Source organism: Pacificibacter marinus (genome assembly GCF_900109555.1).
Taxonomy (GTDB): domain Bacteria; phylum Pseudomonadota; class Alphaproteobacteria; order Rhodobacterales; family Rhodobacteraceae; genus Celeribacter; species Celeribacter marinus_C.
Map to the genome: position 1 here is coordinate 1 of NZ_FNZV01000008.1, position 56,271 is coordinate 56,271.

A 56,271-nucleotide genomic window follows, 5' to 3' on the forward strand; every position below is an offset into this window, starting at 1 on the left:
TGCAAAAAGGGCGCCACTTTAGTGACGCCCTTTCCGTAGCTTCATAAGCTGTTAAGCTTACTCTACGATTTTAGATACAACACCGGAACCAACTGTACGGCCACCTTCGCGGATCGCGAAGCGCAGGCTTTCTTCCATCGCGATTGGCGCGATGAGTTCGACGTTGAATTTCAAGTTGTCGCCTGGCATGACCATTTCTGTGCCCTCAGGAAGAACAACAGTGCCTGTCACGTCAGTTGTACGGAAGTAGAACTGTGGACGGTAGTTCGCGAAGAATGGTGTGTGACGACCACCCTCTTCTTTGGTCAAGATGTAGACCTCAGCTTCGAACTTAGTGTGTGGTTTAACTGAACCTGGTTTACACAGGATCTGGCCACGCTCAACACCTTCACGGTCAACACCGCGAAGCAATGCGCCAATGTTGTCGCCAGCTTCACCGCGATCAAGCAGTTTGCGGAACATTTCAACACCAGTACAAGTGGTTGTTGTTGTGTCTTTAAGACCAACGATTTCGATGCTGTCACCAACATTGATCACGCCACGCTCAACACGACCCGTTACAACAGTACCGCGACCGGAGATTGAGAAAACGTCCTCGATTGGCATCAAGAAAGGCTCATCAACAGCGCGTGGTGGCTGTGGGATGTACGCGTCAACTGCCGCCATCAATTCAGCAATTTTGTCTTTGCCGATTGCATCGTCACGGTCTTCCAAAGCTGCCAAAGCAGAACCCGCGATGATTGGGATATCGTCGCCTGGGTAGTCGTACATGGACAACAATTCACGGATTTCCATTTCAACGAGCTCAAGCAACTCTTCGTCGTCTACTTGGTCAACTTTGTTCATGAAAACAACCATGGCTGGGATACCAACCTGGCGGCCGAGCAAGATGTGCTCACGCGTCTGTGGCATAGGGCCATCAGCAGCGTTCACAACCAAGATCGCGCCGTCCATTTGGGCAGCACCAGTGATCATGTTTTTCACGTAGTCAGCGTGACCTGGGCAGTCAACGTGAGCGTAGTGACGGTTTTCTGTCTCGTACTCAACGTGCGCTGTAGAAATGGTGATACCACGCGCTTTTTCTTCGGGCGCGCCGTCAATTTCGTCGTACGCTTTGAAGTTGTCTGAAAACTGTTTCGTAATCGCAGCTGTCAGCGTCGTTTTACCGTGGTCAACGTGGCCGATTGTACCAATGTTACAATGCGGTTTATTACGCTCGAACTTTTCCTTAGCCATATCCTAGGCGCCTTTATGTCTAGAGGGGGCCAGCAGGCCCGTATTATCATCGCGGGCTAAGTATTGTTTTCGAGACATAAAATCAAGAGTCAGTTGACATTTGCCGCAGGTTCAGCGGCGAGTGGCGCAAATACTGTGACCATAGGCTCAATGATTGGGTTAAGACCACCATAAGTGCGGCCTTTATTAACAAATGTTCTTCAATATCAAAGACTACACAGGCACGCCCCACCACGGCCTCGCAGCCTTAGTTTGAAACGGTTTTGTAACATAAATCGAACCATCATCCTACACCCTTGGCATTCAAAAGACGCGCGCAGTTGATCACCCTGTTTGCTTGGGCGAATCATCTCGCAATTTTTCAGCACAAAGGGCGCAACAGATGTGCGCCCTTTGTGTTCACTAGATGAAAGGCCAGATGATTAGCCAAACTTATTGTCGCGCGGGAAACCATGTGGCGGCTGCTTACCAACCCCTGCCCGTTTGCCAATCCATTGGCTGAGATCTTTTTCAGTGCGGGTGTTGCCCCCGCCCATTGTCCAACTCAAGCCTTCTTCAAGATTAAAGGTAACGATATCGCTCAGGCCGCCATCCAACTCAAGCGTGCCTTGTGCGCCGCGCGCTTGGCTGTACTTTTGTAGACGCACACCTTTACCGCGGCCCAACTCAGGGACTTCGGAAATTGGGAAAACAAGGAACCGACGGTTTTTTGAAATCACCGCAACATGATCCCCCGCAACGCGGCGCACACATTCCGCCACAGCGCCATCTTTGACGTTCAGCACCTGTTTGCCCGTGCGCGTTTGCGCGATGATGTCGTTTTCAGGCACAATAAAGCCATCGCCAGCACTGGATGCGAGCAAAAGTTTTGCGCCCGGTTTGTGGACAATCAGATCAACGATTTCGGCCTCATTGGGCAGATCAACAATCAACCGCACAGGTTCTCCCATGCCCCGACCCCCGGGTAGATTGGCCGCAGACAGCGTAAAGACACGACCGTTTGAGCCAATCAGCAACAATCGATCCGTGGTTTCGGCATGGAAGGTAAAGCGTGGTGCATCGCCATCTTTGAATTTCAATTCACGACTTAGATCAATGTGACCTGACATGGCGCGAATCCAGCCCATTTGCGAACAGACGACTGTGATCGGCTCACGTTCAATCATGGCCTCTAGCGGAACATCTTCGACCTCTTTGGCCTCTGCAAACTGCGTCAAACGCTGCCCGCGCCAATAGTCTTTACCAAAGCGTTTTTTGATGTCTTTCAGTTCTTCAATGATGCGCGCCCATTGCACTTCAACATTACCCAAAAGTTCAATTAACCCTGCGCGCTCGTCCAGCAAAGCATCCTGTTCGCGAATGAGTTCCATTTCCTCAAGGCGACGCAAACTGCGCAGACGCATATTAAGAATGGCTTCGGCTTGCACTTCGGACAACTCGCCCGCGCCATCGGCAGCAGGCAAAGGCGACACATAGTCTTTTTCCGTCATCGCCCGCGCGATATCACGGTTCCAATCTTCGGCCATCAGTGCCGCTTTGGGATCGTTATCGTAACGGATGATGTCGATGACGCGATCCAAATTCAGAAACGCGATAATGAATCCACGCAGCACTTCAAGGCGGTGGTCTATTTTTTCCAAACGGTACTGAGAGCGCCGCAACAGCACCCCTTGGCGATGGTCCAAAAAGGCACGCAGCACTTCTTTAAGCGAGCACACCTTGGGGGTGCGCCCATCGATCAGCACATTCATGTTCATTGAAAACCGTGTTTCCAAATCGGAATTACGGAACATCGTGTTCATCAACACATCTGGATCGACGTTTTTGGATTTCGGCTCAAGAATCAGTCGCACATCTTCTGTGCTTTCATCGCGCACATCACCCAAAATTGGCACTTTTTTGGTCTGGATCAGTTCAGCAATTTTTTCGATCAGTTTCGATTTTGCCACCTGATATGGGATTTCCGTGACAACGATTTGCCACACACCGCGCCCTAAATCTTCGACTTCCCATTTAGCACGCAACCGGAATGACCCGCGCCCTGTGGCATAGCTTTTGGTCATGCTTTCTTTGGATTCGACAATCACGCCACCGGTGGGGAAATCAGGCCCTTGGACGTAATTCAACAAAGTTTCATCGCGCACATCTGGCGTTTTGATCATGTGCAAACTGGCGTCAATCAGCTCTACCACATTGTGCGGCGGGATATTGGTCGCCATGCCAACGGCAATCCCCGTTGATCCATTCGCCAGCAAGTTTGGAAATGCAGCAGGCAGAACTTCGGGTTCTGTCAGTGTACCATCATAGTTGGGTCGAAAATTAACGGCATCCTCATTGAGACCCTCAAGCAAAGCCTCGGCGGCAACTGTCATGCGCGCTTCGGTATAGCGCGACGCCGCGGGGTTATCACCATCGATATTGCCAAAATTTCCCTGCCCATGCACAAGTGGATAGCGCACGTTAAAATCTTGAGCCAAACGCGCCATCGCATCGTAAATCGCCACATCACCATGCGGGTGATAATTGCCCATAACGTCGCCAGAAATCTTGGCCGATTTGCGAAACCCACCATTCGATGACAGACGTAACTCACGCATCGCGTATAAAATACGCCGATGCACAGGTTTCAATCCATCACGCGCATCCGGCAGCGCACGGTGCATAATGGTCGACAAGGCATAGGTCAGGTAACGGTCGCCGATGGCGGTCCGCAAACTTTCTTTGGTCACGCCAGATCCGTTGGTCGGGGTGCCATCATTATCTATCAAATCACTGCTCATGAGTCTTTGATACAAGCGCCGTGCGCGACGAGCAAGCGGTCCTCGCTATGGAATTGTAGCAAGAATACTGCATCACCTGAAAACGCGGGAATAATCGCCGCCTTTTCCCCGCAACTTCGGAACCAAACACCTATAGGTGGAGTTGTTAATGAGTATGTATGGGGAAATTAGTATGCTGCGCCTTTCTGCGTTGACCTTAGCGGGTCTTATCATTGCGTTTTTAATATACGGGGGCGAACTGTCCCCCGCCGAAAAGGCAGAGCTAGATGCACTGCGCGCACAACGCACTTCTATTGTCGCTATGGTATCTGACTCGTTTTCAGACACATCAAAACGCCCAAGCACTTATGTCCCGACGTTAGCACACCTTGATTTGAAACCTGTACAAGCGCCAAAAACTGGCCTTGTGCAACTGGCCAGTTACACCCCAGCGCAAGCCACCCCACAGCTTGTTGCCACGACCACCGTCGCGAATCCTGCCAAGCTTGCGGCCCTCGTGGACACACAAGAAAAAGCAAGAAAAAGCAAAAATATGGTGCTACGTTCGGTGACAGCCACTCGCGTGAATGTGCGTTCAGGCCCCTCAACATCCAACTCAGTGCTGGGCCAAGTCATACGCGCAGACATTGTACGCGTGGTCTCAGACCCAAGTGATGCGTGGGTCAAAATTGTGGTCGAAGGCGATGGCATCGAAGGCTATATGTCTTCTCGTTTCTTGACACGCGTTCCCGAATAGTCACCTTGCCACTTTAGCGCTGGCTTACTTTTAGCCTGAGCGCGCAAACATATTTGCAGAAAGTGGTCTCATGCGCTCAATCCTTATCACAGGCTGTTCCACTGGAATTGGCTACCATGCCGCGCAGGTTCTTAAAGCAAAAGGTTGGCGCGTGATGGCGACCTGCCGCAACGAAGACGATTGCGCGCGCCTGCGTACCCAAGGGTTTGACAGCTTTCGCCTAGATTACGAAGATCCTGCATCTATCGAAACCGCCTTTGAACACGCCATGACTTTGACGGGTGGCACGCTAGACGCGCTTTACAACAACGGGGCCTACGCCATTCCCGCCGCCGTCGAAGACCTACCAGTCGCAGCTTTGCGTCAAAATTTCGAAGCTAATTTCTTTGGGTGGCACGATCTCACGCGTCGTGTGATTCCGGTTATGCGTGCTCAAGGGCATGGGCACATCGTGCAGTGTTCGTCAGTTTTAGGTCTCGTGGCAATGCCGTGGCGCGGGTCATATAATGCAACCAAATTCGCCCTTGAAGGGCTCACTGATACATTGCGGCGTGAAATGCGTGGCACTGGGATCAAGATTATCTCAATTGAACCTGGCCCCATCACAAGTGACTTTCGCCTGAACGCACGCAAGGCATTTGACAGGTGGATTGACTGGGAAAATTCCCCCCGCGCCGAACAATATCGCACCAAGCTTGTGCCGCGCCTCTACGATGCCAACAAAACTCCTGATCGGTTTGAGCTAGACGCTGGCGCCGTCACCGACAAGCTGATCAAGGCACTCGACTCACACCGCCCTCGCGCGCATTATTATGTGACAACTCCGACATGGATCGCCGCAATCGCACGCAGACTGCTACCAACGTCGTGGATTGATGCCATCTTCGCGAAAGTCTGAACAAAACAACACGATATCAGGGCGCGGCACTTCGCGTGTTTGGTTTTGCTTCAAGACGCGCTATGTCGTTGGAAACAGATTTAGTCAAAGGACAGCCTCATGCTGAATGATCCTCTTTTCGTCGTCGTGATTGTCGGCTGTGTCATCGTTGCTCTCATCCTCGCACGAGGCATCAGCCTTATGGGGCGCGGCGGGCTAGAAGGCGCTAAAAAATCCAATAAAATGATGCAATACCGCATTCTCGCGCAAATAATTGTCGTGGCCCTCGTGGTGATCTTCGTCGCGTTACGCAATTCAGGGGGCTGACCATGGTTGTTCTTAACAAAATTTACACACGTACAGGCGACGCAGGCGAAACAGCACTCGGCGATGGAGCGCGCGTTGCAAAATATGCCTCTCGGGTTGAAGCTTACGGCACCGTCGATGAACTGAATTCCACAGTCGGATTAGCGCGTTTGTCATCCGAAGACGACATGGACAGCGCACTGGCGCGCATCCAAAATGACCTGTTCGATTTAGGCGCGGATCTGTGCCGACCGCATATGGAAAAAGACGCCGAATCCGAATACGCACCGTTGCGCATGATCGCCTCGCAGATGGATCGCCTTGAGGTCGAAATCGACGTGATGAACACCGATTTATCACCGTTACGCTCATTCATTTTGCCAGGCGGCACGCCATTGGCAGCGCATCTGCACTTGTGCCGCACAGTTGCACGCCGCGCAGAACGCCTCACTGTCGGCCTAAGCTCGACCGAAGACGTTAATCCTGCCGCAATCAAATACCTCAATCGCTTGTCAGATTGGTTTTTCGTTGCCGCGCGCGTCGCAAACAATGGCGGCCAAGACGATGTTCTTTGGGTGCCAGGGGCCAATCGTTAGCACAGTTTTTCGCAGGCTTGCGCAATCAACGTAACGTTTCAGCCAAACACGCGACGTTTTGGGGTGTTTCTGCCCTGCCGAAAAAGTAATAAATGTGCCGAGAGAGTTTTTAACACTGTGTTTTGGGATTTTAACAGTGCCCGCGCAGTTTAATGCATACGAATTTTTGGGAGTATCCGCATGAAGGTTTTGGTGCCAGTCAAGCGCGTGATTGACTATAATGTTAAGGTCAAAGTGAAAGCCGATGGCAGCGGCGTTGATCTTGCGAATGTTAAAATGTCGATGAACCCGTTCGATGAGATCGCAGTCGAAGAAGCGATCCGTCTTAAGGAATCTGGTGTGGCCACCGAAGTTGTGGTTGTCTCCATCGGCGAAAAAAAATCCACTGACACGCTGCGCTCGGCAATGGCGATGGGTGCGGACCGCGCTATTTTGATCACGACGGATCAAGGCGTTGATATCGAACCTTTGGCTGTGGCCAAACTGCTCAAAGCCGTGATCGACGAAGAAGCGCCAGAGCTGGTCATCGCCGGAAAACAGGCGATCGACAACGACATGAATGCGACCGGCCAGATGTTGGCTGCGCTGCTGGGTTGGGGTCAGGCTACATTTGCATCTGAGCTAAAAGTTGAAGACGGCGCAGCTGTTGTGACGCGCGAAGTAGACGGCGGCTTGCAAACGATTTCGGTAAAACTGCCCGCAATTGTCACCGCCGATTTGCGTTTGAATGAGCCGCGCTACGCCTCTTTGCCTAACATCATGAAGGCCAAGAAAAAGCCGCTCGAAGAAAAATCAGCCGATGACTTTGGCGTTGATATCACGGCGCGTCATACCATTGTCACCACCGAAGAACCTGGCACACGTCAAGCTGGTATCATGGTTGGATCGGTGGACGAGCTGATCGCGAAACTCAAAGAAGGGGGTCTTGTCTAATGGCTGTACTTTGTCTTGCAGACGTCTCTGATGGCGCTTTGGCGCTGGATGCAACATCAAAAGCTATCACGGCATCGACCAAACTTGGCGATGTCACAGTGCTCGTATGTGGTCCGCAGGCTGCGGCCGATGCAGCTGCTAAAATCGCAGGCGTCAACAAAGTTCTATGCGCCGATGATGCGGCCTATGCCCATGGACTAGCAGAAAACATCGCGGCACTGATCGTCGGGTTGGCCGATGATTTTACCCACATCACAGCCCCATCCACCACCACGGCGAAAAACGTTTTGCCACGTGTTGCTGCTTTGTTAGATGTAATGGTCTTGCCCGATGTGATCGAGGTTATCGATGCAGATACATTTAAGCGACCGATTTACGCCGGCAATGCGGTTCAGACGGTGAAAACCACTGACGCGGTGAAAGTGATCACCTTCCGCACCTCGACATTTGATCTGGCCGCAGATGGTGGTTCCGCCGCAGTGGAAGCCACATCAGGCGCAGGTGATGCCGGCCTATCCAGCTATGTCAGCGATGAGGTTGCCACAAGTGACCGCCCTGAACTGACATCCGCAGGTGTGGTTGTGTCTGGCGGGCGTGGCGTCGGGTCTGAGGAAGATTTCGCGCTGATCGAAAAGCTCGCAGACAAGCTCGGGGGTGCCGTTGGCGCATCACGTGCGGCTGTGGACAGCGGCTATGCAGCGAACGACATGCAAGTGGGTCAAACCGGTAAAGTCGTAGCCCCTGATCTATATGTAGCAATCGGTATTTCTGGTGCTATCCAACACCTTGCAGGCATGAAAGACTCTAAAGTCATTGTTGCAATCAACAAAGATGAAGAAGCGCCAATCTTTCAAGTTGCTGACTTTGGCTTGAAGGCTGACCTGTTTCAAGCGGTGCCAGAGTTGATTGAGAAACTCTAACGTAGATATCACTCAAACGGCAAAGGCCCGCCACATTGGTGGGCCTTTTATGTGCTGGACGTCTTAAGTAATTTTTTCTAAAGCAGCTTGCAGCGCGTTAGCCACCTTTACCTGCACCACAGGGCCAAGCATTTCTTTGGCTGACATTGCATCAAGATCAGAAAACGACATCAGGTCATAGCCCTGCTCGATTTCCTCTGGCGTACCAACAACTTCCACAACAGCTTTCACCAATGGGCGGATTTGCTCGATCATATATCGATCCACAAACAACGGATCACTGCCAATGGTGTTGCAGGCTTGTATATCGTCGGGGGAATGATCGGACACCCAGAGCAAAACCAAATCATTTGGCATTTTTTGGATCATCGTTTTCATACGTGCGACCCATGCGTCTTTTAATTCCTGACGCACCATAGCGAACTTTTCTTCGGACACAGTTTCCAGCGTCGTGACAAGATGCCGCGTAAAGTTGAAATCTGTAAAATCAATTTCACGATAGATTGTCTTAAGCAGCGTTGAGGCGCGTAAAAACCGGTCATTGCGACGCGGATGTACAACGTAAAACCTATTGGACATATTTTGTGCACCAGAGATTTGAAGCACAGTCACTTTGGCCTCTGCACAAATTTCCATTACGGCTTCATCTGTCAAAAAAACATCAGTCCCAGCATTCACACAGCCAAGATTCACTGGCGTGATGTTCATCGCCGCACCAACAGCTTCAGAAAACGGGGCCTCTACAAACTTTCCATAGGTTTCCGTACCGCCTACAAATGCAATATAGTCTTGGTCGAGTTGTTTCTTTGGTCCGCGGAATAAAAGTTTCGAATGCCGATATCGACACGGCAAATAGTTTAGAGCGCCATCGCCCGGATTTTGATAAGCCATAATATCCACCCATTGGTTCGTTAAATTACCCAAGATCTAGATTCGCAGATACAGGTTTCAAAATCGCTAAACTTGCAATTTGGGCCAAATTTTAAAGATCTCCAAAGAGTTTCCCGCCTTGAAGCGCACAGCATGCTGTCTATGGTCAACCTCAGCACAAGGAGCGTTATAATATGAAGATTTCAACAGTCGGCATCGTTGGAGCGGGGCAAATGGGCAACGGCATTGCTCATGTTTTCGCGCTCTCAGGATATCAAGTTCTACTAAACGACATCGCGCAAGAAGGCCTCGACAAGGCCATGGCAACCATTCGTAAAAATTTAGATCGCCAAGTCAGCAAAAAGACAATTTCTCAAGGCGATATGGATGCCACTTTAGCGCGGATCACAACAACGCTTGCGCTTGAAGATTTGGGGCAATGCGACCTTGTCATTGAGGCCGCAACAGAGCGTGAAGAAATCAAAAATGCAATTTTTGAAAAACTGCAACCGCACCTCAAACCTACCACGATTTTGACCTCAAATACATCGTCGATTTCAATCACACGCTTGGCTTCACGCACAGATCGACCTGAAAAATTCATGGGATTCCATTTCATGAATCCCGTACCTGTGATGCAGCTTGTTGAGTTGATCCGCGGCATTGCGACAGATGAAGCGACATATCAAACACTGCTTAGTGTCGTTGAAAGTTTGGGGAAAATTTCAGCCAGCGCTGAAGATTTTCCGGGTTTCATCGTCAATCGTATCTTGGTGCCAATGATCAATGAGGCCGTTTACACCCTGTACGAAGGCGTCGGGTCGGTCACATCAATCGACCAGTCATTGAAACTTGGCGCGAACCAACCCATGGGGCCGCTTGAGCTTGCTGACTTTATCGGACTCGACACGTGTTTAGCCATCATGAATGTTCTGTATGACGGGCTTGCCGACACCAAATATCGGCCTTGCCCCCTGTTGACCAAATATGTCGAAGCAGGCTGGCTTGGGCGCAAAACCAAACGCGGATTTTACGACTATCGCGGAGAGACACCAGTTCCGACTCGTTAGAACGATATCAGTCTGTGCGGCCACCCAAAGCAAGCGTGTGGCTGCGCAGCCATTCCATGAAACGGCCAGGCTTTGACGTCCATTCGCCAAAGTCCTCCGGCGTGAGTGGATCGCCAATCACGGGAGATTGGGATTTATTGAGCGCGTGAACAATCTCGTGCAGCAAAAGTCCCTGCCGCACAGTCGCAGAGATTTTATCTGCAATTTGATACAACCGTGTATTGCGCCCGGGAAAGTAGATCGGAACCACTTTCGCACCAGATTTCAGCACCATTTTGGCTGTAAACGGATTCCACGGTTTTTCTTTGACAGGGCCAAACCATGTATCGGATGTCGCAACAGCGCCTGCAGGGAATAGGATAATCACACCGCCAGCTTTGAGCTGATCCATCGCTTCATTACGCATGCGAATGGATTTACGGTGGCTGTCTTCTTCATGCGGAAATGGAACCGGCAACATGAACGGGTCGATTTCTTGAATGCCAGTCAAAAGGGAACGGGTCAGAATTTTATAATCTGTGCGCACTTTCCCGATCAATTCGGCCATCACCAGACCATCGACCAAACCATGGGGATGGTTTGCAACCACAACTACGGGACCTGTTGGGGGAATCTTCGCAATCTGCTCTGCAGGTGTTGTCACCTTGATGCCCATCACGTCTAGCGCTTGCGTAAAAAACGGCTGACCAGACGGCGCACCCATTTTTTCAAACCTGCGGATGTGCCGCAAAAGAGGGAGTTTTCCCGTAATCCACTCAATAGATCGAATGATAAAAACTTTAGAAGGATCCGAAAACGTACCCGCATAAGACAGACGGCGTGCATCGTAGCGCTCGAAATCAGGGTCTCCAGCTGTCGATGTTGCGGTCGCCTGATTGTCCTGTTCCATATTGTCCTCTTTCGATCTGAGTTTGGGACATTACATCCCTTCGCCAAACCGGTCTTTGATGAGAGCCTCTAGCGCGTCAGCCAATGCAACGGCATCGTTCCCTTTGGTTGTCACATCAATAGATGTTCCTTTTGAAGCTGCCAACATCAAAAGCCCCATGATGCTATCACCGCCAGCATCCATTCCGTCTTTCTCGACAGTTGCCGTCGCGTCATGGCTTTCGACCACTTCAACAAACTTGGCGGATGCGCGGGCATGCAACCCTTTAACGTTCAAAATTTCATGCGTCCGTACGATTGATGACATGTCTCACTCCCTAAATTTTATTGGCCCGGAGACTCAAAACTATCAATATATTTACGCCCAGCTGCCAAAGCTGATGTCACAGCTTCAGGCACGGTTTTATGGCGTGTTTTTGCGAGCTTAATCAGCATCGGCAAATTGGCACCGTAAATAATTTTTCGATTGTCTGGATGACAGGCCAACAGCGATAAGTTCGACGGACTTCCGCCAAACATATCAGTTACCATAACCACACCATCCCCTGTATCAACACCATCTGCCGCAGCACAAATTTCGGCTTCCTTTGCATTGCGATCATGATCAGGCTCTATTGAAATGGCTTCAATACCAGCCTGCACACCGACGACATGCTCGATCGCAGCAAGGTATTCTTTCGCCAAACCACCGTGTGCTACTATGACAATTCCGATCAAGCCTCAGCCCTCGACGCATCCTGCAACGCACCCGATTGGCGTCGCTCCATTTCCCTGTGCCTTATTGACACCTGCCAATCATGTTTCGCAAGGGCCTTTGACAGGTTTTCAACCAAGGCAACAGACCTGTGTTGCCCGCCAGTACACCCAAAAGCGATAGACAAGTGCCGCTTACCCTCTTCACAGTAAGCAGGCAACAGCAACAAGGTCAGCTCCAGAACCTTTTGGAAAAACGCATCATAACGCGGATCGGCCATCACATAGCTTTGCACTGCACCATCGCGACCATTCAGGCTGCGTAGAGAGACATCCCAATATGGATTGCGCAGAAACCTAACATCAAAAACCATGTCTAGGCCCCGCGGCATGCCGCGCTTATAGGAAAAAGACTGTAAAGAAATCGCCATTTGAGCCTGATGACCTTGAGCAAACCAACGTTCAACTTCTGCACGCAATTCATGGGGACTCATATCGCTTGTGTCGACAATAATATCAGCACGGGCTCTGACGGGGATCAACAAATCTTGTTCACGCGTGATGCCCTGTTGCGCTGTTTCTGCTGGGGCAAGCGGGTGTCGTCTCCGCGTTTCAGAATACCTGCGTGACAACACGTCTGCGGCGCAATCTAGATATAGCACAGCGGCATCGAACTTAGCATCGACAGCAAGCTGATCAATCAATTCAATCAGACCGTTTGTTGAAAAATCGCGATTGCGCACATCAAGCCCAAGCGCCAAAGGCCGCCCGCACATGGACACTTCAAGCAATTTTGGGAGCATCGACAAGGGAATATTATCGATCACTTCGTAATCGAGATCCTCAAGCACATTGATCGCAGTTGATCTGCCAGCACCGGATGGGCCCGTCACCAAAACAACACGGCGCTGATCGCCGGTCTGCAGTGTCTCAAAATCATTCATGGACCGCTACGCGCAGCGCCCCCCTTTTAACAGTTGAATCAAAGCTGCCGCAAAATACGGTCCCTCACTTCGATGGTACAAAGGTATATCACGCCCAAGTAGGCGCCGTTTTCGAACCAGAGGCAAGCGCTCTTGTTCAACGACATCAAGATCAACAATCGCACGGATGACGCATTGATCCAATGTTTGAGCTGACAGCACACCTATGCCCCGTGCCTCTATCATGTTTTGAATAGACGTGGGGGCACTGGCAATGATGTCGCCTGTCTCAGATTGCACGGTTAACTTGGTTTGATCGTCCGAGATCAAAGTGGCCCCTAAGGCCATCATCATAAGTGCTAAAGACGACTTCCCAGTCCCAGACGCCCCTAAGATCAAAAGACCCTCTTGTGGCGTCAGAGCCACACAACTTGCGTGGGCCTGAGTGGTTGTCACGTTACGTTGCTGCACTGGACACTCTACCACGGGCCAAGAAAACGATATCGTGGGATCGCGTGCCTTCTAAAATCTGGCCATTGCGGCTCACACGGGTAAACCCACCACAAAACGCGCACCAAGCGGATCAGACGTGATGTCAGCATCGGTTGGACGTATATTTTCTGCCCAAATAACACCGCCATGCGCTTCTACAATCTGCTTTGAGATCGCAAGGCCAAGCCCGGAATTATTGCCGAACTGCCCTTCAGGGCGCTCCGAATAGAACCGTTTAAAGATTTTAGACAGCGCCTGTTCGGGGATGCCTGGCCCAGTATCTTCAACGACAATCAAGACACGGCTCTCGCGCTTGCGCACCCAGACACGGATTGCATCGCCCTCTTCGCAAAAAGAAATCGCATTGGATATCAAATTCACAAATACTTGCGCCAAGCGGCCTTCTAGTCCCGAAATCACGACGGGTCGATCGGGCAGATCTGCAATGAATTCAACGCCTTTGACTTGCGCCTCATGCGACAGATACTCGGTTAGGTTTGCAAGCATCTTAATCAGGTTAAAATCTTCTTCTTCTTCTTTGACAAGCTCACTGTCCAACCGCGACGCATTGGAAATGTCCGACACAAGACGATCTAGACGACGCACATCATGCTCAATCACGTCCAAGAGTTTGGTACGGTGATCTTCTTTTTTGACTATCCGCAAAGATCCGACTGCGGACCGCAGGCTTGCAAGTGGGTTTTTGATCTCATGCGAAACATCTGCTGCGAACTGCTCGTTGGCATCGATGCGGTCATAAAGAGCCGACACCATGCCACGCAGAGCCGACGACAACCGGCCAATTTCATCAGGACGACCGCTAAGATCAGGAATGCGCACACGGCCAGGTGCAACTTTGCGGCGATTTTTATCGCGCCCAACTTCAGCAGCGGCGGCCAAATCTGCCAAAGGGTTGGCAATCGTTGAAGCGAGAACAAGACTCAAGCCAATCGAGACTAAGATCGCAATGATGAAGACTTGTAAAATTTGTTCGCGCTCGACACGCACCAATGCATCAATTTCGCCTTCGCCAGAATGCAACCCGACGGCCCCAATGGTTGTTTGCACCCCATCTTTTTCAACAGAGATCGGCGCGGCAACAGCAAACACTATAGAACCGTTGTGATCAGTCGTGGAATTCACATGGATTTCATTTTGAAGCGCTGAAGAAATAAGGCCATCCAAGTGTAGGGTATTATCATGAGTTTGGCTCATGTCGCTTCCCGGCTTCAAAAAGGTGCCCAATGTCCAAATTTTGTTTAAAAAATCTGAAATAACAGTGGTGCGGTGTTCGCTTTGAAGGCCGACGATGGTCTGCGGCGGGTCGCGATCAAAACCGTCCGTCGACCCTATAAGATTGCCCGCTACATCGTACACATAGATACTTTCGCGAAGCGGCATTTTAAGAACGGTTGCAAGCGAGGCGTTATCATCTGAATTCGCCGAGATATCCAAGACCCCGTCACGGCCCAATGATAGCTCTATCATATCGGCAATGAGAACCGCCTCAGCCACCATCGTAAGCTCGCGCTGCTTGACCAAACTATCGCGAAAAGGATTCAAATACAGAATACCCGCGACCATCAAAATAATAGCCACCAAGTTAAAGGTGATGATCTTTTGCGCTAGTGGTGAGCGATTAATTGCAATGAACTTGCGGCGCTCACGTTTGGCGCGCAGTTCGGCGTCGGATGTGCGGGGGGCGACCCAATCGTCCCCGAGCACGACATCTGCGTCCTCAGGGTGCGTTTTACCGGTTCTATCCATGCGAGCGACCAGTGACATTATTCTTCGTTGTACCGGTAGCCGATACCATAGAGGGTTTCGATCGCTGAAAAATCATTGTCGGCGGTGCGCATTTTTTTACGCAACCGTTTGATGTGACTGTCGATAGTACGGTCATCAACATAAACTTGGTCGTCATAGGCGACATCCATCAACTGATCCCGTGACTTCACAAAGCCGGGGCGCTGCGCCAAAGCTTGCAACAACAAGAATTCAGTTACAGTCAAGGATACGTCATTGCCCTTCCACGACACAGCGTGACGCAGCGGATCCATGGACAGTTCGCCGCGGGTGAGAACTTTTGTCTCTTCAGTTTCGGCAATTTCGACACCATCAAGCGCTTCTTGGCGGCGCAACAAGGCGCGAATACGCTCAACAAGCAAACGTTGGGAAAATGGCTTTTTGACATAGTCGTCAGCGCCCATACGCAGACCAAGGACTTCGTCGATTTCATCGTCTTTCGACGTCAAAAAGATCACGGGCATGTTGGTTTTTTGACGCACGCGTTGCAGCAAGTCCATGCCATCCATCCGTGGCATTTTGATATCGAAAACGGCCATATCCGGAAGACGTTTATTAAACGCATCCAAAGCAGACTGGCCATCGTTATATGTTTCGACTTCGAAGCCTTCAGCTTCGAGTGTCATAGATACGGACGTCAGGATGTTCCTGTCGTCGTCAACCAATGCGATCCGCGACATGTATCGGGTTCCTTCAACTGCTCAATAGTCTCATTTTTTTCTACATCATCTGCATTTCGGTGCCCCAAAGCAAGGGAAACCGCGAATCGCTTGATCAGCGTGTCTTCATCAGACACAAAAATTTTCAAGGAATGACTAATTTGTCTCACAAAGCACAACTTTAAGTCGCACACAGCCAAGTATGAGCAAACTCACTCTAACTGTTTGCGCTAAACTAATAATGGTTGCGCTAACTGTGCGGGTGCGTCCTGTTTACCGTTTGGATTTGCATGTTATAGGCTCAGTTATCGGCCCCGATCCGGTGGCTGATCGTGAAATGCCCATTCGCGAAAACTGACCTCATAGAGACGCTGCAGATCTGCGGCGGGGGAGCTTGCAAGATGACAACTGGACGCGTGAACCCAGATTTCACACTAGACGATCAAGGCATCAACGGACTTGGAAACGTCTATTACAACCTGCTAGAGCCAGCCCTTGTAGAAGAAGCGCTCAAGCGCAACGAAGGTAAACTTGGTCAAGGTGGCGCACTTCTTGTCACCACAGGCGCGCACACAGGACGTTCGCCGAAAGACAAATTTGTCGTACGCACCAAAGATGTCGAAGATACAATTTGGTGGGAAAACAACACGCCCATGGCGCCAGATGCCTTTGACGTTTTGTACGCAGACATGCTGGAGCACATGAAGGGCAAAGATTATTTTGTCCAAGATTTGTTTGGTGGTGCCGACCCCGCGCACCGTTTGGATGTACGTGTCGTCACCGAGCTTGCATGGCATTCCCAATTCATTCGCACCATGTTGCGTCGCCCAGCTTTGTCTGAGTTAGACGGCTTTGTGGCCGATTTCACCATTATCAACTGCCCTACGTTCAAAGCGGATGCTGAAAAACATGGATGTCGGTCTGAAACAGTGATCGCGTTGAATTTCGAGAAAAAGATCATCTTGATCGGCGGAACAGAGTACGCTGGCGAAAACAAAAAATCTGTTTTCACGTTGCTCAACTACATCTTACCCGGCAAAGGCGTGATGGCGATGCATTGCTCTGCCAATCACGCCCCGAACAACCCTGTCGACACAGCGATTTTCTTTGGCTTGTCTGGCACTGGTAAAACAACGCTATCTGCCGATCCATCGCGTATCTTGATCGGCGATGATGAACACGGCTGGTCCGAACGTGGCACGTTTAACTTTGAGGGTGGATGTTACGCAAAAACGATCAACCTGTCTGCTGAAGCCGAACCAGAAATCTACGCGACAACATCCAAATTCGGCACAGTCATTGAAAACATGGTGTTCGATGAACACACTAAAGAGTTGGATTTCGAAGACAACTCTTTGACCGACAACATGCGCTGCGCCTACCCATTGGATTACATTTCAAACGCGTCTAAAACCGCGCTTGGCGGACACCCGAAAAACATCATCTTGCTGACATGTGATGCGTTCGGTGTTTTGCCCCCCATTGCTCGCCTGACACCTGCGCAAGCGATGTACCACTTCTTGTCTGGCTTCACGTCAAAAACACCGGGCACCGAAGTGGGTGTTGCTGAGCCTATTCCAACGTTTTCGACCTGTTTTGGCGCGCCCTTCATGCCGCGTCGCCCTGAAGCGTACGGCAACCTATTGCGTGACAAAATTGCAAAGCATGGCGCAACATGTTGGTTGGTCAACACAGGCTGGACAGGCGGCGCATATGGCACAGGGTCGCGCATGCCGATCAAAGCCACACGCAATCTGCTCACCTCAGCGCTTGATGGATCTTTGGCCGAAGTGGAATTTCGCAAAGATGAAAACTTTGGCTTTGACGTGCCTGTGGCCGTTGCTGGCGTAGCTGACATCTTGCTCGACCCACGCCGCACATGGACCGACAAAGACGCCTACGATGCACAGGCCGAAAAACTTGTGACAATGTTCTCTGACAACTTTGAACAGTACCTCGCGTACATCGACGAAGACGTCAAAGCTGCCGCGATCGGCTAGACTTAGTACAAAGCAATACAAAAAGGGCGCGCCATATTTGAGCGCGCCCTTTCTTATTGTACCGGTTTGCGATGATCTTGCAGCTACATCAAACCACGCCGCACAAGATTGAGCCCAGCGATAATCAACACAAACAAGGTCAGCCGTTTGAATTTCTTTTGATCCAATCGATCTTGCACACGATTGCCAAGCGTTTGCCCCACCAACACAGGCAAAATCATAAACAGCGACAAGGGCAAAGTCTGCGCATTCAACAAGCCAGTGCGTACATGCGCCAGCCCCAAAACAATCGCACCAACGCCAAAGATAACACCCGTGATGCGCACTTGTTCTTTCTTTGGCGTGTCCAAAGCTGTGAGATAGGTCACGGTCAGCGGCCCCCATATACCTGCGAGCCCACCTAGAAAACCAGACATCGCACCGACGATCACCTCAGAAATGTTGCGCCGATCAGGACGGATGTGAAACGTTTTACCAGACAAAATAAACAACGCCAAAATCACAATCGGCCCGCCGAGCATCAGCAAAATCACATGCTGCGGCATCACCGAGACTAGCTGCGCGGCAATCACGATAAACACCAGCAATGTTGAGATGTATATTTTGAACTTTCGCGCCACAACAACTGCAGCCTGAATGCCGCCACCGCGTAGAGATTGCCAAACATTGGAAATAACAGTGGGAATAATCAATGCTGCAATTGCAACATCTGGTGGCAAAATGGTTGCCAGACCCGATACCATAATCATCGGCAAAGCAAACCCTGTCGCGCCTTTTACGAAGCCCGCCAACAGCGTTACGCTGATCGCAAACACAATCGCAATTCCCGAAAGATCGTTAAAAATAAGGTCCATACTGCGCTCCGTTTGCCTGATTTGGGGCCACGTTAATAGAGGAACTCCCCACCTGCACCCAAAATTTCATTGCGACATTTTAGTTCAATATTAAATACCATGTTGAATTTTTATTGCTCTGCGGGTGCAAAGTGATTACAAGCAGACTCACACGAGAGAGTAGGAGAGTCCCGATGGCCCTTGACGGACAAGATATCGAAATAAAGACCCCGGTTTTACCAGACTTGCTGACATTGACAGCAGCAGTGACCCCAAAGATGGCTGCGCTGTATGATCGCGCGCGCGCCGCATTACGCGCTGAATTTTTGGTCGATGGTAAGATTTCGAACACAAAACTCGAAGCCGACCAAACTGCAGCGCATGGTTTGGCGTGGCTCGCCACCTATGTCGAAGCTTTGCGACAAATGCAGGCTTGGGCCGAAAAACTAACCGCAAGCGGCACGTTTGGCGAGATGGAACAACTGATCCACCAAATCGCATTTGGTGAGTACATCAGTCAAATTTATGGAGGCATTCCGATGAACCAAGGCGAGATCGCACGCCTTGGTGATCTAGGTCTTGGTCTCGTACAGCCCAGCCACCCTGAAGCCACCAAACTTATGCTCGAAGGCAATACAATCGCCGCGCGCACCCGCTTGGTTGAACTGATGCAAGACAACGCAGGCTATGCCACTTTTGGCAAAACCGGACTTGATGACGATCTCGAAATGATCCGCGATCAATTCAAGCGATTCTCAGATGAACGCGTCGCACCCTATGCGCATGACTGGCACCTAAATGATGAATTGATCCCGATGGACATCATCGAAGCTCTGGCTGACCTAGGTGTTTTTGGTCTCACCATCCCCGAAGAATTTGGAGGTTTCGGGTTTCCCAAAGCAGCCATGGTGGTGGTCTCCGAAGAACTGTCACGCGGCTATATCGGCGTTGGATCTTTGGGAACACGATCAGAAATTGCGGCGGAATTGATCTTGTGTGGCGGCACCGAGGCACAAAAACACAAGTGGCTCCCCCAAATATCATCGGCTGAAATCCTACCAACGGCTGTGTTCACCGAACCCAACACGGGATCGGACCTAGGCGCTTTACGCACGCGTGCGGTCAAAGATGGCGAGACATACACGGTCACGGGCAACAAAACATGGATCACCCACGCAGCACGTGCCCATGTGATGACCATGCTTGTGCGCACCGATCCAAAGACGACAGACTACAAAGGCCTGTCCATGTTCTTGGCCGAAAAGACACCCGGTGACGGCACAAATGATTTCCCTACAGTTGGCATGAGTGGCAGCGAGATCGAAGTGCTCGGATACCGTGGCATGAAAGAATACGAGTTGGGCTTTGATGGCTTCAAGATTGATGCAAAAAACCTGCTTGGTGGCGTTGAAGGCCAAGGTTTCAAGCAGTTGATGCAAACCTTTGAATCCGCGCGCATCCAAACCGCGGCGCGCGCGATTGGCGTGGCGCAAAACGCTTTGGATGTGGGAATGCAATACGCCATCGACCGTAAACAGTTCGACAAGTCTTTAATTGACTTCCCACGTGTCTCTGGCAAACTCGCTATCATGGCGGTCGAAATCATGGTCGCGCGTCAGCTTACGTATTTTGCGGCATGGGAAAAAGACAACGATCGCCGCTGTGATGTTGAAGCAGGCATGGCCAAACTTTTAGGCGCACGCGTAGCATGGGCTGCCGCTGACAATGCGCTGCAAATCCATGGCGGCAACGGCTTTGCGCTTGAATATCAAATCAGCCGTATCCTATGCGATGCACGTATTCTCAATATCTTTGAAGGCGCGGGCGAAATTCAAGCCCAAGTCATCGCACGTCGATTGCTTAGCTAGCCTACAAATGGCAGCGGTTCTTTGGCTGCTGTCTTTGCAATCCGATCCAAAAGCCGAACACGGGCGACAGGCACAGGCTTGTCGCCCATTTCACTGGCAAATCGGGTTAAAAAATGCCCCGTTGTCAAAAGTCCACGTGCAATTTCACGGTACTCAAGCGGCGCTTGTCCTAGTAAACATTGCGGTAAAGGCAGCATTCGATCAGCCCAATCACCAGCCCCTATGCGGCTTACAGCCCTACCCGTTTTAGGAGAAACATAAATCAAATCATCATGCGTGCCTGTCGCTGCACATGACGATAGATCAAGCCCGAACCCAAGCTCTTCCAGCAATGAAAGCTCCCATTGCAAGTAGTCCAGCGGCCAATTGGGGTCGATACCCAACTTGTCCAATAAGCTCATACTATCGACATATAAGTACCCATGCGCCTCGCGTTCAGGCAGCGCAAAGGCCAACATCGCAGTGATGGAATTCAGCGCGGACAGCGCCATCGGGTCGCCCATAACAGCCGCAGCACGACTTTTAACCGGCTCAAAGGTGAAACTGCCAAGTTGGTCTTCTAGCCGTGCTTTCCACGTTAAAGACACTTGACCACCTGGTTGCAGATGCGGCGTCATTTTGCGTGATATACCACCACGAACAACGCCCGCATGACGCCCATGATTTTCGGTGAACACATCGACAATCACAGAAGTTTCGCCGTACTTTCGCACAGCTAAAACCGCCCCTTGATCACGCCACTCGACCACGTGCGGCTCCTTATTTTTTCTTGCAACAAATACTCAGAGTACCGTGCCCACAAGTCGCGAACACGTCAATCCGAGAGACCTATTTCGTCTAGCAATGTGCGGCCAGAACGATCTTCGACTTCGATGATCCATAGGTCAGGATCATAGCCGCGCTGTTTGGTCAGGGCGGCATCAACATCACGCTCAGGCCCGCTGGCAAGCGTGACCCATTCACGGCGATCTGCCATCATGTCGAATTGACGTTGAAACGCGGTTGCGTTGCCATCAAGCGTGTTAAGTTTGACCATAACAGCGCCGGCGGTGGCATCGCCTTTTTTCACAACGAAAACAGGGATATCCGCCAAGCGCAACCGCGCCAAATAGGCAGACACCCAAATATCTGCTGTCAGGCGCGCCATGAAATCTTAGTTTCCGTCTTTGAAATCAAGACCCATTTCACCGTAGCGCTCGGATTCTTCCAACCAATTCGGGCGCACTTTCACTTGCAAGAACAGGTGAACTTTGCGGCCCAAAAATTCATTGAGCTCTTCACGCGACGCACGCGAAATACGTTTGATGGTTTCGCCTTTGTGGCCCAGCAGAATGCCTTTATGGCCATCGCGCATCACGTAGATCACCTGATCAATGCGTGCAGAGCCATCTTTGCGCTCTTCCCAATTTTCGGTTTCAACCGTCAACTGATAGGGCAGCTCTTGGTGCAATTGCAGGGTCAGTTTTTCACGTGTCATTTCTGCGGCAATCATGCGCATGGGCAGATCTGCAATCTGATCTTCTGGGTAAAGCCACGGACCCGCAGGCACTTCAGCGGCAAGCCATTTACGCAAATCGTCCACGCCATGGCCTTTTTCTGCTGAGATCAGGAAAGTTTTAGTAAAGTTAAACCGCTCGTTCATTTTACTGGTCAGCTCAAGCAGAACATCCACAGGAACGCGGTCGATTTTGTTGATCGCCAGCGCGATGTTGCGCGAATCTGTACGCTCTGACAGCGCTTCCAAAATCGCTTCAACGCCTTTGGTCATGCCGCGGTGCGCTTCGATCAACAAGACCACAACGTCTGCATCCGCAGCGCCGCCCCAAGCTGCGGCGACCATCGCGCGGTCCAACCGACGGGTGGGCTTAAAGATGCCCGGCGTATCAACGAACACCAACTGGCTATCGCCCTCAATCGCGACACCGCGAATACGGGCACGCGTGGTTTGAACCTTGTGCGTCACGATGGACACCTTGGCCCCGACCATCCGGTTTAAAAGTGTTGATTTACCTGCGTTTGGCTCACCAATAAGGGCAACAAAGCCCGCGCGTGTCTTGGTTTCGTCGGTCATTGTCCGCTCTCCAATTGATCCAAAAGCGCCTTTGCTGCGGCTTGCTCAGCGTTGCGTTTGGATGTTGCCTCGGCGCGCATGGTTTGCCCGCTTTGCAGTTGCACCTCGATGGTGAACACAGGCGCATGATCTGGACCAGAGCGCTTCACTTCAGCATATATTGGCGGTTGTTGTTTGCGGGCTTGCGCCCATTCTTGCAGGGCCGTTTTGGGATCACGGCTGTCGGCATCAACGGTTTTAATCCGCTTGCCCCACAGCTTAAGCACGACAGCTTTGGCCACATCAAAGCCTGCGTCTTTATAAACAGCTGCAATCACAGCTTCCATAGCATCGGCCAAAAGCGCCTCTTTGCGGCGCCCCCCCGACAGCATTTCGGAGCGGCCCAATTTAAGTACAGTCCCAAGGTCAATATCGCGCGCGATATCTGCACAGGTTTCTTTACGCACAAGCGCATTAAAGCGCGGCGCAAGCTGACCCTCGGATGCATCGGTATCGGCCTCAAACAAGGCTTCAGCCATGCTCAACCCCAACACGCGGTCGCCTAAGAATTCAAGGCGTTGATTGTCGGGACGTGTGGCAGACGAAAACGAACTGTGTGTCACGGCACGCGTCAAATGCTCGGGCACCTTGAAACGGTGACCGAGACGTTCTTCAAAGGCTTTGAGTTCTGCTGCGAGTTTCACACGATATCCTCATAGAAACGGTTCAAGCGCCAAGTCCAAAAGAACAAAAGCGATTTACCCGCGGCAGAGAACATCACACGATCTACACGGCCAAGCAGGTACTCTTCTGGAACAAACCCAACACCCATCGGCTGCGCAATGCGGCTGTCAGCAGAGTTGTCGCGGTTGTCACCCATAAAGAAGTATTGCGCCTCGGGCACGGTGAACACCGCAGTGTTGTCAACGCGCGTATTGCCAATATTCAAAATGGTATGCGCGTGCCCATCAGGGAATGTTTCAGTGTAGCGTTCTTTCACACATTCTCCGCCAAGACCGACAGCTTGATTGGCACACCGAGGCGTATTGCCTGCAGCGCCTTGCGGTTCAAAGGTTTCGGAAAAAACGCCATCTGGCGTCTGTACAGATTCTTCACCATTGATGAACAGCACGCCGTCTTTCATCTGAATTTTATCACCAGGCAAGCCAACAAGGCGTTTCACAAATGCGCGGTGCTGAGTTGGATGTTCGAACACAACAACATCGCCACGCTCAGGTGCAGAATCCAAGATACGGCCCGAAAACGGACACATAAATTCGAACGGGCAAGAATATTTAGAATACCCATAGCTCATCTTATTTACGAACAAAAAGTCACCAACCAAAAGGGTGCTTTTCATCGAACTTGAGGGAATGAAAAAGGGCTGGAACAACAGCGAGCGAAACAGCCCTGCAATGAGCAGCGCGTAAACAATGGTTTTGACTGTTTCTGTCACCGAGTCTTTTGCTTTGCTCATATCTTCATCTCACCTTTGCATCGCCCCTTGGGCCGATATGTTTATGTGTTGTGGGTTTCATGCTCAAATGGGGCACGCAGTGTCAAGCGTCTGGCTCAAAACAACGGGCTTTGGGCGGAATTTCTTACGCAACTCAAGCAAACGTTGCCAGTTACGTGGTTTTGGGCCGAGCTTCGATCACAACAAAGGCCTGCGCCCAAGGGTGATCATCGGTTAACGTCACATGAATGATCGCCTCGAACCCCTCTGGCGTCATCGTATCAAGCCGCTCTTTGGCCCAACCGGTCACAGCCATTGTCGGCTGACCGCTGCGCATATTGGTCACCGCCATATCTTTCCACGAAATTCCCATAGCCAGCCCAGTTCCCAAAGCTTTAGAGCACGCTTCTTTTGCGGCCCAACGCTTTGCATAGGTGCCCGCCACATCTTTACGGCTTTCGGATTTTCGTTGTTCAACGTCAGTGAAAACACGTGTTTTGAACCGATTCCCAAACCGCTCAAGCGTGCCCGTAATTCGGTCAATATTTGCAAGATCTGTGCCAATGCCAAGGATCATAGAATGTTTCAAACCAATTTCGATGTGACGACTTTAAGCGCAGCATAACCAAACAATGCGGCGAAAGCGCCATCAAAAACGCGGTGCATCCGCAGATAGCCTTTCGAAATAACGCTGGCCGAAAATACAAAAGCCATCACTGCCATCACGAACATCGACACCATCAAGCACGACGCTCCAACCTGCAGCATCGCGATAGGGGTGGCGCTCGCAGGCACGACGACGGCAAACAAAGAGCCCCAAAAGAGCGCAGCTTTTGGGTTCATCACATGGATCGTAAAACCGCGCAACCATGCCCGCCGATGTGTTTCAGAACGCGCGATCACATTGGGCTGCCCGCCGTGCAAAGCACCCCGCGCCGATTTAAACGCAAGGTATAAAAGATACCCAGCCCCCGCATATCGCAGAACTTCAAACATCCACACATGCGCGACCATCGCAGCCCCAAGACCCAGTCCCGCAACTGTCGCCCAAATTATTGAGCCATTCCAAACGCCAAAAGCGACAGCCAGACCTTTGGTCCGCCCGCCCCCCATAGCCGCGCCAACGATTGCAAGAATAGCCGGCCCAGGCGAGGCAACTGCAATCGCCCAACCCAAAAGTATGGGCCACAATTCTGCAACAGAAATCATTCCCGCGCCTCATCCATCAGACGACGCATTTCAGCGATGGCTGGTTTTAAACCACGAAAAATAGATTCGCCGATCAAAAAGTGGCCGATATTCAACTCAACAATCTGCGGCAAAGCAGCGATAGGTTGCACCGTTTCATAGGTCAATCCATGCCCCGCGTGAACTTCAAGCCCTAGTCCATTTGCAAAATCGGCCATTTCCATCAGGCGCTTAAGTTCGTCATCACGCGCGTCAAATTTGCCTTCAGCGTGCAGGTCGCAATAAGCACCAGTGTGTAGTTCAACCACAGCAGCACCGATACGGTGCGCGGCTTCGATTTGCGGCCGATCTGCTGCGATGAAAATCGATACACGGCTGCCAGCCTCGCGCAAGGGGGCAATAAAATGGGCAAGACTGTTTTCTTCGCGCGCAACTTCCAGCCCGCCCTCGGTTGTCCGCTCTTCGCGTTTTTCTGGTACGATGCAAACCGCATGGGGCTTATGGCGCAATGCGATCGCTTGCATTTCAGGTGTCGCAGCCATTTCAAAGTTTAACGGCACGCTGAGATGTTCGACAAGCGCATCAATGTCAGCGTCCGTGATGTGGCGGCGGTCTTCGCGCAAGTGCGCTGTGATCCCATCTGCACCCGCTTCTTCGGCCAATTTAGCCGCACGGACGGGATCAGGATACGCCGATCCACGCGCATTGCGCACTGTTGCCACGTGATCGATATTCATTCCCAAACGAAGGGGGGCCAAAATGGTCATAGGGCTGCCTTTCTCGACGCCAGCATCACCTGCGAAAACCTGCAAGCGGATTGCTTTGTGAGGGGTAAAATAGAGAGGTGAGCGTGAAAGGAAACCGACAATTTATGATCACCCCCATAACGATTTACGCTACGACTTATGGTGGGACTTAAGCCCCGCAGCTTTACGGCGCAATTCTTCAAGTTTCGCCTTTAAGCGTCCACGCCTGCGGTGCTGATACGCGGTGATCATCGGTAAACTCAAAAAATAGGCAGCAAGGCCTGCCACAGATCCAAGCAACACCCCTCCAATCAGATAGGGAAAAAAGACTTCATGACCAAAGCGCGCGAGCGCGTCCCAATTGGCAACTTCGTGGCTGAAAAGCGCATAAAAATTATGCAGTAAATCATGCCCTGCGTCATAGAATTTTCCAACAAACGATCGTTCATGTAGCGGCCCAGTTTCGGTGCCCAGCAAAAAGTACCCCGTTTTTAACGAGATCACAGCGATAGGCACATAGGTCAAAGGGTTGCCCGCGAACGTCGCCAAAAGCGCCGCCAAAACGTTTCCGCGAATGAGTTTGGCGAGAATGCCTGCGACGATAAAATGCAGGCCAAACATTGGCGTGAAAGCGGTAAAAACGCCAGCGAAAATGCCGCGTGAGATACGATCCGGGGTTCCAGGCAAACGGTTCAAGCGCAACCGCATATAGCGCACAGCGCGCGACCAACCGCCTTTGGGCCAAACCCACTGCGCCACCCATCGAATTGGGGTCAGTTTATCTCGGCGTTTAAAAACCACGCGGCTTCCTTATGCGCAGCCCCTTAGGGCTTTTTGTTCAAATCTCTAACCCTGCGAACCCGCGCAACATCACTTTCAGCTTCGACAGCCAGCATGATCGCATGGAGATGTTCAATATCACGCACATCCACATCAACGATCAGCCTAAAGAAATCTGGTTTCCTATCGATGAATGTCAGATCAGATATATTGGCCTTTTGTTCACCTACAAGGGTGCAGATACGGCCCAACACACCCGTGTCATTTGAAATCGTTATATCCAAAGACACGGCATGGATCGCACCATGCGGCCCTGAATGCCAGCGCAGATCAACCCAGCGATCGGTTTCAGATTCAACATCTTCCAACGCGGGGCAATCTATCGCGTGTAGCATAACCCCTTTGCCGCGATATGTGATCCCCACAATTCGCTCGCCGGGCACAGGTTGGCAACACTTCGCGCGATTATAAGTTTGGTCTTCGCTCAACCCCAAGACAGCCCGCTTGGCATCGACATCGCCTGAGGCGTGCACCAGCTCAGGATAGACCGCTTTAACAACATCTGTGGCGGTCAATTCAGCCGAGCCCATCCGCGCAAGCAATTCTTCAGTTGAAGGCAGTGACAATTGCTTTGCCGCTGTTGCCAGTGCTTTTTCAGAAGCCTTTTTGCCCACATGTTCAAACGCCACACGTGCCAATTCACGGCCAAGTTTAACAAAACGCCCACGGTCTTCTTCACGTAGCGATTTGCGAATCGCAGCCTTGGCGCGGCCTGTGACCACGATATCAAGCCATGTACCTTGGGGGCGCTGGCCCTCTGCAGTCAGAATTTCAACGGATTGACCATTTTTCAACCGCGTCCAAAGTGGCACACGAATACCATCCACCTTGGCGCCAACACAACTGTCACCGATGCGGGTGTGAATGGAATAAGCGTAATCAAGCGGCGTCGCGCCCTTGGGCAGCTTGATGACTTCGCCTTTGGGCGTAAAGCAAAACACCTGATCCGAGTACATTTCAAGCTTAACATGCTCTAGAAATTCGCTGTGATCGTCTGAGTTTTCAAAGCGTTCTGTCAGTTGCGCCAGCCATTTGGCAGGATCAACAGCAAAGGGGTTTTGCGCGCGCACTCCATCGCGATACGACCAATGCGCCGCCACGCCGCCCTCTGCAACTTCGTGCATTTGACGCGTGCGGATTTGCACCTCAACCCGCTTGCCATCGCGCCCCGACACCGTGGTGTGGATCGAACGATAGCCGTTGGTTTTGGGCTGAGAAATATAGTCTTTGAACCGCGTAGGCACAGCGCGCCAACGTTGGTGAATCACGCCTAATGTGCGGTAACAATCACCCTCAGAATTGGTGATGATTCGGAACCCATAAATATCAGACAGACGTGAAAAGCTTTGCTGCTTTTCTTCCATCTTGCGCCAGATTGAATAGGGTTTTTTTGCACGACCAAACACGTCAGCCTCGACACCTTCGCGTTCCAATTCCGTGCGGATGTCGTTCGTGATCTTGTAAATCACATCGCCCGTCTCACGTTGCAGCGTGATAAAGCGACGAATGATCGAATTACGAGCTTCGGGATTGATCACGCGAAAGCTTAAATCCTCAAGCTCTTCACGCATCCATTGCATGCCCATACGACCTGCAAGCGGTGCAAAAATATCCATCGTTTCACGGGCTTTTTGCAGCTGTTTTTCGGGGCGCATGGATTTGATCGTACGCATGTTGTGCAAACGGTCAGCCAGCTTGACCAAAATCACCCGTAGGTCTTTGGACATTGCCATGAACAGTTTGCGAAAATTTTCGGCTTGTTTGGTTTCAGAGCTGGACAGTTGCAGATTGGTCAGCTTGGTCACACCATCAACCAACTCGGCCACATCTGTACCAAACTTACGTTCGACTTCGCTATACGTCGACTTCGTATCTTCGATGGTGTCATGCAGCAGCGCGGTGATGATCGTTGCGTCATCCAATGCTTGCTCTGTCAGAATCGCAGCCACGGCAATTGGGTGCGAGAAATACGGCTCGCCCGAGTGACGAAACTGTCCCTCATGCATTTCTAGACCGTAGGCATATGCCTCACGGATCAAATCTGCGTTCGTTTTAGGATTGTAGTTGCGGACCAAGGCGATCAGGTCTTCGACGTCGATCATTCGGTCCGCACTCTTCTTACTTGGGCCAGAGCTGTGGGCTCTTGGCGCAAAATTACCGTTGCCCTTGAGCTTCCATCAAAGCACGCAAAAGCTTTTCTTCAGACATGTCGTCTTCAGCAGGCTGATCAGTTTCTTGCCCCATAAGAAGCGCCATTTGGTCTTCTTCTGGTTCATCAACTTCGATCTGCGTCTGATTTGATTCGATCTGACGTTCACGCAGCGCTTCCGCCAACTGTGTTTCTTCTGCAATTTCACGCAAAGCAACAACAGGGTTTTTGTCGTTGTCGCGGTCAACTGTCAAAGCAGAACCCGCTGAAATTTCACGCGCACGATGTGATGCAAGCATCACAAGTTCGAAGCGATTCGGAACTTTATCTACGCAATCTTCTACTGTCACGCGAGCCATGAGATCTCCAATTCCAACTGGGCGAGGGATACAAGCGCCCTATCTAGGGCCTTGCCCCGCAATTGACAAGGCACCTTCGGCACAAGCTTTGCGCCTTTTTTGCTGTTTCACAAAGGTTTTATCCCCTGAGTTTCACTTATTGGCAACGCATCGCATAGCATCTGCGCTGTTTTGCCCGATACAGGGTGAATCCAGTCCGGATAAACATCACACAAGGGAATCAGTACAAATCCACGATCTTGGATGCGTGGATGTGGCAATATCAAACCTGTTGGCGCGTTTTGCATCTGCGCCTGCACAGGCAAATCTTTCCAATGGTTATATGTATCCAAATCGGGAAATATCCTATTTTCATAGGACAATATATCTATGTCCAAAGTACGCCCTGCCCAACGCACCTGTCTTGCGCGGCCAAACTTAACCTCAACCTCGTGCAATTGCGTTAACAGGTCATCAGGACTGTGTGGTGTATCTACCACAGCAACCAAGTTGATATAGTCAGGGCCAGCCCCCGCAGGGAAGCACGGTGTTTCATAGAATCGGCTGCGCGCCACCACATGGCTACCTAAAGATACTAAAGTATCAATGGCAGAAACTATAGTATCATCCACCGACCCTATCGATGATTCTAAATTTCCGCCAAATGCAAAAACCACGCGGTTTTTCGCGAATTGCAAAGATTTATCTCGCAGCATGACAGCAACCCTATATATTTAGACATGTTCCACTGGGTAGATATTCGTATTACCCACTTCACTCTAACGCCAAGCGCCTCTGATTTACTGGTACGCGCATGCCCAAATAACACAAGGACTACTGGAATGTTCTATAGAGATGAACGTCTCGCTCTGTTCATCGACGGATCGAACCTTTACGCAGCAGCCAAGGCGCTGGGGTTTGATATCGATTACAAATTGCTCCGACAGGAATTTATGCGTCGCGGAAAACTTCTGCGTGCGTTTTATTACACTGCGTTGCTCGAGAACGATGAGTATTCTCCAATCCGTCCTTTGGTCGATTGGCTGAACTACAACGGCTTTAATATGGTGACCAAACCCGCCAAGGAATTCACCGATTCCATGGGTCGCCGTAAAATCAAAGGCAACATGGACATCGAACTTGCTGTTGATGCTATGGAACTTGCCCCGCACGTTGATCACATTGTGATCTTCTCTGGCGATGGTGATTTCCGTCCTTTGGTTGAAAGCTTGCAGCGACAAGGCGTGCGCGTTTCTGTCGTATCAACAATCCGCTCACAACCTCCAATGATTGCAGATGAATTACGCCGCCAAGCGGACAACTTTATCGAGTTGGAGGAACTGAAAGATGTTGTCGGACGCCCACCTCGTGAAAACTACGATGGGCCTGAAACTGAAATGCAGCCAGAATAAGCGGTCAATTGTTTTGTGTATTTGGGTAATGATCTCAAAGCCCCTTCGCGTTTTAGCGTGGGGGCTTTTTTTTGGCCTCCTTCTTGCCTCGCAATTTCGCCCACGCCCCCAAATGTGTCAGCGCCTTTCAATTCTTCGCGCAACCCCATGGACCTAAGCTGCCTTGCACCTTAGATATTGTTCAAAGAATGGATGGACGATGACGCACAGCTTGACCAAACCAGCCCTTACCCTGTATCTCGCCGCCCCCCGCGGCTTTTGCGCAGGCGTGGACCGCGCGATCAAAATCGTGGAACTCGCGATTGAGAAATGGGGCGCGCCCGTCTATGTGCGTCATGAAATCGTGCACAATAAATTCGTGGTCGATAGCCTGAAAGACAAAGGCGCTGTGTTCGTTGAAGAACTGGATGAATGCCCCGATGATCGCCCTGTGATTTTTTCAGCCCATGGTGTACCCAAAGCGGTGCCTGCAGAGGCTGCCAAGCGCGAAATGATCTATGTCGACGCCACATGTCCGTTGGTGTCGAAAGTCCACATCGAAGCGGAACGCCACTCGGAAGCTGGCCTGCAAATGGTGATGATCGGTCATGACGGCCACCCTGAAACCATCGGCACAATGGGACAATTGCCAAAAGGCGAAGTCTTGCTGGTAGAAACCCCAAGCGATGTTGCGGGGCTTGAGGTGCGCGATCCGTCTAAATTGGCGTTCATCACCCAGACCACGCTATCGGTAGACGATACCATCGACATCATCGCCGCCCTGCGCGCGCGGTTTCCAACCATTGTTGGCCCTCATAAAGAAGACATCTGCTACGCCACCACCAATCGTCAAGCCGCGGTCAAAGCCATCGCGGGCAAAATCGACGGACTGCTGGTGATCGGCGCGCCCAATTCATCAAATTCCAAACGACTTGTCGAAGTTGGATCTGCCAACGGCTGCGCCTATGCGCAATTGGTCCAACGTGCGACTGATATTGATTGGCGTTCGCTAAGCACGATTTCGTCCATCGGAATCACCGCGGGGGCCTCTGCGCCTGAAGTGTTGGTCAACGAAGTGATCGATGCCTTTCGTGACCGCTTTGACGTGACCGTCGAATTGGTTGAAACTGCTCAAGAAAATATTGAATTCAAAGTGCCGCGCGTCTTGCGTATGCCTGCCTAAATCCACTTCGGAAGGACCGATATGCCCGAAATTCACGCATGGACTGATGGTGCTTGCTCTGGAAACCCTGGCCCTGGCGGCTGGGGCGTTTTGATGCGCGCTATGGATGGCGCAACAGTGCTCAAAGAACGTGAACTCAAAGGCGGGGAAGCGGACACGACCAACAATCGTATGGAGCTTTTGGCCGCAATCAATGCGCTTGAAACACTGAAACGGCCCACTGATATCACCATCACCACCGATAGTGCTTATGTAAAAAACGGCGTCACAGGCTGGATTCACGGCTGGAAACGCAACGGCTGGAAAACCTCGAACAAAAAACCCGTGAAAAACGTTGATCTATGGCAGCGCATTGATGCCGCCCAAGCCACGCACAAAGTGACATGGAAATGGATCAAAGGTCACGCAGGCCACGCGGAAAATGAACACGCCGACGAACTGGCCCGCGCAGGCATGGCCCCGTTTAAAAAGACACGCGCATGAATTTCATCCCGATCCTAGATTACGCCTCGGTTTTGGTCTTTGCCTTGTCAGGCGCATTGGTGGCATCGCGCCAGCAGCTTGATTTGATTGGCTTTGCCTTTATCGCCTGCCTGACAGCCGTCGGCGGGGGCACTATTCGCGATGTGCTGCTCAATCGCGATGCCGTATTTTGGATTGAGGAGCCCGCCTATATTGTCTTAGCAGTGACCACATCTGTCGTGGTATTTTTCACAGCACACCGCTTAGAGAGCCGAATGAAAGCCATTGTTTGGGCAGATGCTGTGGCGCTTGGGGTTGCTGTGGCGGCGGGATCTGGTGTTGCTTTAAAACTGGGACATTCCCCAATCATTATCGTTCTTATGGGCGTAGCGACGGGCAGTTTTGGTGGGTTGATGCGCGATGTGGTGTGCAACGAAGTGCCGCTTATCTTAAAACAAGGCGAACTTTATGCGTCAGCTGCGTTTGCCGGATCTTTGGTGTTGGTTCTTGGTGAAAACCTTGGGCTTCAGCCTGTGTACACCTATGCCGCGTGTTGCGTCCTGACGTTCACGTTGCGGGCTGGTAGCATCTTGTTTGGCTGGACTTTGCCAAGTTATAAATCACGTCCGCCCCGTGTCTAAGTCTTTATAAATACCACGTTGCCGCGATGCCAATACAACAGACGACGAACCAGCCGCCGGGCCGAAACATCAGCCAAACACAAAGGCCAAACAGAATGCGGACCGCCATACCAGGAATGGCAAGTAGGCCAAACACTTAGCTGTTCTCTTTCAGTTTTTTCCAAATCCAGATCAGCAAAAGCGCACCAAGCACAGCGCCAACAAAGCTGCCCAAAGCCCCAGCGAGCACACTAACAGCGCGCAAAATAAGACCGCCAATCAATGCGCCAGCAATGCCAATAGCGATGGTCATCATCACGCTCGTATTCATTTTCAAAACGCGCGTGGCTAAAAACCCCGCTGCAGTGCCGACAATGATGAGCATTAAAATTGGCATACGTATTTCCTATCTTTTACGCCAATGTGTTGGCACGATGATCAACGCCCCAAGGGACGACACGATGGCGTTCACCCCTGCAGGACGCAAACCAATGCCAAACATCAGTTTGATGAAATACGCCAAAAATGCGCCGCCGATACAGATTATAATCGACTGCAAATAACCGTTCCGGGTAAATCCCGTTTTCTCGGTGATGTAGCCAACGATCCCTGCGATCACCACAGTGCCGATTAGAACTGGAAACATTTTACGCCCTCACGCGAACAGAGTGCCTTTTGGCAACTCAAGACCTTTGAGTATTTCACCCACAGGCATAGCACGTTTTCCTGCGCGCTGTGCCGTAAGAATTTCGACAGCGCCATCCCCGCACGCAATAGTGAATGCGCCGACAACTTCGCCCGCTTGCCCCGAAGCCTCGCTGAGGCGGCACATATGGAACTTGATCCGCTCATCGTTGTACGTGGCCCATGCCCCCGGAAACGGAGAAAGTCCACGAATTTGACGATCCACAACACTTGCTGGCTGCGACCAATCAATTTTGGCCTCGGTCTTGTCGATTTTCTTAGCGTAGGTCACGCCCTCAACAGGCTGTATTTCAGGCGTCAGCGTCGGCAATGCAAACAGCGCATCCACAATGGCGGCAGACCCAATTTCAGACAGGCGATCATGCAATGTTTCCATCGTGTCATCGGCTTCGATATTTGTTTCAAGCCGCAGCAACACAGGCCCCGTGTCCAATCCCGATTCCATCTGCATAATGCAAACGCCTGTCTCGGTATCGCCGGCCAAAATAGCGCGATGAATCGGTGCAGCCCCGCGCCACCGTGGCAGCAAAGATGCATGAATGTTCAGGCAACCCTGTGCGGGCGCATCCAGCAGCGCTTGCGGTAATATCAGCCCATAGGCGACAACAACCGCGACATCCGCCTCAAGTGCTGCGAAGGCAGCAACGTCTGCAGGGTCTTTGAAATTCAATGGGTGACGCACCATCAAGCCGTGCTCTTCGGCGCGAGCCTGCACAGGCGTTGGGCGATCTTTTTTACCGCGCCCCGCTGGGCGTGGTGGCTGACAATAAACGCAGGCGATCTCGTGCCCTGCCGCGATCAATTCATCAAGAACAGGTACCGAAAACTCAGGTGAACCCATGAAAATCACTCTCATGATATGGCTCCTGTTTTTTTGGCTTTTTTCAAAAACATCTGACGCTTCACTGGCTTGAGAGCATCAAAATACATCTTGCCGTTCAGGTGATCGATCTGATGCTGCACCGAGGTGGCCCATAGGTTCACAAAATCGCGCTCTTCCACATCGCCACTCTCATTCAAAAACCGCACAGTCACAGCACGCGGGCGTGAGATAACGGCGGACATGCCGGGCAAATTAGGAGATGCTTCTTCGTGTTCGCGCGGCTGCGCTGACGCATGCAACACTTCGGGGTTGGCCATCAGCACTGCTTTGCCGCGCTCTTGCGAACAATCCACAACGGCCAAACGTTGCATCACACCGATCTGCGGCCCAGCCAGACCATAGCCCGGCATGGCATCCATCGTCTCGACCATATCGGCCCAAATGCTGCGAATCTCATCGGTGATAGCCTCAACAGGGGCGGCCACCGTTTTAAGGCGTTTGTCAGGGTAAGATACAAAAGGGCGTGCGGGCATAGGTCACCATCTCAATGAAAACTGCTTGGATTTCATCGCAAGCTTGCGGGCGCCTACGACACTTTGGCTCACTCGCGGGCCATCTCGCGTTTGTATTTTTGCATCTTACGGGTGATCATCTGACGCCGCATTGGTTTGAGATAATCAATGAAAAGCGTGCCATTCAAATGGTCTATCTCATGCTGCACGCAGGTCGCCCAAAGCGCATCGAATTCTTGTTCTTTGACTGCGCCATCCACATCTTGCCACGTCACACGCACCATTGTGGGGCGTTCAACTTCGGCATATTGACCGGGGATCGACAGACATCCCTCTTCATACACGTTGCGGTCTTCGCTTTCCCAAACCACAGCGGGGTTCACCAACACCATGGGATCAGGCGTTCCGCCTTCTTCTTTCACGCAATCCATGACGATCAAGCGATTCATCACGCCGATTTGCGGTGCGGCCAAACCAATACCCGGCGCATCATACATGGTTTCCAGCATATCATCAGCAAGCCGCGCGAGTTCGGTGTCAAACGCGCTCACGGGATCGCATGCCTTTTTCAGGCGCGGGTCGGGGTGGATCAAGATCGATTTCAGAGTCATGATCTGCATTTAGTCAAACTTGGCCTGCAGTGCAACATAGGCCCATCGTCGTTTACGCTGCACACCATCAGAAAATGTGGTTTTTCTTTCACAAAATTGCTGATTAGGATGCGCGCAACTGAAAGGAACACCCTATGTCGACACTGTCCCCCTTTGATGAGGTCATCCCCCGCCTTGGCACCCATTGTGCAAAATGGGACCTGATGGAGAAAGTCTATGGCGTGCCTGCCAAAGATGGGATCGCTATGTGGGTGGCCGACATGGACTTTCGCCCCCCTGCCTGTGTGCAAGATGCACTCGAAAACATGGTCGATCATGGCATATACGGCTATTATGGTGATGAGACCGCCTATACAGACGCTATTTGTTGGTGGATGAAAAACCGTCACGGTTGGGACATTAAAGCCAATTGGATTTTCACCACCCATGGTCTCGTCAACGGAACAGCAATGTGCCTTGATGCGTTCACCAAAGAAGGCGACGGTGTTGTGCTGATGACGCCCGTGTATCACGCCTTTGCCCGCACCATTGCAGCGGCAGATCGCAAAGTTGTTGAATGCCAGCTTGCGTTGAATGATGGCAAATACGTCATGGATTTCGACACGTGGGATGCGCAAATGCAAGGGCATGAGACCATGCTAATTTTGTGTTCGCCCCACAACCCCGGCGGGCGCGTTTGGTCACACGATGAATTGCAAGGTGTGGCAGATTTTTGCAAACGGCATGATCTGATTTTGGTTTCTGACGAGATTCACCACGATCTGGTGTTTGGCGGTGTTAAACACACACCTATGGCGCAGTTCAAAGACATCACTGATCGTTTGGTGATGATGACTGCGACCACGAAAACCTTTAACATCGCAGGCACCCATTCGGGCAATGTGATCATCGAAGATGACACCCTGCGCCAACGCTTTGCCAAGCGCATGATGGGCATGGGGATTTCCCCCAATTCCTTTGGTTTGGTCATGGCAACCGCCGCCTATTCCCCCGAGGGCGCGGCTTGGGTTGATGATCTTGTGGCTTACTTGGCTGAAAATCACCGCATCTTTGATGCCGCAATCAATGCCATTCCCGGACTTAAATCTATGCCCTTGGAAGCAACCTATCTGGCGTGGGTGGACTTTGCCGGCACCGGTATGAGCCGCGAAGAATTCACCCAGCGCGTTCAAAAACAAGCACGTATTGCGCCCAATCATGGGCCAACATTTGGGGCGGGCGGCGAGACGTTTTTGCGATTTAATTTGGCCACGCCACGCAGTGTTGTTATCGAAGCAACCCAGCGCCTGACCAAAGCATTTGCTGATTTACAATAGCAACAGCGCCGCGCACTCAGTGGCGCGGCAACAATGCGACCGGCGCGTCATCGGGCTGGTCGTAATCCAAAGGAACGCGATCGGTTGCAGCAGTAGAGCGCTTGAAATCAAAGCTCATCTCAAAGCCGTCATCTTGTGAGGCAACGATGAGCGCCTGATACAAATGACGTGCGCCATCATAAATATCGACGTGACCGCGCAAGTGATCTGCATTTTCACGCTCGACCGCAAAGCCTTCATCCCACAAACGCAAAATTGGATAAACATCATCGCCCGCACGCACCCGTAACCGAGAGCGGCGCTTCAAGTCTCGTTTGCGTGCCATCTCAAGCCCTTCACGAACTTCTTTTGGCAAGAAATCTGATGCATATTCAGACATAATATCTCCATCCAATCCATATTGCGAGCGTTAAGAGCATCATCAACGAATTATGCTTCTGATCAAGTTAACCTTTTGTGACGTCGAATTTGTAAACTCAATGAGTCACCCTATTACCGCACCTTGGGTCGCAGCACATGCGGCATGTCCGGATCATATAGGGCGGAATCTTTGAAATTCGACACCTCACCAAGCGCAGGCCCTACCAAAATCAACGCCGTACGGGTGATTTTTTCAACGCGCACCTTTTCGCGAATATCACTTAGCGTTCCACGGATCAGCATTTGATCGGGCCACCCCACACGGTACACCACCGCCACAGGACAATCTGCCCCATAATAAGGCACAAGCTGGCGTTCAATTTCGCGCAAATTTCGCACACCCAAATGGATCGCCATAGTGGCCCCCGTTTTGGCAAAATTTTCCAAAGTCTCGCCCGCAGGCATCGACGTGGATTTCATCGAAACCCGCGTTAAAACAATAGACTGCGCTATTTCAGGGATCGTCAATTCTTGCCCTAATGCAGCGGCAGCGGCCGCATATGCGGGCACACCTGGGATGATTTCATAGTCAATTCCATCGGCCCGCAGTCGGCGTATTTGCTCGGCAATTGCTCCATACAACGATGGATCACCAGAGTGCACGCGCGCTACGTTTTGGCCTTTGTCATGGGCAATTTTGATCTGAGCATGAGTCTCATCCAACGTCATCGGCGCGGTGTCCATCACCAACGCGCCGTCTGGCGCGCCAGCCACAACTTCGGTAGGCACAAGCGACCCTGCATACAAACACACGGGACATTCGCCGATAAGGCGCTCTGCCTTTTTCGTCAAAAGTTCAGGGTCACCGGGGCCTGCGCCAATAAAAAATACTGTCATGACAGGTCTCCGTCAATTTTACGCGCATAGCCACGCGGGGTATACATCCGCGGACCTTCACCTAATTGCGCCAAACGCGAATTGCTGGACCCGATCAACACAACCGTCAGCATATCAACCTCGTCGACTTCTAGTTCATCAAGCCTACGGTAGCGTACATTTTCAGTGGGCCGCCCCAGATTAGACGCCAACATAACAGGCGTATCTGCTGGGCGATGCTCTAGCAATATATCCCGCGCCTCGGCCAGCAAAGTGCGGCGCTTCATCGACACTGGATTGTAGAACGCGATAACAAAATCGCCCTCGGCAGCCGCGTTCAAACGGCGCACAATGTCAGCGCGTGGCGTCAACAAATCAGACAGTGAGATTGCACAGAAATCATGGCCCAAAGGCGCGCCGGCACGGGCAGCAGCACCTTGCAGCGCTGAAACGCCGGGCGAACAAACCACTTCAACACGGTGCGCAGCATCAGATACGCCATGTTCCTCAGGACCGCGATCTAACAGCTCAAACACCAAAGCGGCCATGGCGTAAATACCCGCATCGCCCGAACACACCAACGCGACATTTTTGCCTTTTGCAGCCTGTTCTAGGGCATAACGGCACCGATCCTCTTCGCCACCCAGTGGAAAATCAGAGCGTATTTTGCCAGCCGCAATTGGCCCAAGCAGATCAATATAAAGCCCATAGCCCACAAGTTCTTCAGCTTGCGACACAAATTTCGACACCTCAGGCGTACGCCATGCAGCTTGGCCGGGACCTATGCCAACAACGGACAAACGGCCACGTGCGCGGCCTGCAAATTCAGTGATCGGCGTAGCGCTGCGCGTCAAAGCACAAGTCGTATTCGCAGTTTTTAGTTTCTCAACACTCAACGTTCCACCTGCGGCCAAAGCAGCCCCTTCTGAAACGCCGTGACAGCCCACTTCTGCAAACACCACCTCAGATGGGTTCGCCAAATCCGCAGCCTGTTCTTCCAATTCAGCAGCCGTGAACAGGCGCAAAGGCACATTCAAACGCTTGGCCAGTTGGTTCATCGCGGGCTCGTCAGCTTTGAGATCGATGGTGTTCACCGACGCGATTGCGCCTGCCGCTATACCATTGTCATACAACGCTTTTTGCACCAAGTCCCACAGCTCTTGCGGATCCGCATTGCGGGCACATCCAACGCCCAGAGCATAGCGCTGCGGGTGATAAACCAACTTGTTTGCATTGCCTTCGACGGGCGCGTCTGTAACGCACAATTCGACCGATCCATCGACATCTTCGATGCCAAATATGTTTTCGCCAATCAGGCTGACCCCCTCGCCCGATAACAAAGACGCCATGGCTTCTTTGGCATCATCAGGGTTGGCCAAACGGTAGCCTTCAGGAGGCTCATCTAGGGCTATGCCAAGACCTATATCGCCAGCGGTTGTGATCGCGGCTTTTGCGCCCAATCCCAGCGCAATGTCACGTGCCATGCGATTGGCACCGCGATGACCGCCCAAAAGCGGGATCACGACAGCGCCATCATCAGAGACAGACAACACAGGTGGTTCACTGCGTTTGTCAGACAGCAAAGGGGCCACCGCGCGGATCAAAATACCCGACGCACACACACCAATGATCGGCACTCCAGCCGCAAACAAATCACGCGCATGATCCAAAGCATTGCCGAACGTCACATCACAAGATGTACGCCCCTCTCGGCCGTGCAAATCAGCATTTAGGAGAGATGCAACCTTGCGAGCCACCTCTTCGCCAGAGCGGTTCAGACATAGGACGACAGGTTTTACAGCCACGGATCGGCCCCTTTCACAATCAAAATCATAGAGAAATACGGCGCTGTTTCCGGCGCGTCTTTCAGTGGTTTCACAATCTCGTCCGCACCTGTGGCACGCTCGATATAAACGGAATTTTCAGTCAGCCCTGCGGCCTCAATCAGCGCCCGTACGGCGGCAAAATGACGACCCAATTTCATCACAATTATAGTGTCTGCATTGTGTAAGATATCTGTATGGCACGCGTCGGCATTCTGTCGGTTTTGTGTACCGACCAATAAAGGCGCGGGCAAAACGGTCATCACTTCGTTACGCGCCACTAGCGGCAATTTGGCAACGGCGGCACAGGCCGTGACAGATGTCACGCCCGGAACGATCTCGACGTCATAGGCCGATTTCAAACGCGCAAAAAGATACATAAAGGAGCCGTAGAAAAACGGGTCCCCTTCGCAGAGTACAACAACATCTTGGCCCGAATCCAACAGAGTGGCCATTTCGGACGCACCCTGATCATAGGCCGCTTGGGCAGGGCCGCGCGCGACGGTCATCGGCACATCCATGGCAATCTCGCGGGTGCCATCCGTGATAAAATCCGCAGCAATTGACCGCGCAAAAGACGCGCCACCAGCAAGCGTTGGATAGGCAATCACAGCAGCCTCGCGAATAAGACGCGCAGCTTTGAGTGTCATCAATTCCGGATCACCGGGCCCAAGCCCAATACCATAGACTTTACCACGTTTTTGTGGGCCGCGTTTCATTTGGGTCATAGCTTTATGATGCTCCACTGCGTCAACGGCATGGCCGCGCGCCAACCTGTGAGCTTGCCAACGGGTTCGGCGCGGCTGATGGCGATGCGCGTCAAATCCCCACCGTGTTTTGAAAAGAGATCTGCGAGAACAGCTTCGCCTTCAAGTGTCACGGCGTTGGCAACCAAACGCCCATGGGGTTTCAGTGCAGACCATGCGGCTGCGAACGTTTCATGCGATACCCCGCCACCGATGAAAACGGCATCGGGCGCTTTGAGATCGCTCAGCGCATTCGGCACCTCGCCGTCAATCACCTGCAAATTGGGCGCACCTAAAGAGATCGCGTTTTCCAGTGCCATAGCGCGACGATCCGCACGGCGTTCAATGCCAATCGCACGACTGTCGCGGGCGGCCCGCATCCATTCGATCGCGACCGAGCCAGACCCACAGCCAATGTCCCACAGCAAAGCACCACGCATCGGCCTGAGCTTGGCCAAGGTGACAGCACGGATGTCGCGTTTGGTCATTGTACCATCTGAGACGAACACCTCATCAGGCAGACCCACACGCGGCAAGGGCGCTGTGTTTGCGTCCAAGATGCACTCAATCGCAAGGCTGTGAAACTCAGGGACGTCATCTGTCCAGTTCGCGGCGGTACCGTCAAAACGCGTTTCATCTTTGCCGCCCATATGTGCCAGCACCGTCATTTTGGACCCGCCGTACCCGCGTGTGACCAAAAGTTGCGCTATTTGCGCTGGGGTCTCAGAGCCCGCGGTGAGTAAAATGAGTTTTTGATCTGGGGCCAGAAACGGCACAATAGTTTCAGTCGCACGACCATGCACGGTCAGCGTTTCGACGCCAGACAGCCCCCAATGCAAACGCCCAGCAGCCAATTGAAATGCCGAGACTTGTGGGTGAAACAGGGTATCTGTTGAGGCGAAATGTTTGGCAATCAGCGGACCGACCGAGTACCAAAGCGGATCACCTGTGGCCAAAACTGCAACCTGTTTGCCGCGCAGGTTTTGCAGTGTTTCGGTCAAAGCACTGAAAGGCGACGGCCACGAAATACGCGTCGCGGTTAGATCAGATGTCAGCGCATGATGGCGCGTACCACCAACAATAACATCCGCGTTTTCCAAAACGGCGCGGGTCGCGGGCGTCAGGCTGTCCAGTCCATTGTCGCCCAAACCGATGATATGGAGCCACGCTGTCATTCGCCAATTTCCGGCAAGCCCACGGCCAAAGCATTAACCGCGGCAGAGGCAATCGCAGACCCACCACGCCGTCCACGCAAGGCGACGAAATCGCAACCGCGAGGATTGGCGGCAAGTTCGGCTTTGGATTCGGCGGCACCGACAAAGCCCACGGGGAATCCAAGGATCACTGCGGGTTTTGGAGCGCCTTGGTCGATAAGTTCCAGCAGGTGAAATAGGGCTGTCGGCGCGTTGCCGATGGCCACAACTGCGCCCTCTAAGTGGTCTGCCCAAAATTCGACAGCTGCGGCAGAGCGCGTGTTGCCGATGGTTTTGGCGTGATCTGGTGTGCGCGGATCATTGAGCGTGACGATGACTTGGTTGTCGGCTGGAAGGTAGCGCCGGATGATGCCAGCGCCCACCATTTCACAGTCGCACAAGATCGGCGCGCCTTTGGCTAAGGCCTCGTGACCCGCCATATAGGCGTCTTTGGAATAGGCCAAACGATCTGCGACCTCGACCATTCCACACGCATGGATCAGGCGAATGGCAAGACGTTCCATACCTGCGTCAAAGCGGTCGAGCTTGGCCTCAGAACGCACAGTTGCAAAGCTCGCAGCATAGATGGCAAGCGGATCTTTTTCATAGGGCCGCATCAATCTTGGAGCCTTTTTGACGGGCGTGATGGGCGTATCAGCCGCTTTTTGCAGCGCAATTTTATGCCCTAAACCAAGAATACTAGCTTCGTGATGCAAGATGTCAGACTGGTCTTTGGGTGCGCTCAGCACCGCAGACAGGATGCCGTCATGATCAAGTTGACGCAGCGCACGCGCGTGCGTTTCAACTTGGGTTTTATCATGGGGTTGATCGTCTGATTTGGCAATTTCGATCAAAGAGGGAAAGACTTCGGCGGCCACGTGACCGCGCCCTTCGCCAAAGGTTTGAAACGGCCAGATGGTCAGATCATTACGAGACTGGCGCAAGTGTTCAAGTCGCGCGATGCCTGTCAAAGCTTGGCCGCCAACAGACCCCGCGCCCGACAGCTTCCACACTTCCTGCGCATTTTTCACACATGCTTCAGCACGGCGTAGATTGGCAGGCAAGGTATCGCCCCAACCCGTCGGTTTTTTGCGCGGAAGACCTGCGATGTCACGTTTGAGTCCATTGGCCCAAAAAGGACCGTCGCCGTCAAACATCTGATTCAACTTGGCTGCGGCATCAAAACGGTTGTTTTCATTGTTATCTGCATCGGTGATTTCGCGGGCGATAAGCGCCCAAACATCACGCCAATCGGCAGTATCGCCCAGCGCAGATGACAGGCCTTTCGGATAGCCAAAGGCAAAATCAAAGCCCATGAAAACGCGCTGCCCTTTAGCCGTGGCCGCATCCAAAATCGCAGTGATGACATCCATCGTTTGGGCGCGCGTGCTGGGATTCAACACCTGCGGCGCATCCCCCAAAGCAGCGATCCATATGCTATCTTTGCCCGTATTGGGTTTGCCAGATGAAGACCAATCCACGATGACATGGACGTCAAACAGGGGCGTACTCATGACTTGCGCGCGCTTTCAGGACCGTGAGGGTGTTTAGCGTGTGGGTATTCTGGATGGCTGTGATCGTGATGATCGTGGTGATGACCATGTCCATGCGCGTGATCATGCGTATGTGGGTGATCGTGTGAATGATCATGGTCGTGATGATGGTGATCGTGTGCCGCAGTTTCCAAACGACACATACCCGTGCAAAAGTGACTACAAAGCGTGCAATCAGCCACATTAGACCCAGGTGCAGACGCGCCTTGGCCCTCGACATGGTGGTGATGGCTTTCTTGGACTGATCCCACTTCGGTCTCGAACCCCAAGATTTGTGTGCGATATTTACACATCACGCAGGTCGGTGGTGTGACATCGCCAAAGGCAGGGTGGTTTTGCCCATCAGCACGCAAAGCCGCGCGCGCCTCTGCCGTGATCTTCTGCACCTCTTGGCCTTCGATTTCGAGCACTTGGGTCCGATACGCACAGATGCCGCAGTTGGGCACAGGCACATCGCCTTGCTGTTCCAAAATGCGTTCAGCAAAGGTTTCAAGCACTTTAGGATGATCGTTCAGGTAACCCGCTTTGACGAATTGAATATCAGGGTGCTTGGCGGCCACTTGATCCGTAAAGCCATAAATGCGGTCGATCAAAATACCGGTGAACAAGAAATACGGGAACACGATGACACGCTTGTAGCCAAGTTTTGCAACATGCTCGAGGCAAGGTTCAACCAATGGAAAAGTCACACCAGAATAGCCAACTTCGCCCCAGCCAAATCCGATACCTTCCCAAAGCATACGCGCGATTTTCGACACGTTGCCATTGGCATCAGGATCAGAGGCCCCGCGCCCGATGACCACCAAAGCGGTTTCGTGCAACGGCAGGTCGCCATGTTCGGCGTTGGCACGCGCGACAGCATCTTTGATGCGCGCCCCTGCGGCGGCGATCATTTTAGGATCGACCCCAAGTTCGCGACCATATTTCACATCGATGCCATGTTTCGCGGCATAGGTGTTGAGCACTGTGGGAATGTCGTTTTTGGAATGCATCGCGGCAAACAACATGCCCGGCACAGCCAAAATGCGATCACATCCAGCATTGCGCAGACGGTCCAAGCCATCGCGAATTACAGGGTTGGCGAATTCTAGATAGCCGTAATCGACCATCCAATCGCTGGGCAAAAGCGCTGGCAGTTTTTCGGCCAACACGGCGAATTCATCCACGGCGGATTGGCTGCGTGACCCGTGGCCGCAGATCATTACTCCGGTTTTCATGATGCTCACGCGTCCTGCGGCTCGGCGTCGTTTTCAGCCTCGGCCTCGGGTTCAGCCTCAGCTGCCTTGTTTTTCTTACCCTTGAGCGCCCCCCAGATCGCGATGCCTGCGGCTGCGCCCAGCGCAACGCCTGCAATCACATGGTCATGGCCTGCCATCTCACCCCAATGACCAACATGGGCAAACGCGGGAACTGCAAAAAGGGTGAAAATAACTATTACGATGCTACGCATGGCATATCCTTGTCTCAATCAGCGATCTCAACAGAGATACTGCTTTGTCGCCAAAAGGCGGTTTCAATTCAAGGAGGCTGGGAAGATCCCGACGATGCTGATTTGGATTCCCTATTTGGGTCAATCCGCATAAGCCAACCTCTCTGGCCCTCGGAACCGAGGGCGTCGTCTGATCCCACGTATAAGTTCGCCAGAGCCAAGGCGCAATTGGTTTCACGCAAGCAGACTGTCGCACCACGGGGCAATTGTGCGCACATGCACCAAAGCTGCGCCCTCACTGATATTTCCGCATGAACACTCATAGCGTAGACAGGTGAGAGCTAAAGGAGGCACCAATGGGTTTTTTGCAAGACGGCATATGGCAAGATGCGTGGTACGATACCAAGAAAACAGGTGGTAAATTCGAACGCTCCACAGCAGGGTTTCGAAATTGGATCACACCTGACGGCGCAGCGGGACCGACAGGGACATCTGGGTTCAAAGCCCAAGCAGGGCGTTATCACCTGTATGTGTCTTACGCTTGCCCGTGGGCGCACAGAACGCTGATTTTTCTTGCTCTCAAAGGGCTTAAAGACATGATCACCGTATCGGTTGTTCACCCTGATATGCTGAGTGACGGCTGGACCTTTGCCACAGATTTTCCGGGCACCACTGGTGACACTTTGTTTGGATTGCCGTTTTTGCGCGACATTTACACGCGAGCAGAGCCGAATGTGTCAGGCCGCGTGACAGTTCCGATCCTGTGGGACAAAGAGCTTGGCACTATCGTTTCAAACGAATCATCCGAAATCATCCGTATGTTCAATTCCGCCTTTGATGGCATCACAGGAAACACGTTGGATTTCTGGCCAAAAGCACAGCGCGATGGCATTGAGCAGATGAACGCACGCATTTACGACACCGTAAACAACGGCGTTTACAAAGCGGGATTCGCAACCACGCAAGCGGCCTATGATGCTGCAATTGTTCCACTGTTTGACAGTTTGGACTGGCTGGAAGACCGACTTGCAACCCATCGCTACGTGATGGGCGACACAATCACCGAAGCGGATTGGCGGTTGTTCACGACCTTGGTGCGGTTCGATTTGGTCTATCACGGCCATTTCAAATGCAACAAGCGTATGCTCAAGGATTATCCAAACTTATGGGGCTTTACCCGTGAGTTGTATCAGTGGGATGGCGTGGCCGACACGACGCACTTCGACCACATTGTGCGTCATTATCACTACAGCCATGACACGATCAATCCGAACCGGATAATCCCAATAACGCCAGATTTGGATTGGACTGCACCGCATGGGCGCGGCTGACAGGCACACATAATCACTGATTGCTCTATCTTCTACGGTCGCGTTTTACTCAACGCGGCCGTAGTGTTCGACCATGGCGGTCAAATCGGCGGGATCGACCTCTGAGGTCACAAAGGCGCGGGCGTTTGCCATGTGTTGGAAAATTGATCCATCTGAGAAAAAGGTGGAATTGGTGACGAAAATCACAGGCGTCTCAGGGTAGCGGTAGTTTGCATAATCGGCGACAGCAAAGGCCGATCCATCCTCAAGAACCAAATCCAAAATGATCAAATCTGCGGCTGTGTCTTGTAAATACGCCACAGCACTGGCTTGTCCCAGCGCACTGGTAACACTCATACCTTGACGCTCAAGGTATCGCTGCCAGATCGCGCCAAGATCTGGATTACTCTCAACTATCAGTACTTGCATTACGACCCCTGGACCCAGCGTCCTATCGAATTCCAATAAGCCAAAGCGTGGCCCTGACCGTTCCAGCCTTAGAGATTCGATCCCCCTAAAGTAACGAATGCTTAAGACTTTGGTCAATGGACCTATACCTATCTCAAAGGATAGAAAAAGATTGGATTTTAACTTAAACTCCTCCAAAGAGACGCCAAAAGGACTTTTATGACAACTTGGATCACCATATGCGATGGCTGCAAGCGCAGCGATTGGGACGCCCGTGGCGCGAATCAAACCGACGGCGACGTGTTGGCGCAAGCGATTGAAACCTGTGCCACAAAGACCCCCGTCAACACCCGCCGTGTGTCCTGCACCATGGGCTGCGAACGCGCGTGCAATGTGATCATCCAAGGGATTGATGACAACGGGCTCAGTAAAATCGGATATTCTTTGGGCAGCTTTGATGGCACCGCCGAGGACGCACAGGCAATCACCGATTTTGCCACCCTGCACGCCACATCACCCACGGGCCAAGTCCCATTTCGCACATGGCCGGTCGGCGTCAAAGGCCACTTTGTCTCACGTCACCTGCCCCTGCCCGCGCCCATAGAGGCAGAAAAAGCATGAGTCAGCACCGTGATCATGGCGGCGGAATTGATGCGGCGGCAGCACGATTCGGTGGTGAACGCAGCGCGTGGCTCGACCTGTCGACAGGTATCAATCCAATGCCCTATCCCGTGGGCGACTTTTCAGATGATGCGTGGTCTGCTTTGCCCGATGCAGCCGCCACCGATGCCTTGGTGCAAGCCGCGCGTCTCTTTTGGAACGTGCCAAAACAGGCTGCGATTTTGCCTGCCCCCGGTGCCTCTAGCTTGATTGCGCGCCTGCCATCTTTGTGGCCGCGCGGCCAAGTGTCGATCCAAAAACCTACCTACAATGAACACGCTGGCGCGTTTGATGCGCAGGGCTGGCAAGTCAGCCGTGACACAGGCGCCGTGCACGTGGTGGTTCATCCCAACAATCCCACAGGCAGGCTATGGACTGCCGATGAATTCACAGCCCCCATCACCGTGATTGACGAAAGCTTTTGCGATGTCACCCCTGAGCTCAGCCATATCGACCGCGCTTCCCAGCAAGACACGCTCATTTTGAAAAGTTTCGGCAAGTTTTGGGGACTCGCAGGTCTTAGGCTTGGCTTTGCGATAGGCCACACAGATGTGATCCACCGGCTTTCAACCATGATTGGGCCTTGGGCTGTATCTGGCCCTGCGTTGCGGATCGGCGCGGCAGCTTTGAATGATCCGGCTTGGGCAAAAATCACACGGCTTAGATTGGATCAAGACAGTCAGCGCTTGGACCGGTTGATGACCGAAAAAGGGGCATCCAGCCTTGGCGGAACCACTCTGTTTCGCCTGTATCAAGTCGATGATGCGCGCGCTTGGCAAGAACGTCTGGCGCGAGGCAAAGTATGGTCGCGCACGTTCCCCTACTCGGACACATGGCTGCGCCTCGGCCTGCCCGCCCCTGACAAATGGGATCAATTAGAGGCCGCGCTGTGACGACCGCGCTTACCTTGTTTTGTGCGCTTATTTTGGATGCTATTTTTGGCGAACCCAAATGGCTATGGACCCGCCTGCCCCATCCCGCCGTTCTGATGGGGCGGCTGATAGGCTGGGCCGATACGCGATTTAACACAGGATCTAAGCGCAAAACCAAAGGTGTCATTCTACTGATCGCGCTGGTCATTCTGGGGGGCAGTCTAGGGTATTTTATCGCTCTGGTGCCCTATCTTAGCATCTTTGCCGCAGCGATTTTGATTGCCCACAAGTCACTGATTCAACATGTTAAAGCCGTCGCACATGGATTAGAACTGTCACTTGATCAAGGTCGAAATGCTGTGGCTATGATCGTAGGGCGCGACACCGCTGCGATGGATGCGCCAGCCGTGGCCCGTGCCGCAATCGAATCTGCGGCTGAAAATTTTTCCGACGGGGTCATCGCGCCTGCATTTTGGTTTTTGATCGGCGGCTTGCCCGGTCTTGTGATCTATAAAATGGTAAATACAGCAGACAGTATGATCGGGTATCTCACGCCCAAACATGCCGATTTTGGCTGGGCCTCGGCGCGGTTTGATGACCTGTTAAACCTGATCCCTGCCCGTGTCACCATGTTGCTTTTAATGCCATTTATGACCACCATCCGCGCAAAACCATTCAGCACGATCGCGGCCATTGCACGGGATGCTCGCAAACATAGATCACCAAATGCAGGTTGGCCCGAGGCCGCTTTGTCACGGTCGCTTGGCATCGCCGTATCAGGCCCGCGCGCCTATCATGGTGAGATGAAAGACTATCCTTGGGTCAATGAAACAGGTCGCAAAATCGCACACCCTTATGACATTCACGCCGCCTGTCAGCGCCTTTGGGTCGCTTGGGCCGCTGTGATATTTTTTTGCCTGTGGATGGTCTTTGCAACAGCGGTTTTACGCCTCGTTTTTTAAGCTTAACGAGACATGTTTGCGCAGCATCACGTGCCTCGTTAGGGTGCTGTGAAATGGTAAACAGCCCAAGTTATTACAGGTGATTTTATGCGATTTATGCCCCTCGTTCTTGCTCTGACATGCGCGAGCCCCGCTTTTGCCGATGTCCCTTGTGGCGGATCTTTTTCCAGCTTCGTCAAAAATGTCAAAACCGAAGCCATCCGTTTGGGCCATGACAAATCTACGGTGAACGCATTTTTGGCAAATGCGGCGCACAGCCCAGCCGTGATCAAAGCCGACAGATCGCAAGGCGTGTTCAAAAAAGATTTTATCGAATTTTCACGCGCCGTAATCAGCCAAAACCGTATCAGCAATGGGGCTAGCAACGGTGCAAAATACAAATCCGTTTTCGACAAAGTCGAACAACAATACGGTGTTTCACGTGGTGTGCTGTTGGCATTTTGGGCGTTAGAAACAGACTATGGTCAGGTCCAAGGCAACTTTAACACGCTCAACTCTTTGCTCACTTTGGGCCATGATTGCCGCCGCCCTGACTTGTTTCAACCGCAAATATTTGCAGCGCTTGAGCTGTATGAACAGGGCGATTTTGACCCAGTAAACACCAAGGGCGCGTGGGCTGGCGAAATTGGCATGGTGCAAATGCTGCCCGAAGACATCCTGCGAAACGGTGTTGATGGAGATGGCGACGGGCATGTAAGTCTGAAAACTTCGGCCCCAGATGCGTTGATGTCTGGTGGTAAAATGTTGAACCATCTTGGGTGGCGCAAGGGTGAGCCTTGGTTGCAAGAGGTGCAGGTTCCAGACAATTTGGATTGGTCGAAAACGGGTTTGGACCAAAAAATACCTGTCAGCGAGTGGGCAAAAATGGGCGTTAAACCACGCGCAGGGAACCTTGGAAATCCCAACCTAAAAGCATCTATTTTGCTGCCTATGGGACGCAAAGGCCCAGCGTTTATAGCCTATCCAAACTTTGATATTTATTTCGAGTGGAACAAGAGTTTTGTCTATGTGACCACCGCAGCTTATTTTGCCACACGACTTGAAGGGGCATCGTCCTATAAAGCTGGAAATCCAGAACAGGGTTTGAATGATGCGCAAATGAAAAGCTTGCAAACCAAGCTTGGCAAACGCGGTCATGATGTGGGCAAAGTCGATGGTATTTTAGGGGCTAAAACCCGCGCCGCCGTGCAGTCTGAACAGGAACGTTTGGGAATGCCCGCCGATGCTTGGCCCACTGCAGCGCTTTTGAATAAGCTGTAAGTCCTTATAATAAAGTCACAAAGGCGCCCTGATATGCCAGCGGCGCCTTTTTTGTGGATCATTTTTGGTCACACTCAGTTCTAGGCAACCAATTGTTCTGCCTTTTTCAGGTCGACTGACACAAGCTGCGACACGCCTTGTTCTTGCATCGTCACCCCGAACAATCGATCCATCCGCGCCATGGTCACGGCGTGGTGAGTGATAATCAAAAACCGCGTATCGGTCTGGCGCGTCATCTCATCGAGCATGTCACAAAAGCGCGTGACATTGGCGTCATCCAGCGGTGCGTCGACCTCGTCCAAAACACAAATAGGCGCGGGGTTGGCCAAGAAAACAGCAAAGATAAGCGCCATCGCGGTCAGCGTTTGTTCGCCACCAGACAGCAGTGACAACGTCGATAATTTTTTGCCCGGAGGCTGGCACATGATCTCAAGCCCCGCGTCCAACGGATCATCACTTTCGACCAACATCAGCTTGGCTTCACCGCCACCAAACAGGTGACGGAACAGAGTGGAAAAGCTGGCGTTCACTTCTTCAAAAGCAGCCAAAAGGCGCTCGCGGCCCTCTTTGTTCAATGACGAAATTCCGCTGCGCAGAGTTTTAATCGCTTCTTCCAAATCCAGTTTTTCCGCCTGCAAACTGTCGTGCTCTTCACGCACTTCTTTACTATCTTCTTCAGCGCGCAAATTCACCGCACCCAGACTGTCACGCAAGCGCTTGAGGCGGTTCACATCAACTTCAATCGCTTCGCCAGCAGGAATAGTTTCGGGATCAACCGCAAGTTCTTCCAACAACTTTTCAGGCGTGGTTTCCAATTCTTCACGAATGCGTTCAACAGCGGCAAGCATGGTCTCGCCGGCAGCATCGCGACGCGCCTCGGATGCCGCGCGGGCCTCGCGGGCTTCCGAGGCCAAACGCTCGGCATCGCGTTCAGCGTTCACCGCAGCGCGCAGGTCTTCTTCACCTGTGGCCAGCATGTCGGCAGACTTGGCGCGACGCAATTCGGCCTCGCCAATTTCATCCATCAATTGGGCACGTTGCTCTGCAATTTCGTCAGGCTTTCCTGTTGCGTCTTGCAGCTCTCGTTCAGATGCACCCTTGCGTTCATTGAGTTCCGCAATCCGTTTGCCCGCTGTTTCCAATCGATGCCGCCAGCCAGAAAGTTCCTTGGTGACTTCTTGCGAACGACGTGTGCGCGCTTCGCCTTCACGGCGAATTTCATCGTGGGACGAACGCTTGGACATCATGGTGATCCGTGCCGCTTCCACCGCCATTTTTACGCTTTCAATTGCATCGCGTGCCGCCTGAAGATCAGGCAATTCGCGCTGTGCACTTTCTGCTTCACGCAGGCGTTCTTCGGCACTGCGCGCTTCTTCATCGTGGCGCGCCACAGCAAGTCCAAGGTTTTCAACTTTACCTTCAGCCAACGTGCGATCATTTTCGGCACGCGACAACGCGCGAGCGGCATCTGACAATGCACGATCAGCAGTGCGGCGAGCCTCACGCGCAACTCTGTCTGCTTCGGACAGGCGGCTCAATTCTGCTTTTAAATGTTCATGCGCTTGCATCGCGCCGGCGGCTTTGGCCTCGCCAGCGGATGTTTCTTGTTTCAAATCTTCAAGGCGGTTGAGTTGTTGCAAACGCAAAGCCGCTGTCGAAGGCGCATCTTCGGCACCCGCACGAAACCCATCCCAGCGCCAAAGATCACCCTCGACCGACACAAGTCGTTGCCCCGGTTCCAGATCTGCCTGCAAGCGCGCGCCATCCGCGGCTTTGACCAAACCGATTTGCCCAATACGACGCTCCAAAACGGCAGGCACTGTGACGTAGTCTGACAACGGGTCCGCCCCCATGGGCAGGTCCTGTTCATCAGGATAATCAGGCAATGTCACCCAACCAGAGGCTTGATAGGCCTCAATCGCGGGTTGGCGCAGATCATCGCTTAACGCCGCGCCAAGAGCCTTTTCGTACCCTGCTTTCACGCGGACCATATCCAGCACTTGCGTGCCGCCAATCTGATCGCGATCCAGCATTTTTGACAAGGCGGCAAGTTCGGCTTTTAGCGCACCAAGTTCACCCTCGGCCTCGGACCGCGCAGCGCGTGCGGACGCTTCGCGTGTCTGAGCATCTGCGCGTGCCTCGTCGGTTTCAATCAGAGCTGCGTCGGCTTCTTCAGCCAAATATGTTGCTTCTTCTTGGGCACTGCTGGCGGCACTCAGCGCCTCTGCCGAGCCGTCCAATGCCGCTTGCGCGTCTTGCACTGATGCACGGGCCCGATCTGATTCTGAACGACCGCGATCCAACGTTTTGCGATTGTCTTCCACCAATCGTGTGGCAGATTGGTGACGTGCGGCAAGGCGCGCCACGTCTTCGGTCATCTCGGAAAGCTGGGCTTCGCGATCTTGCAAAATTTCATTGGCTTCAGCCGCGCTTAGGGCTGCGTCATCCAATTTCGGCTCATGGCCTTCGGCGGCTTTTACTAGCTCGCGTTTTTCCCACTCAAGGCGCTCGATCGTTTCATCGGCGTCGCGGTTGAGTTGCTCTTCGCGGGCCATATCGGCCACAAGTTGTTCGATGCGGCGGGTCAATGTGTCGATGGACCCGCGCGCGCGTTTTTCGTCTTCGGACAATTGATCTTGTGCCACGGTCAATCGTTGTAACACGGCGGCAGCGATGGCTTCTTCTTCGCGCAACGATGGCAAGATGTCTTCTTTTTCTGTACGTTGCTTGGCCGCCAAACGGGTGATTTTTTCCGCCTCGGCAGCTTGTTTCAAACGTGTGCGCAAAATGTCTTCGGCATCGCTACGTGCAAGGTCCGCATCGCGCCAGCGGCGATAAAACAACAACCCTTCGGCGTGGCGCAATTCAGTGCCGATCTCGCGGTATCGTGCCGCTTGTCGTGCTTGGCGCACAAGTGATGCGATTTGGGATGCAAGCTGTTCCAGCACATCATCCACACGTGCCAGATTTGTCTCAGCGCCTTTGAGTTTCAATTCAGCCTCATGGCGACGTTGATACAGGCCTGAAATGCCAGCAGCCTCTTCCAAAATGCGACGCCGCGCTTTGGGTTTGGCGTTGATCAATTCAGAGATTTGCCCCTGACGCACAAGGGCTGGCGAATGGGCACCAGTAGACGCATCAGCGAACAACATCGACACATCGCGGGCGCGCACGTCTTTGGTGTTCACTTTATAAGCTGAGCCTGCGTCACGGGTGATGCGGCGGGTGATTTCAACGGTATCGGCCTCGTTGAACCCCGCTGGCGCAAGACGTTCAGAGTTGTCGATGGTCAGCGCGACTTCGGCAAAATTGCGTGCAGGACGCGATGAGGCACCCGCGAAAATCACGTCTTCCATCCCACCGCCACGCATGGCTTTGGGGCGGTTTTCGCCCATGACCCAACGCAACGCTTCCAGAAGGTTTGATTTGCCACAACCGTTTGGTCCAACCACGCCTGTCAGCCCCTCAGCGATCACAAGATCAGTGGGGTCAACGAAGCTTTTGAAGCCATTGAGACGTAGGCGATTGAAACGCAAAGGAAACCCGTGATTGATTCTTGACTGACTTAAAACTGTTCAATCTCATTGGACCATGTGTCAACAGGCTTGGGTCGAAATCTGGGGTTCTGGGTAAAGTTATCCACAAAATATTGCGTTTTACGGGGCACATAAGGGCCAAAAACTTTATTGGTGGGAAATCACCTTGACCCAAGGGGGGCAGGTGCGCCAAATAGACGGGCTATGGTTCCCCTATCGTCACGCCAAGCGTGCTGGGGAGAAATGGGAATGTGGTTCGAGTGACCCAAGTCGGGACTCAAATCCACAGCCGCCCCCGCGACTGTATGCGGTGAGTGCACGCCATACGCCACTGGACCTTTGGGTTTGGGAAGGCGGCGAGCGCACATTGACCCGCAAGCCAGGAGACCAGCCGTGGCCTTATATCAACCAGCCGTCGGGGATGACGGCTTAGGAAGGACTATACTATGCATATCGAGCCAGGTCTCGTCACCGGTGCGAAACTCGCGCTTTCTGTTGTTACGGCTGTCGGCGCTGCGGGGCTGACCACAAAGCACGCTGTAAGCACGATCCGCGAGAGTGGCGTTGTGTCATTCGCGGCACGTACGCTTGTCGCCAGCATCGCTGTTTTCATCTTTTTCCAAGTGCTGCCACATCACGCTGTTGGTGTGTCTGAAGTGCACTTTATCTTTGGTTCCACGATTTTCTTGATCCTTGGGGCGGCTCCTGCGGCAATCGGCCTTGCAGTCGGTCTTTTGATCCAAGGACTTTTGTTCGCTCAAATAGATCTGCCACAATACGGCATGAACGTGACAACGTTGATCTTGCCTTTGCTGGCGATCAAAATGGTTGCGGATCGCATCATTGCGCCAGGCACTGCCTATGCGGATGTCAGCTATAAACAAGCGCTGTTGCTGTCCACAACTTACCAAGCTGGCGTTGTTGCTTGGGTTGGATTCTGGGTCGTCTACGGTCAAGGGTTTGGCTCTGAAGTATTGGCCTCAGTCGGTACATTCGGCGCGGCGTACATGCTTGTTGTTGCTCTTGAACCTTTCGTGGATTTGGCCGTTTTGGCTGGTGCGAAAATGATCAAAAAGCAATTGAACGCGACGGGCCTCGCCGCTCCGCGCCTGTTCAACGCTGCTTAACCCAATATCGTAATCATGCAGACGCCGGGGTTTATAGCCTCGGCGTTTTCCATGAAGGAGGCACTTATGCCCGCTAAAATTCCTGCCACTGTTGTCACTGGCTTTCTTGGCGCTGGGAAAACCACGCTGATCCGTCACATGCTTGCCAACGCAAACGGCAAACGCATCGCTTTGATCATCAACGAGTTTGGTGATCTGGGTGTGGACGGCGATATTTTGAAAGGCTGCGGGGACGAAACCTGCACCGAAGACGATATCATGGAACTGTCGAACGGTTGTATTTGTTGCACCGTTGCCGATGATTTCATTCCGACCATGCAAAAGCTGTTGGACCGTGAAAACGTGCCTGATCACATCGTGATTGAAACCTCTGGTTTGGCCCTACCGCAGCCTTTGGTGCGGGCATTCAACTGGCCCGAAATTTCCACCCGCGTCACTGTCGATGGTGTTGTGACTGTGGTCGATGGCAAGGCTGTGAGCGAAGGTCTTTTTGCCCATAACGTTGCCGCTGTCGATGCGCAGCGCAAATTGGATGAAAACCTAGATCACGAAACGCCATTGTCAGAACTATTCGAAGATCAGATTGCCTGTGCGGATATGATTATCGTGAACAAAGCCGATTTGTTGGGCGATACTGCCGCTGACGCTTTGGTTGCGAAACTTAAAGGAGAGGCCCGCGATGGCGTACAGGTTGTGCGCGCATCCCATGGCGCTTTGCCTATTGATGTATTGCTGGGTCAGGGCATCGGTGCCGAAGATGATTTGGCCAATCGCCACGAAGTGCATCACCACCACCATGATCACGATGACGACCATCACGACGATGATCCTAAGGATGACGATCACCATCATCACCACGATCACGACCATGATGCCTTTGAAAGCTTCATTGTGTCCCGTGATGAGGTGGCCGATCCCAAAGCCTATGCTGCACAAATTTCTGACGTGATTAAAGCGCACGGCATCTTGCGCCTCAAAGGGTTTGTTGCTGTCACTGGCAAGCCCATGCGTCTGACTGTGCAAGCTGTAGGTCCGCGCGTGGATCACTATTTCGATCAGCCCTTTGGCGCGGCCCCACGCGAAACCCGTCTCGTGGTTATCGGCCAAGCCGGTCTTGATCGTGCTGCGATCGAAGCCGCGTTGTGTGCCTAAGGAGCGCGCTATGATCATCGTCGAACTTGGCAATCCGCTTGATCCTCAACCCTCAGCCCTTTTGGCTGAGGCACAGGCATTGCAGGCTGAAATCTACAGTGATGAACACAATCACGCACTGCCCACAG

The 56,271-nt window shown here is 52.4% G+C and carries 61 protein-coding genes and 1 riboswitch (1 of these 62 only partly in view); of the genes, 23 read left to right on the forward strand and 38 right to left on the reverse strand.

The window, feature by feature from the left end; genetic code table 11:
• Window positions 1–57: 57 nt before the first annotated feature.
• Window positions 58–1,236, reverse strand: coding sequence for an elongation factor Tu (tuf, locus tag BM025_RS10945; RefSeq protein ID WP_085848190.1), 1,179 nt, complete (start codon window positions 1,234–1,236; stop codon window positions 58–60).
• A gap of 422 nt (window positions 1,237–1,658) precedes the next feature.
• Window positions 1,659–4,016: a DNA topoisomerase IV subunit A gene (locus tag BM025_RS10950; RefSeq protein WP_085848189.1), complete on the reverse strand. Its 2,358-nt coding sequence runs from the start codon at window positions 4,014–4,016 to the stop codon at window positions 1,659–1,661.
• A 148-nt stretch (window positions 4,017–4,164) separates the two neighbouring features.
• On the opposite strand from BM025_RS10950, the gene BM025_RS10955 reads away from it, so the two are divergent.
• The 6 genes from BM025_RS10955 to BM025_RS10980 all read left to right on the forward strand — a co-directional run bounded on the left by BM025_RS10955 (window position 4,165) and on the right by BM025_RS10980 (window position 8,384).
• Window positions 4,165–4,752 (forward strand): SH3 domain-containing protein, encoded by a 588-nt coding sequence (locus BM025_RS10955; protein WP_085848188.1) that lies wholly within the window; start codon window positions 4,165–4,167, stop codon window positions 4,750–4,752.
• Window positions 4,753–4,822: 70 nt separating this feature from the next.
• Window positions 4,823–5,650, forward strand: a complete 828-nt coding sequence (locus tag BM025_RS10960; RefSeq protein ID WP_085848187.1) for an SDR family NAD(P)-dependent oxidoreductase — start codon at window positions 4,823–4,825, stop codon at window positions 5,648–5,650.
• Between the two features lie 99 nt (window positions 5,651–5,749).
• Complete coding sequence (locus tag BM025_RS10965; RefSeq protein WP_085848186.1) at window positions 5,750–5,956, forward strand: twin transmembrane helix small protein; 207 nt, start codon at window positions 5,750–5,752, stop codon at window positions 5,954–5,956.
• Between the two features lie 2 nt (window positions 5,957–5,958).
• The gene (locus BM025_RS10970) at window positions 5,959–6,531 is read left to right on the forward strand and encodes a cob(I)yrinic acid a,c-diamide adenosyltransferase (protein WP_085848185.1); all 573 of its coding nucleotides are present in this window, start codon (window positions 5,959–5,961) and stop codon (window positions 6,529–6,531) included.
• 180 nt (window positions 6,532–6,711) lie between these two features.
• Window positions 6,712–7,464: an electron transfer flavoprotein subunit beta/FixA family protein gene (locus BM025_RS10975; protein WP_085848184.1), complete on the forward strand. Its 753-nt coding sequence runs from the start codon at window positions 6,712–6,714 to the stop codon at window positions 7,462–7,464.
• Complete coding sequence (locus tag BM025_RS10980) at window positions 7,464–8,384, forward strand: electron transfer flavoprotein subunit alpha/FixB family protein (RefSeq protein WP_085848183.1); 921 nt, start codon at window positions 7,464–7,466, stop codon at window positions 8,382–8,384. Before BM025_RS10975 ends, BM025_RS10980 begins: the two co-directional genes overlap by 1 nt.
• Window positions 8,385–8,447: 63 nt before the next feature.
• Here the strand turns inward: BM025_RS10980 and BM025_RS10985 are convergent, their stop codons facing one another.
• On the reverse strand, window positions 8,448–9,275 hold the full coding sequence (locus tag BM025_RS10985) for a DUF6473 family protein (protein ID WP_085848182.1): 828 nt from the start codon (window positions 9,273–9,275) through the stop codon (window positions 8,448–8,450).
• A gap of 173 nt (window positions 9,276–9,448) precedes the next feature.
• Between BM025_RS10985 and BM025_RS10990 the strand changes: the two genes are divergently transcribed.
• A complete protein-coding gene (locus BM025_RS10990) occupies window positions 9,449–10,324 on the forward strand; it encodes a 3-hydroxybutyryl-CoA dehydrogenase (RefSeq protein ID WP_085848181.1) in 876 nt (291 codons plus the stop codon).
• A 7-nt stretch (window positions 10,325–10,331) separates the two neighbouring features.
• Here BM025_RS10990 and BM025_RS10995 read toward each other — a convergent pair whose 3' ends face one another.
• From BM025_RS10995 to BM025_RS11025, 7 genes are all read right to left on the reverse strand, one after another.
• Complete coding sequence (locus BM025_RS10995) at window positions 10,332–11,213, reverse strand: lysophospholipid acyltransferase family protein (RefSeq protein ID WP_085848180.1); 882 nt, start codon at window positions 11,211–11,213, stop codon at window positions 10,332–10,334.
• A 30-nt stretch (window positions 11,214–11,243) separates the two neighbouring features.
• Entirely contained in the window at window positions 11,244–11,519 is a 276-nt protein-coding gene (locus tag BM025_RS11000; protein WP_085848179.1) for an HPr family phosphocarrier protein, read from the reverse strand.
• A 17-nt stretch (window positions 11,520–11,536) separates the two neighbouring features.
• A complete protein-coding gene (locus BM025_RS11005) occupies window positions 11,537–11,929 on the reverse strand; it encodes a PTS sugar transporter subunit IIA (protein ID WP_085848178.1) in 393 nt (130 codons plus the stop codon).
• Window positions 11,926–12,849 (reverse strand): RNase adapter RapZ, encoded by a 924-nt coding sequence (rapZ, locus tag BM025_RS11010; RefSeq protein ID WP_085848177.1) that lies wholly within the window; start codon window positions 12,847–12,849, stop codon window positions 11,926–11,928. Before rapZ ends, BM025_RS11005 begins: the two co-directional genes overlap by 4 nt.
• Before the next feature lie 6 nt (window positions 12,850–12,855).
• The gene (locus tag BM025_RS11015) at window positions 12,856–13,299 is read right to left on the reverse strand and encodes an HPr kinase/phosphorylase (protein WP_244515615.1); all 444 of its coding nucleotides are present in this window, start codon (window positions 13,297–13,299) and stop codon (window positions 12,856–12,858) included.
• A 72-nt stretch (window positions 13,300–13,371) separates the two neighbouring features.
• Window positions 13,372–15,087: a sensor histidine kinase gene (locus tag BM025_RS11020; RefSeq protein ID WP_244515617.1), complete on the reverse strand. Its 1,716-nt coding sequence runs from the start codon at window positions 15,085–15,087 to the stop codon at window positions 13,372–13,374.
• A 17-nt stretch (window positions 15,088–15,104) separates the two neighbouring features.
• On the reverse strand, window positions 15,105–15,806 hold the full coding sequence (locus BM025_RS11025; RefSeq protein WP_085848175.1) for a response regulator transcription factor: 702 nt from the start codon (window positions 15,804–15,806) through the stop codon (window positions 15,105–15,107).
• A 181-nt stretch (window positions 15,807–15,987) separates the two neighbouring features.
• On the opposite strand from BM025_RS11025, the gene BM025_RS19195 reads away from it, so the two are divergent.
• Both BM025_RS19195 and BM025_RS11030 read left to right on the forward strand, forming a co-directional pair.
• Window positions 15,988–16,143 carry a hypothetical protein gene (locus BM025_RS19195; RefSeq protein ID WP_170842177.1) on the forward strand — a complete coding sequence of 52 codons (156 nt, stop codon included), beginning with the start codon at window positions 15,988–15,990 and terminating at the stop codon, window positions 16,141–16,143.
• A 43-nt stretch (window positions 16,144–16,186) separates the two neighbouring features.
• Window positions 16,187–17,785, forward strand: a complete 1,599-nt coding sequence (locus BM025_RS11030) for a phosphoenolpyruvate carboxykinase (protein ID WP_085848174.1) — start codon at window positions 16,187–16,189, stop codon at window positions 17,783–17,785.
• Window positions 17,786–17,868: 83 nt separating this feature from the next.
• On the opposite strand, the gene BM025_RS11035 is transcribed toward BM025_RS11030, so the two are convergent.
• Complete coding sequence (locus tag BM025_RS11035; RefSeq protein WP_085848173.1) at window positions 17,869–18,639, reverse strand: sulfite exporter TauE/SafE family protein; 771 nt, start codon at window positions 18,637–18,639, stop codon at window positions 17,869–17,871.
• 173 nt (window positions 18,640–18,812) lie between these two features.
• Here BM025_RS11035 and BM025_RS11040 point away from each other — a divergent pair, with 173 nt between their 5' ends.
• On the forward strand, window positions 18,813–20,486 hold the full coding sequence (locus tag BM025_RS11040; RefSeq protein WP_085848172.1) for an acyl-CoA dehydrogenase family protein: 1,674 nt from the start codon (window positions 18,813–18,815) through the stop codon (window positions 20,484–20,486).
• On the opposite strand, the gene recO is transcribed toward BM025_RS11040, so the two are convergent.
• The 12 genes from recO to folK all read right to left on the reverse strand — a co-directional run bounded on the left by recO (window position 20,483) and on the right by folK (window position 29,969).
• Window positions 20,483–21,235 carry a DNA repair protein RecO gene (gene recO, locus BM025_RS11045; protein ID WP_085848171.1) on the reverse strand — a complete coding sequence of 251 codons (753 nt, stop codon included), beginning with the start codon at window positions 21,233–21,235 and terminating at the stop codon, window positions 20,483–20,485. The two genes, BM025_RS11040 and recO, sit on opposite strands and share 4 nt — an antisense overlap.
• Before the next feature lie 65 nt (window positions 21,236–21,300).
• Window positions 21,301–21,633, reverse strand: coding sequence for a DUF1491 family protein (locus BM025_RS11050; protein ID WP_085848170.1), 333 nt, complete (start codon window positions 21,631–21,633; stop codon window positions 21,301–21,303).
• Between the two features lie 6 nt (window positions 21,634–21,639).
• On the reverse strand, window positions 21,640–22,557 hold the full coding sequence (gene era, locus BM025_RS11055) for a GTPase Era (RefSeq protein WP_085848169.1): 918 nt from the start codon (window positions 22,555–22,557) through the stop codon (window positions 21,640–21,642).
• Window positions 22,554–23,240 carry a ribonuclease III gene (gene rnc, locus BM025_RS11060; RefSeq protein ID WP_085848168.1) on the reverse strand — a complete coding sequence of 229 codons (687 nt, stop codon included), beginning with the start codon at window positions 23,238–23,240 and terminating at the stop codon, window positions 22,554–22,556. Before rnc ends, era begins: the two co-directional genes overlap by 4 nt.
• On the reverse strand, window positions 23,237–24,013 hold the full coding sequence (gene lepB / locus BM025_RS11065) for a signal peptidase I (RefSeq protein ID WP_085848167.1): 777 nt from the start codon (window positions 24,011–24,013) through the stop codon (window positions 23,237–23,239). The genes rnc and lepB overlap by 4 nt, the downstream gene beginning before the upstream one ends.
• A 151-nt stretch (window positions 24,014–24,164) precedes the next feature.
• A complete protein-coding gene (acpS, locus tag BM025_RS11070) occupies window positions 24,165–24,569 on the reverse strand; it encodes a holo-ACP synthase (RefSeq protein WP_085848166.1) in 405 nt (134 codons plus the stop codon).
• 8 nt (window positions 24,570–24,577) lie between these two features.
• Entirely contained in the window at window positions 24,578–25,201 is a 624-nt protein-coding gene (locus BM025_RS11075) for a LysE family translocator (protein ID WP_244515619.1), read from the reverse strand.
• Entirely contained in the window at window positions 25,198–25,947 is a 750-nt protein-coding gene (locus BM025_RS11080; protein WP_085848428.1) for a pyridoxine 5'-phosphate synthase, read from the reverse strand. Before BM025_RS11080 ends, BM025_RS11075 begins: the two co-directional genes overlap by 4 nt.
• Window positions 25,948–26,076: 129 nt before the next feature.
• Window positions 26,077–26,727: a DUF2062 domain-containing protein gene (locus BM025_RS11085; protein ID WP_085848165.1), complete on the reverse strand. Its 651-nt coding sequence runs from the start codon at window positions 26,725–26,727 to the stop codon at window positions 26,077–26,079.
• Window positions 26,728–26,750: 23 nt separating this feature from the next.
• The gene (locus BM025_RS11090) at window positions 26,751–28,868 is read right to left on the reverse strand and encodes a RelA/SpoT family protein (protein WP_085848164.1); all 2,118 of its coding nucleotides are present in this window, start codon (window positions 28,866–28,868) and stop codon (window positions 26,751–26,753) included.
• A 52-nt stretch (window positions 28,869–28,920) separates the two neighbouring features.
• Window positions 28,921–29,274 (reverse strand): DNA-directed RNA polymerase subunit omega, encoded by a 354-nt coding sequence (gene rpoZ / locus BM025_RS11095; RefSeq protein ID WP_085848163.1) that lies wholly within the window; start codon window positions 29,272–29,274, stop codon window positions 28,921–28,923.
• 107 nt (window positions 29,275–29,381) lie between these two features.
• Window positions 29,382–29,969: a 2-amino-4-hydroxy-6-hydroxymethyldihydropteridine diphosphokinase gene (folK, locus tag BM025_RS11100; protein WP_085848162.1), complete on the reverse strand. Its 588-nt coding sequence runs from the start codon at window positions 29,967–29,969 to the stop codon at window positions 29,382–29,384.
• 126 nt (window positions 29,970–30,095) lie between these two features.
• Between folK and BM025_RS11105 the strand changes: the two genes are divergently transcribed.
• The 4 genes from BM025_RS11105 to BM025_RS11125 all read left to right on the forward strand — a co-directional run bounded on the left by BM025_RS11105 (window position 30,096) and on the right by BM025_RS11125 (window position 32,930).
• On the forward strand, window positions 30,096–30,665 hold the full coding sequence (locus BM025_RS11105) for a LabA-like NYN domain-containing protein (RefSeq protein WP_085848161.1): 570 nt from the start codon (window positions 30,096–30,098) through the stop codon (window positions 30,663–30,665).
• A gap of 211 nt (window positions 30,666–30,876) precedes the next feature.
• A complete protein-coding gene (gene ispH, locus BM025_RS11115) occupies window positions 30,877–31,827 on the forward strand; it encodes a 4-hydroxy-3-methylbut-2-enyl diphosphate reductase (protein WP_085848427.1) in 951 nt (316 codons plus the stop codon).
• Window positions 31,828–31,848: 21 nt separating this feature from the next.
• Window positions 31,849–32,310, forward strand: a complete 462-nt coding sequence (gene rnhA, locus BM025_RS11120) for a ribonuclease HI (protein WP_085848159.1) — start codon at window positions 31,849–31,851, stop codon at window positions 32,308–32,310.
• Window positions 32,307–32,930 (forward strand): trimeric intracellular cation channel family protein, encoded by a 624-nt coding sequence (locus BM025_RS11125; protein WP_085848158.1) that lies wholly within the window; start codon window positions 32,307–32,309, stop codon window positions 32,928–32,930. Before rnhA ends, BM025_RS11125 begins: the two co-directional genes overlap by 4 nt.
• A 136-nt stretch (window positions 32,931–33,066) precedes the next feature.
• On the opposite strand, the gene BM025_RS11130 is transcribed toward BM025_RS11125, so the two are convergent.
• The 5 genes from BM025_RS11130 to def (BM025_RS11150) all read right to left on the reverse strand — a co-directional run bounded on the left by BM025_RS11130 (window position 33,067) and on the right by def (BM025_RS11150) (window position 35,560).
• Window positions 33,067–33,306 (reverse strand): GlsB/YeaQ/YmgE family stress response membrane protein, encoded by a 240-nt coding sequence (locus tag BM025_RS11130; protein ID WP_085848157.1) that lies wholly within the window; start codon window positions 33,304–33,306, stop codon window positions 33,067–33,069.
• Window positions 33,307–33,315: 9 nt separating this feature from the next.
• A complete protein-coding gene (locus tag BM025_RS11135) occupies window positions 33,316–33,555 on the reverse strand; it encodes a hypothetical protein (RefSeq protein WP_085848156.1) in 240 nt (79 codons plus the stop codon).
• Between the two features lie 9 nt (window positions 33,556–33,564).
• The gene (gene fmt, locus BM025_RS11140) at window positions 33,565–34,470 is read right to left on the reverse strand and encodes a methionyl-tRNA formyltransferase (RefSeq protein ID WP_085848155.1); all 906 of its coding nucleotides are present in this window, start codon (window positions 34,468–34,470) and stop codon (window positions 33,565–33,567) included.
• The gene (gene def, locus BM025_RS11145) at window positions 34,467–34,970 is read right to left on the reverse strand and encodes a peptide deformylase (RefSeq protein WP_085848154.1); all 504 of its coding nucleotides are present in this window, start codon (window positions 34,968–34,970) and stop codon (window positions 34,467–34,469) included. The genes fmt and def (BM025_RS11145) overlap by 4 nt, the downstream gene beginning before the upstream one ends.
• A gap of 68 nt (window positions 34,971–35,038) precedes the next feature.
• Window positions 35,039–35,560, reverse strand: a complete 522-nt coding sequence (def, locus tag BM025_RS11150) for a peptide deformylase (RefSeq protein WP_085848426.1) — start codon at window positions 35,558–35,560, stop codon at window positions 35,039–35,041.
• A 134-nt stretch (window positions 35,561–35,694) separates the two neighbouring features.
• Between def (BM025_RS11150) and BM025_RS11155 the strand changes: the two genes are divergently transcribed.
• Window positions 35,695–36,876, forward strand: a complete 1,182-nt coding sequence (locus tag BM025_RS11155; protein ID WP_085848153.1) for a MalY/PatB family protein — start codon at window positions 35,695–35,697, stop codon at window positions 36,874–36,876.
• Between the two features lie 16 nt (window positions 36,877–36,892).
• Here BM025_RS11155 and BM025_RS11160 read toward each other — a convergent pair whose 3' ends face one another.
• The 8 genes from BM025_RS11160 to BM025_RS11195 form a co-directional block, all read right to left on the reverse strand.
• The gene (locus BM025_RS11160; RefSeq protein ID WP_085848152.1) at window positions 36,893–37,255 is read right to left on the reverse strand and encodes a hypothetical protein; all 363 of its coding nucleotides are present in this window, start codon (window positions 37,253–37,255) and stop codon (window positions 36,893–36,895) included.
• 113 nt (window positions 37,256–37,368) lie between these two features.
• Window positions 37,369–38,133 (reverse strand): precorrin-4 C(11)-methyltransferase, encoded by a 765-nt coding sequence (gene cobM / locus BM025_RS11165; RefSeq protein WP_085848151.1) that lies wholly within the window; start codon window positions 38,131–38,133, stop codon window positions 37,369–37,371.
• Window positions 38,130–39,917 (reverse strand): precorrin-3B C(17)-methyltransferase, encoded by a 1,788-nt coding sequence (cobJ, locus tag BM025_RS11170; RefSeq protein WP_085848150.1) that lies wholly within the window; start codon window positions 39,915–39,917, stop codon window positions 38,130–38,132. Before cobJ ends, cobM begins: the two co-directional genes overlap by 4 nt.
• Window positions 39,908–40,663, reverse strand: coding sequence for a precorrin-2 C(20)-methyltransferase (cobI, locus tag BM025_RS11175; RefSeq protein ID WP_244515621.1), 756 nt, complete (start codon window positions 40,661–40,663; stop codon window positions 39,908–39,910). Before cobI ends, cobJ begins: the two co-directional genes overlap by 10 nt.
• Entirely contained in the window at window positions 40,660–41,856 is a 1,197-nt protein-coding gene (gene cbiE / locus BM025_RS11180) for a precorrin-6y C5,15-methyltransferase (decarboxylating) subunit CbiE (protein WP_085848149.1), read from the reverse strand. Before cbiE ends, cobI begins: the two co-directional genes overlap by 4 nt.
• The gene (locus BM025_RS11185) at window positions 41,853–42,491 is read right to left on the reverse strand and encodes a precorrin-8X methylmutase (RefSeq protein WP_085848424.1); all 639 of its coding nucleotides are present in this window, start codon (window positions 42,489–42,491) and stop codon (window positions 41,853–41,855) included. Before BM025_RS11185 ends, cbiE begins: the two co-directional genes overlap by 4 nt.
• Window positions 42,492–43,384: 893 nt before the next feature.
• Window positions 43,385–44,644: a sirohydrochlorin chelatase gene (locus BM025_RS11190; RefSeq protein ID WP_085848148.1), complete on the reverse strand. Its 1,260-nt coding sequence runs from the start codon at window positions 44,642–44,644 to the stop codon at window positions 43,385–43,387.
• 5 nt (window positions 44,645–44,649) lie between these two features.
• The gene (locus BM025_RS11195; RefSeq protein ID WP_085848147.1) at window positions 44,650–44,877 is read right to left on the reverse strand and encodes a DUF6732 family protein; all 228 of its coding nucleotides are present in this window, start codon (window positions 44,875–44,877) and stop codon (window positions 44,650–44,652) included.
• Window positions 44,878–45,212: 335 nt separating this feature from the next.
• On the opposite strand from BM025_RS11195, the gene BM025_RS11200 reads away from it, so the two are divergent.
• Window positions 45,213–46,187 carry a glutathione S-transferase family protein gene (locus tag BM025_RS11200; RefSeq protein ID WP_085848146.1) on the forward strand — a complete coding sequence of 325 codons (975 nt, stop codon included), beginning with the start codon at window positions 45,213–45,215 and terminating at the stop codon, window positions 46,185–46,187.
• A 45-nt stretch (window positions 46,188–46,232) separates the two neighbouring features.
• Here the strand turns inward: BM025_RS11200 and BM025_RS11205 are convergent, their stop codons facing one another.
• Window positions 46,233–46,595, reverse strand: coding sequence for a response regulator (locus BM025_RS11205; protein WP_085848145.1), 363 nt, complete (start codon window positions 46,593–46,595; stop codon window positions 46,233–46,235).
• A 198-nt stretch (window positions 46,596–46,793) separates the two neighbouring features.
• On the opposite strand from BM025_RS11205, the gene BM025_RS11210 reads away from it, so the two are divergent.
• From BM025_RS11210 to BM025_RS11225, 4 genes are all read left to right on the forward strand, one after another.
• A complete protein-coding gene (locus tag BM025_RS11210; RefSeq protein ID WP_085848144.1) occupies window positions 46,794–47,195 on the forward strand; it encodes a DUF1636 family protein in 402 nt (133 codons plus the stop codon).
• Window positions 47,192–48,127, forward strand: a complete 936-nt coding sequence (locus BM025_RS11215; RefSeq protein ID WP_085848143.1) for a threonine-phosphate decarboxylase — start codon at window positions 47,192–47,194, stop codon at window positions 48,125–48,127. The genes BM025_RS11210 and BM025_RS11215 overlap by 4 nt, the downstream gene beginning before the upstream one ends.
• Window positions 48,124–49,068, forward strand: a complete 945-nt coding sequence (gene cbiB / locus BM025_RS11220; protein ID WP_085848142.1) for an adenosylcobinamide-phosphate synthase CbiB — start codon at window positions 48,124–48,126, stop codon at window positions 49,066–49,068. Before BM025_RS11215 ends, cbiB begins: the two co-directional genes overlap by 4 nt.
• 87 nt (window positions 49,069–49,155) lie before the next feature.
• Window positions 49,156–50,328 (forward strand): lytic murein transglycosylase, encoded by a 1,173-nt coding sequence (locus BM025_RS11225; RefSeq protein WP_085848141.1) that lies wholly within the window; start codon window positions 49,156–49,158, stop codon window positions 50,326–50,328.
• 80 nt (window positions 50,329–50,408) lie between these two features.
• On the opposite strand, the gene smc is transcribed toward BM025_RS11225, so the two are convergent.
• Window positions 50,409–53,864: a chromosome segregation protein SMC gene (smc, locus tag BM025_RS11230; protein ID WP_085848140.1), complete on the reverse strand. Its 3,456-nt coding sequence runs from the start codon at window positions 53,862–53,864 to the stop codon at window positions 50,409–50,411.
• Between the two features lie 188 nt (window positions 53,865–54,052).
• A riboswitch (cobalamin riboswitch) is annotated at window positions 54,053–54,274 on the forward strand.
• Window positions 54,275–54,310: 36 nt separating this feature from the next.
• On the opposite strand from smc, the gene BM025_RS11235 reads away from it, so the two are divergent.
• The 3 genes from BM025_RS11235 to BM025_RS11245 form a co-directional block, all read left to right on the forward strand.
• Window positions 54,311–54,991 carry an energy-coupling factor ABC transporter permease gene (locus BM025_RS11235; RefSeq protein WP_085848139.1) on the forward strand — a complete coding sequence of 227 codons (681 nt, stop codon included), beginning with the start codon at window positions 54,311–54,313 and terminating at the stop codon, window positions 54,989–54,991.
• A 66-nt stretch (window positions 54,992–55,057) separates the two neighbouring features.
• Window positions 55,058–56,143, forward strand: a complete 1,086-nt coding sequence (cobW, locus tag BM025_RS11240; protein ID WP_085848138.1) for a cobalamin biosynthesis protein CobW — start codon at window positions 55,058–55,060, stop codon at window positions 56,141–56,143.
• Between the two features lie 10 nt (window positions 56,144–56,153).
• Window positions 56,154–56,271: the 5' end (the start) of a GNAT family N-acetyltransferase gene (locus tag BM025_RS11245; protein WP_085848137.1), read on the forward strand. It continues 341 nt past the right edge of the window; the window shows 118 of its 459 coding nt (coding positions 1–118); the start codon lies at window positions 56,154–56,156; its stop codon lies off the right edge, out of view.

What these genes read in the sequence shown, in the direction of transcription:
- BM025_RS10980 (WP_085848183.1), top strand. Translation starts at nt 7,464, where the DNA reads ATGGCTGTACTTTGTCTTGCAGACGTCTCTGATGGCGCTTTGGCGCTG.
- cobM (WP_085848151.1), bottom strand. Translation starts at nt 38,133, where the DNA reads ATGACAGTATTTTTTATTGGCGCAGGCCCCGGTGACCCTGAACTTTTG.
- cobI (WP_244515621.1), bottom strand. Translation starts at nt 40,663, where the DNA reads ATGACCCAAATGAAACGCGGCCCACAAAAACGTGGTAAAGTCTATGGT.
- BM025_RS11225 (WP_085848141.1), top strand. Translation starts at nt 49,156, where the DNA reads ATGCGATTTATGCCCCTCGTTCTTGCTCTGACATGCGCGAGCCCCGCT.
- BM025_RS11135 (WP_085848156.1), bottom strand. Translation starts at nt 33,555, where the DNA reads ATGTTTCCAGTTCTAATCGGCACTGTGGTGATCGCAGGGATCGTTGGC.
- BM025_RS10965 (WP_085848186.1), top strand. Translation starts at nt 5,750, where the DNA reads ATGCTGAATGATCCTCTTTTCGTCGTCGTGATTGTCGGCTGTGTCATC.
- BM025_RS11160 (WP_085848152.1), bottom strand. Translation starts at nt 37,255, where the DNA reads ATGTCTGAATATGCATCAGATTTCTTGCCAAAAGAAGTTCGTGAAGGG.
- BM025_RS11210 (WP_085848144.1), top strand. Translation starts at nt 46,794, where the DNA reads ATGACAACTTGGATCACCATATGCGATGGCTGCAAGCGCAGCGATTGG.
- BM025_RS11075 (WP_244515619.1), bottom strand. Translation starts at nt 25,201, where the DNA reads ATGATTTCTGTTGCAGAATTGTGGCCCATACTTTTGGGTTGGGCGATT.
- acpS (WP_085848166.1), bottom strand. Translation starts at nt 24,569, where the DNA reads ATGATCCTTGGCATTGGCACAGATCTTGCAAATATTGACCGAATTACG.
- tuf (WP_085848190.1), bottom strand. Translation starts at nt 1,236, where the DNA reads ATGGCTAAGGAAAAGTTCGAGCGTAATAAACCGCATTGTAACATTGGT.
- rnhA (WP_085848159.1), top strand. Translation starts at nt 31,849, where the DNA reads ATGCCCGAAATTCACGCATGGACTGATGGTGCTTGCTCTGGAAACCCT.
- cbiE (WP_085848149.1), bottom strand. Translation starts at nt 41,856, where the DNA reads ATGACAGCGTGGCTCCATATCATCGGTTTGGGCGACAATGGACTGGAC.
- BM025_RS11050 (WP_085848170.1), bottom strand. Translation starts at nt 21,633, where the DNA reads ATGGCGCGCCTGACAGCAGATATTTGGGTGTCTGCCTATTTGGCGCGG.
- BM025_RS10985 (WP_085848182.1), bottom strand. Translation starts at nt 9,275, where the DNA reads ATGGCTTATCAAAATCCGGGCGATGGCGCTCTAAACTATTTGCCGTGT.
- BM025_RS11205 (WP_085848145.1), bottom strand. Translation starts at nt 46,595, where the DNA reads ATGCAAGTACTGATAGTTGAGAGTAATCCAGATCTTGGCGCGATCTGG.
- BM025_RS19195 (WP_170842177.1), top strand. Translation starts at nt 15,988, where the DNA reads ATGAGCAAACTCACTCTAACTGTTTGCGCTAAACTAATAATGGTTGCG.
- BM025_RS11080 (WP_085848428.1), bottom strand. Translation starts at nt 25,947, where the DNA reads ATGACCATTTTGGCCCCCCTTCGTTTGGGAATGAATATCGATCACGTG.
- lepB (WP_085848167.1), bottom strand. Translation starts at nt 24,013, where the DNA reads ATGAGCAAAGCAAAAGACTCGGTGACAGAAACAGTCAAAACCATTGTT.
- BM025_RS10970 (WP_085848185.1), top strand. Translation starts at nt 5,959, where the DNA reads ATGGTTGTTCTTAACAAAATTTACACACGTACAGGCGACGCAGGCGAA.
- BM025_RS11235 (WP_085848139.1), top strand. Translation starts at nt 54,311, where the DNA reads ATGCATATCGAGCCAGGTCTCGTCACCGGTGCGAAACTCGCGCTTTCT.
- era (WP_085848169.1), bottom strand. Translation starts at nt 22,557, where the DNA reads ATGACCGACGAAACCAAGACACGCGCGGGCTTTGTTGCCCTTATTGGT.
- BM025_RS11090 (WP_085848164.1), bottom strand. Translation starts at nt 28,868, where the DNA reads ATGATCGACGTCGAAGACCTGATCGCCTTGGTCCGCAACTACAATCCT.
- BM025_RS11105 (WP_085848161.1), top strand. Translation starts at nt 30,096, where the DNA reads ATGTTCTATAGAGATGAACGTCTCGCTCTGTTCATCGACGGATCGAAC.
- BM025_RS11035 (WP_085848173.1), bottom strand. Translation starts at nt 18,639, where the DNA reads ATGGACCTTATTTTTAACGATCTTTCGGGAATTGCGATTGTGTTTGCG.
- rapZ (WP_085848177.1), bottom strand. Translation starts at nt 12,849, where the DNA reads ATGAATGATTTTGAGACACTGCAGACCGGCGATCAGCGCCGTGTTGTT.
- rpoZ (WP_085848163.1), bottom strand. Translation starts at nt 29,274, where the DNA reads ATGGCTCGCGTGACAGTAGAAGATTGCGTAGATAAAGTTCCGAATCGC.
- BM025_RS11190 (WP_085848148.1), bottom strand. Translation starts at nt 44,644, where the DNA reads ATGAAAACCGGAGTAATGATCTGCGGCCACGGGTCACGCAGCCAATCC.
- BM025_RS11215 (WP_085848143.1), top strand. Translation starts at nt 47,192, where the DNA reads ATGAGTCAGCACCGTGATCATGGCGGCGGAATTGATGCGGCGGCAGCA.
- BM025_RS11125 (WP_085848158.1), top strand. Translation starts at nt 32,307, where the DNA reads ATGAATTTCATCCCGATCCTAGATTACGCCTCGGTTTTGGTCTTTGCC.
- BM025_RS10950 (WP_085848189.1), bottom strand. Translation starts at nt 4,016, where the DNA reads ATGAGCAGTGATTTGATAGATAATGATGGCACCCCGACCAACGGATCT.
- BM025_RS11040 (WP_085848172.1), top strand. Translation starts at nt 18,813, where the DNA reads ATGGCCCTTGACGGACAAGATATCGAAATAAAGACCCCGGTTTTACCA.
- BM025_RS11020 (WP_244515617.1), bottom strand. Translation starts at nt 15,087, where the DNA reads ATGGATAGAACCGGTAAAACGCACCCTGAGGACGCAGATGTCGTGCTC.
- BM025_RS10995 (WP_085848180.1), bottom strand. Translation starts at nt 11,213, where the DNA reads ATGGAACAGGACAATCAGGCGACCGCAACATCGACAGCTGGAGACCCT.
- BM025_RS11130 (WP_085848157.1), bottom strand. Translation starts at nt 33,306, where the DNA reads ATGCCAATTTTAATGCTCATCATTGTCGGCACTGCAGCGGGGTTTTTA.
- cobW (WP_085848138.1), top strand. Translation starts at nt 55,058, where the DNA reads ATGCCCGCTAAAATTCCTGCCACTGTTGTCACTGGCTTTCTTGGCGCT.
- BM025_RS11200 (WP_085848146.1), top strand. Translation starts at nt 45,213, where the DNA reads ATGGGTTTTTTGCAAGACGGCATATGGCAAGATGCGTGGTACGATACC.
- BM025_RS11030 (WP_085848174.1), top strand. Translation starts at nt 16,187, where the DNA reads ATGACAACTGGACGCGTGAACCCAGATTTCACACTAGACGATCAAGGC.
- BM025_RS10990 (WP_085848181.1), top strand. Translation starts at nt 9,449, where the DNA reads ATGAAGATTTCAACAGTCGGCATCGTTGGAGCGGGGCAAATGGGCAAC.
- BM025_RS11155 (WP_085848153.1), top strand. Translation starts at nt 35,695, where the DNA reads ATGTCGACACTGTCCCCCTTTGATGAGGTCATCCCCCGCCTTGGCACC.
- BM025_RS11000 (WP_085848179.1), bottom strand. Translation starts at nt 11,519, where the DNA reads ATGTCATCAATCGTACGGACGCATGAAATTTTGAACGTTAAAGGGTTG.
- def (WP_085848426.1), bottom strand. Translation starts at nt 35,560, where the DNA reads ATGACTCTGAAATCGATCTTGATCCACCCCGACCCGCGCCTGAAAAAG.
- folK (WP_085848162.1), bottom strand. Translation starts at nt 29,969, where the DNA reads ATGCTGCGAGATAAATCTTTGCAATTCGCGAAAAACCGCGTGGTTTTT.
- def (WP_085848154.1), bottom strand. Translation starts at nt 34,970, where the DNA reads ATGCCCGCACGCCCTTTTGTATCTTACCCTGACAAACGCCTTAAAACG.
- BM025_RS10955 (WP_085848188.1), top strand. Translation starts at nt 4,165, where the DNA reads ATGAGTATGTATGGGGAAATTAGTATGCTGCGCCTTTCTGCGTTGACC.
- BM025_RS10975 (WP_085848184.1), top strand. Translation starts at nt 6,712, where the DNA reads ATGAAGGTTTTGGTGCCAGTCAAGCGCGTGATTGACTATAATGTTAAG.
- BM025_RS11195 (WP_085848147.1), bottom strand. Translation starts at nt 44,877, where the DNA reads ATGCGTAGCATCGTAATAGTTATTTTCACCCTTTTTGCAGTTCCCGCG.
- BM025_RS10960 (WP_085848187.1), top strand. Translation starts at nt 4,823, where the DNA reads ATGCGCTCAATCCTTATCACAGGCTGTTCCACTGGAATTGGCTACCAT.
- BM025_RS11025 (WP_085848175.1), bottom strand. Translation starts at nt 15,806, where the DNA reads ATGTCGCGGATCGCATTGGTTGACGACGACAGGAACATCCTGACGTCC.
- fmt (WP_085848155.1), bottom strand. Translation starts at nt 34,470, where the DNA reads ATGAGAGTGATTTTCATGGGTTCACCTGAGTTTTCGGTACCTGTTCTT.
- BM025_RS11185 (WP_085848424.1), bottom strand. Translation starts at nt 42,491, where the DNA reads ATGCGGCCCTATGAAAAAGATCCGCTTGCCATCTATGCTGCGAGCTTT.